We start from the raw sequence: 53781 nt of genomic DNA, 5'->3' as shown, positions 1-53781 counted from the left end.
GAGTCGGCCCGTCTCCGTGCGAAGAAGGCCGCTTTCCTCCAGCTCGCTGACCGTGGCGCACGATTGATGTGCATCCAGGTGAGGCTCGACCGTCTCCACCTCGAAGGGCGTGAACCGGAGCCCTCCGTGATAGAGGCTGTAGCCGTCGTAGTCGTAGCCAAGGCGCATGGCCTCGAGGGCCTCGACATATCCGCCCTTGCCGTTCTTGACGAGGAACGACGTCATGGAGGTATTCCTTCCTATTGTGCTAGTTAGTGCCTTTGCGGTGTAGGGACTTCGGAGCCTGAGGGGATGATGCCCGTGCCAACGAAAAGGCCTGCCTCGAGAGGCAGGCCTTTGCAGGAAGGGCGGTCTGTGCTGGGTCCGGTTGAGCCCCATGCTCCGCGCGTGCGCCTGCTCAGCGACGGAAGCGCTGCAGCTCCGGGTCGGTGATGGCCTGTTCGGGAAGGCCAGTGATGCCTGGCAGGTCCCTCAGGCCTGGCATACCGTCGACCTTTTGCACCTTGCCCTTGGCATCCTTGTAGAAGATGCCAGGCGTACCGCTCACGCCGAGCTCGACCATGAGGCTGCTGTTTGCGTCGAGGGTTTTCTTAGCAGACATGGGGATGCTCGCCAGCGGCGTGATGCCAACCTGGTTCTTCTTCGGGTCCCAGGTGCGTTGGTGCTCTGCAAAGGCCGCGACCGGGTCCTTCGACGTGAGGAGCGCCGCGGCCTGGCCGGGCGAGTTGCCGCCAAGGATGGCCACCGGCACCCAGCGGACTTGCAGCCCAACCTTTTCGTAAGGCTGCAGGGCCTTCCAAGCAAAGTGGCAGTAGATGCAATTCGGGTCCATGAAGGCATAGATGACCGACTTCGCAGCGCTGCCTTGCGCGCCCTCGTTGATGGTTTGCGTGCTCTCCAGGCGGGACCAGAACTTGTCGTAGTCCGGCTTCGGGGCGTACTTGTCGAGGTATTGCTTCGTCAGGTCTTCGCCCTTGGCGTTGCGCAGCATGCCCGCGAGCACGACTTCACCACCCGGCGGGGTGTAAGCCACCAGGTACTTGCCGACACCTTGCGACAGAATCCAACCGGTGAGGCCACCTGCGGCGTCGAACTTGTTCTCGACCTTCATGCCGCCCTGGATGGCCAGCTGCAAGGGAGCGGGGATTGCCGCCGGCGAGGTGGGCGTCGCATCTTGTGCGTGACCGGCCGCAACGAAACCGAAGGCGAGGGCGAGGGCGATGAGGGACTTCTTCATTTGCTTGTTCAGGAAATTTCAGGGAAGTGAAAGCCCGCACCGGTTAAGGTGCGGGCCGAATGAGGGTTAAGCGGCCTTCTTGCGGGCGTTCTCTTCGTCAAGGCACTTCAGCAGCCACTTCATGGCGGTCTCGTTGACCTTCTGCTTTGCCTTGTCGCCGTCGAGGTACTTCTTCAGCACTTCATACGGGAACTTCGGCACCTTCACGAGGATGTCCTTCACGAAGCCTTCTTCAGCGTCGCTCAGGGTCAGGTGCCCGTAGTCGAAGCCTGCAACGACCTTCGCGCCGGCCGGTGCCGTGCTGGCCGTGCCGCTGTCGTTCGCAGCGCCGTTGCCAGCCGCGCTGTCGTTCGCGGCAGCGGCCTTCGAGCCGGTGTCCTGGCCTGCAGCGCTGTCAGCAAGTGCATCTGCGCGTGCGCGGCGCTCGTCGTCAGCGCTGGTGTCCGGCACCGGGGCGGAGGTCTTTTGGACCTTCGTTTCCTTGGGCTTCGTCTCGGCAACCTTGACGGATTCCGTTACGGGCGGCATTGCCTTCACCTCGGCGACCGGAGTCACCTTGGCCTCAGCAACGGGGTTGGCTTGGGCGGGGACCTCGGCTGCGGTGTCCGTCGTCTTGCTCGACGTCGCACCGGCTTGGGCCTGTGCAATGGCAGCTTCGCGGTCGGCTTCCGGCAGGAACTGCGGCGGCAAGGTCGGTGTCGACACCAGTTCGCCGTTTTCGTCCAGGTCGACCACCGGCGCCTCGAAGGCGTAGAGGTAGCGACCGATGCCCCACATCACGGCGGCGCGCTTGAAACCGTCGCTGAACGCACCCTTGATGGCGAGTTCCTTGGCGTCGTTGTCCTTGAAGCTGTCGAACTGGGCGCCGTCTTCCTTCAGGACCCAGTGGCCGTCCAGGAGAATCTTGATGCCGGCGATGACGCCAACCGAGGACGGCTTCATCGTGACTTCCCAGCCCTGGGCGCCAACGACGGCATCCAGGCGGGCCTGAACGTCGCGCGCATCGATGTAGGGGAGGGCGAGGCCGCGGCGCTCGCTTTCCTTCTTGCCGGCGCGCCACTTGATGGCCGATGCAGGGAAGAATGCCTGGAGGTTTGCGATGATTTGCTTGGTATCCATATTGCCTTTGTGTGTGTTGAACCTGTTGGGAGAAGAGAAGCTCTACCAGCCACCTATAGCTAGCGGAAGAGGACCGTCTGTCTAGAAGACGCCCTTTAAATTCGGAAAGGCTAAAAATTTGGTGGGTTGGTTGCTAGACGGTTTATCGAAACAGAGAATCTGTCGAGGAACCACCTCCGGCAACTGGGTTCGGCGCCCCTTCGCGTCCGCCCGATGCCCTTCCAGGCGCGCCTGCTGCACTGCGGACGCAACATTTCAAGCCCGGCCGGCCTGCGTGAGTTCCTCCTTCGTGGCGGAGTGGTGGGCGGTCGACCCCTAAACCTCCTAGAACGCGTCTCGGACGGTTACGAGCCGCCGCTGCTGAGTTGCGCGCCATGAACCTCAGCCATATCGTCGCCGGGCTCATCTGCCTGCATTTCCTGACCACCAGGCGCATTGCGATGCTTGCGGTGCAGTCGCTGCCCTCCACGGTCGCGCACGAGCTTTCGCATTTCGTCGTTGCGTTGCTCCTTGGCTGCCGGCCAGCGGGCTTTTCGCTCATCCCGAAGCGGGTTCGCGACAACTACTGGGAACTCGGCTCTGTCACATTCACCCCAGGAAAACTTTCGACTGGATTCGTGGCACTGGCCCCCTTGTGGGTGCTTGGCGCCGCGAGCTATTGGATTCTCTGGCTCCGCCCATCGTCCGCCGCAATAGGAGAGGAACTCCTTTGGGGGATGGTGGGTGGAATCACCGCCTGGGCGGCCATTCCTTCCTCGACGGACGTGGCGGTTGCCCTGCGGTACCCCGCTGGTACAGCGCTCCTTGCTTGCATTTGTGCGCTGTTACTGGTTTAGCCCGGGCTCCGCCCGCCAGATGAACCTCCACGGCTAACGCCTATGGAAAGACCGCAATGACCGCAACCATCGTTCGAGCAACTGAGAAGCTCACTGAAACCGACCGCCGCCGCCTTGAGAGCTTCGCACCCCTCTTTGACATCAACATCGACCGCACCGCAGCCCCGGATACGTTCGTGGACGTTCGCGTTCTTGACCGTGGCGGCTGGCGGACTTCCCGCATCCCGGCCGCGCGCCTGCATACGCGTCTCCTGGCCGAAATCTGCGCCAAGACGCTGCGCTGGGTCTACTACCCGGTGGGACAGCCCTGCCAGGAAGCGCTGCTCAAGCTCACGGATGAGCGGGTCACCCGCATCTCGGTCTTGTACCAGCAGCAAAAAACGGTTCTTCTGGACCTCAGCGCCGACACGGACGACAGCCCGGCCCTTCTGGCCGCCTAGTGAAAGAAAAACGCCGGCATTGCCGGCGTTTCGAATTGTCGCTTCAGGTGGGCTTTCGAGAGCTCCAGTCCATGCCCATGCTACTGAGGGCCACGCGCAGCTGCACGTAGTCCAGCAGCACGCCTTCAGGCTTGCCGGACGCCAAGGCCTCGTACAGAGGCTTCAGCTTGCCGCCAGTGACGAGCTCACCGTTGACTTCAACAAGTGCTTCAGCAAGCCAATGCTGCGTGTCCGCGGCCGCGAAGATGGTCGGGTCGACCAGGCGCTCGTCGATGGCCCGGCGAGCTCGAAGCTCACCTTTTTTTCGTCCGTGACAAAGGCCTTGGCGAGTTGCGGGAGCGAGACCTGGGTCTTGTTCTTGACGAACTTCGCGATGGCTTGAGCTGTCAGCTTGTCGTAGGCCCCATCGGCCTTCGGGAGAATTCGGTCGAGGACCGCCTGCATCCCGTAGAGGTCGATGATTTTGTCCAGGGTCTCCACCGTCAGGATAACGTCGGCCTTGGCCCTGTGCGCTGCGCCTTTGGGGGTCACGCCGTACATCGCGGCCACCTCGACGAGCGTTCCCTTTTTGTTTTCAGCGCACGACAGGTTCAGGTGAAGGTCCCGGACGTCGAAGACGAACTTGAACTCGTCGATGGGGAATCCGTACCGCTCGTTCATGTCTTTGACGGCATGAAGGTCGAAGGTCTTGATGTTGTACCCGGTGAGCCAGGTGTCGCCGGCCATTCGACGGTAGTCGGCGGCGTAGCGCGCACCCCAAAGCTCTTTGTCGGCGACCATGCTCTGTGTGATGCCGGTCAGCTTTTGAGCTTCACGCGAGATTTCTCGCTCGGGGTTGATGAGGTGGCTGTAGATGGCGCCGGAGTCCTTGTCAGGCCAGACCCGGAAGCCGGCAACCTCGGTGATGCCAAAGTTCGCCATGCCGCGAAAGGTGGTGCACTCCAGGTCGAAGATGTGGATGCTGCGCCCCAAGCGGGCTGCCAGCTTGATGACGTGGTTGAATGAGATTTCCATGAACAGGGGGGGTTGGTTGTCCTGTTCACGTCTAGCGATTGCCCCCGCAAGGGGCGCTGGGCGTCTCAAATGAAACGGCGCTTGCCCATAGAAACTGTCATGGCCGTCCAGCCGAAGTAGGCCTATTGGGCCCGGCCATCCGTACCCCTAGCCTTTCCAGCTGCGCAGGCGCCCTGTATCGAGGTGCACGAAGCCTCTTTGCGGGTAGAAGCCCACACCCCCGCGCTGGAAGTGCATGCCAAGTTGGCCGAGGTGGGCGACCGGGATGCGTTGCATGTAGAGGTCGACCGCGCGCCCGTAAAGGTGCATCGAGTTCTTCGCTGCTCCTTCGGACTTCAGGCCATTGTTGGTCCCAACCGTCCGGTAGCCGGAGGTGATGATGATGGGGTAGTTCCAGTTCCAGGCCTCGTAGTAGCCAAGGATGCCGCGCAGAATGTCCAGGACCGCTGGGTCCATGTAGGTCATCATCTTGGCTTTGACGTCCCGTAGCAGGTTGCAGGCGGCCCAGTAGCCCTCAGGGACCAGCTTCCCGTCGCGCCAGTAGACGATTCGCATCCGCTCGGACGTGCCTTGACGTTGGAGGTGCAGCTCGCGGGGGCGCTCCCAGAAGTCTCCTGGGATTTCGCCAATCGCAAGGCGACGCATCGCCTGTTGCCGGGGAGCCTGAGGCAGCACCAGCTCCGCCTTGCCCTCTTCGACCGCCTGCGGGGCAGGGGCGTCTTCTTTCGCGGGCTCCGAGCCCACATCCGTATTGAACACCATCGCGCTGTTTGCCGGAGGGAGGAAGCCGGCAGCGGCCGCGCCGGCGGCCGCGCGCAGGAAACTTCGACGACCTTGGTCAAGGCCTAGTTCGTCGGGGTCGGGGTGGGCGAGGCTCGCATGCGGAGCATTCGCAAGGTTGAATGCACTCGGGTCAAGCCGCGCGAGCAGGTCGGGCGGGGGAATTCGCATGCGCCGTTTAGCGCACCCGCTTTAGCCACAGAAAAGCTCCTGCAGGCAAATGCCGGCAGGAGCTTTTGAAATCAGCGGGAGCGCGGGCCTACAGCGCGAACTCCAGCTTTGCGGGGGCGAGCTCATCGCGGGGTACGAAAGTCAGCGAGATGCCAAGCTCGTCCGCCATTGCGCGCGTACGCTCGAGCTGTTCGGCCCAACGGGCCTGGAACTCGGCCGAAGGAGGCGTCGTGACGACCTCCGAGGCGCCGACTGCAGCGATGGCGCGCAAGCATTCCGAGCAGGGCATTTCAGTGACGACAGCGACGCTGCCGGTCAGCAAGGGCCGTGCCTTGTTGTAGATGGCATTGCGCACCGAGTCCTCGACCCAGAACTGTCGTTCCTCGCCGTCGTAGCGGTGGCTCGCGCCATCATTGGAGCCGCGTGGCATACCACTGTAGCCTTCGGCGAGCTGGGTGTAGGTGCCCGGTTCGAGGAAGAGCGTAGCGCCGGCGCGAGGGTCCTTGGCCAGGTTTGCTGCCAAGGAGCGTGCATGCGCCAGGTATGCGGTCAGCTTGCGGGTGTGCCGTTCTGGGTCGCCGGCGACGACGCCTCCGCGGTACGACTGCACCTTGACCCCCGTTTCTGCGAACAGGGCGAGGGCTCGCTTGAGCCCATCTGTCGGCAGTTGGGTGTACGGGAACCAGAGCTCGCTGGCGCCCACCGCAATGACGGCGCGCGCGGTGCTCATCCCCGGCACTTCGGTTGTCAGGCAAATCGAGCCTCGAAGGAGCGGGCGGACGGCATTGAAGACACCGTTTCGCTCGCCGTGCTCGAAATACTCGTATTTCAGAGGCCGCTCGTGGCGCTCGGGAGCATCGTCGTCAGCCCCACGGGGCATGCCGTTGTAGCCGGCGGTCAGGATGGTGAAATCCGTTGGGTGCAGGAACAGGGCGCCGACCTTAGTCGAACGGTCCTTGGAGAACTCTCGGGCAAAGCTTGCGGCGTGCCGCAAGTACTTGATGGCTTTGTCTTGACGCATGGTCTTTCTGGTTTGGTTTCCTTGACCGCGTATAGGGAGTTGCGCCGGCGCGGGCCCACGCCCTAAACCGGCCGCCAAGCCAGCCAGCAATCTAGAAAAAAGCCTTGCCGCGGAGCGACAAGGCTTTGAAGAAAGGCTAGCTACTTTGTCTGCGCTAGCATGGCGTCGACCAAGTCCTCTGCGCAGGTGCGCAGCACGGCCTTATCGAAGTACGCCAGGAGGCCCGCCAGGAGCGACTGGTCGAAACCCGCATAGAGGCCCCAGGTGTAAACACCCTGCGCGTGCAGTTCCGACTTCTTGATGCGGTGGTCCGTGATGTGTCCGTCCGTGTAGACGAACACGTAGTCCGCCTCCTTGCACAGCTTCATGTTTGCGCGAATGGCCGCTTCCAGCCCCTCGGCCCCAAACTCGGCACCGATTCTGGACGTGGTCTCGACCTGCATCGGAAGCTCATAGGTCTCGTGGATTGGCCCTTTTTCGACACCCGTGAGGACGACGTGTCCGGAAAGGAGCCCCTTGCGTGCCAGCTCCGAGAGCGCGGCGACCAGGATGCGTGCCTCATTGATGTGGAGGCCGTCATTCATGCCCATAGAGCCGGAGCAATCCACCACAATCACGATTTTCTTCTTGGCGCGGCCCTGCAACTCCACCTTTCGGTAGGGCGCGCGGCCGACCGCGAAGTGCCTCGCCGAAACCCGCCGCTGTGGCGTCAAGGTCGAAATATGGCGGCTCTTCGATTCGAAGAACTTCCTCAGCTTTTGGAACACCGCATCCACCCTTGACGGGTCCACGTAGTGCTCCGCGTCACCGAGAACGGTGCCTTTTTGCGACACCGGGACGTCCTTAGACGCGTCGTCTTCTGCCTCGGTGCCCTTCCCCCCGCTTCCTCGAGGTGTTTCGCCGCCCATCATGGGCTTGGCATCCTTGTCGAACTCCGCGAGTGCTTCGGGGCTCGCTTGCAGCCCCTCACCCAGTTGGAGGTCCGAAGAAATTCCCGGAAACTGGCCACTGCCAGGCGGACGCTCAGGCGGCAGGCCAAACTCGGCAATCCACGCCTTGATGATGGGCATAAGGTCCATCGAGCCGCTTACGGCGACAGCTCGCGCATAGAACAATGCAACCTTCGGCAGCCAGACCTTGAGCGCCGACTTGACGTCGGGCTCCAGGCGCAGACCCGTTGCGTCGATGGCAATGGGTCCGTCGGGCCGTCCTGCCTTCTTTGCGTTGTAGGTCCAGGCGTCGAGGTCAGCAGTCACGTCGTCCAGTGCGCCTTCGCGCTGTATCAACGCGAACAGGACGCTTTCCGGTCGGCTGTTGAAGTCGCCGTCCTCCATGAGGCGCCATTCGAACTGGTAACTTGCCTCACGGCGATACCGGTCCTCGATATACGCATCTTCGAACAGATTCCAGAGCGAGAACGGGGCCTTCATCTTCGCCAGAGCCTTCTTCGGGACCGTTAGGTCTCGAATCGTGTACAGGGCGTGTGCCCGCTCGTGGTGATAGTGGTTGGCGATGTACTTTTCTTGCAGCTCGCTCGAGAGCTTCAGCTTGACCATGTCCTTCTCGAACAGGTCCGCCCCGATGTAGATTCGATGCGGCGGCAGATGCACCCAGCATGCCGTGTCGAACGCAGGCTTCATTTTCACCACCTGCTTCTCGCCCAGCGTTATCGGGCCGAAGATTGCCGCCTGAATGGCGCGGTCGATGCATCCTTTGAAGAACTGGTCGGACAGCGTGTACCGCCGAGGTGGCGGGGGTGGCGGCGGAGGCGAAGGCGCTACCGGCGCGCCACGTGGTCGCGGGGAGAGCCCTGCGAAGGAAAGCGCGTGCATTGATAGCTCCTTTTGTTAAGGGAAGTCTTTGTCCAAAGTCGCCGTCACGAACGTCACCTGCTCTGCGACAGGTTTGCCCTCGCTGGTGCGCGCAACCCACAGAAGAATCTGCGAGCGCAGCCCCTTGACGACGTCCTCATCGACCACCGCCAGCTCGAACGCGCGAGCCATGGTTCGGGTCGTCGGGATGTTTTTCACCAGCCCGTTGTTCATCGCCTCACCCATGTGCTTGAAGAACTTGAGAGCCTTCGTCACCTCGGTAGCGGAGAGCCCGTTCTTGACCGCAATCCCCGTGAGGATGCGCTTCAGTTCAGCCTCGTTCGTGTCCTTGCGCAGCACGATGAATCGCTCGGCCAACGCCGGGTCACAGTCATCCACCGCATATTCGGAGCCCACGTTGGTGGTCGCCACGACACAGAGGTTTTCGACCGGGCATTCGAGCGTTTCTTCGCTCGCGATGCCGTCTTCCACAGATACGATTCGACCGGTGCGCAGCCGGTACACCCCGTTGTCCGGCGAGAACGCCGTCAGCAGGATGGAAAGCTCGCGATTGGGGATGCGCAGAATTTCGTCCAGCACCAGCACCGTCTTGCCCTTCTGAGCTTTGCGGAACGCCTCGGAAAGCGGTCCGTCCTTCCACACCATCTGGCCAGGGCCGTATGGCACAAGAAAGCCGAGCAGGTCGGGCGCCTCGATACCTTCGTGCCCCGGGCATTCCACGTACGGCAGCTTTCGGCTGCGCGCGAACGCGCGAGCTTCGAAGGTCTTACCTGCGCCGCGGTCACCCTCGTAGAGCACCGGCACTCGGAAGGCCAGGTCGGCAAGGGTGTAGTGCTTCGAGGACGCGGCGGCCGTTGGCGGGACGCCGCTCGCAACGGCCTTGTAGTCCGTTGCCAGCTCGGTCGCGAAGTCCGGGTTGTTCGTCTTCAGGTGAAACAGGAACGTTTCGACGTGCTTGCAAATCTTGTTGCTTCGCATCAGCCGCCAGAAGTTGCAGCCCGTCGACTCCGGCATTTTCGCGAAGCCTTCGGACATCATTTGGGCAATCAGCGTCCTCGGGTCGGAAGTTCCTTCCGCCGCCTTTTTGCAGCGCTCCTTCGCTTGCGCGTCGGTGAGGTCCTTGCCTTCGGAGAACTTGTCGCCACACCACAGGTTGTAGGTCGGCGCTCCGGCCAGTTCCCGATAGGATACGAAGACCGTGTGGTCGCCTGTCGGGGTCGTCACGCGCGCGCGGTAGGCCGCAGCCAGCGAGACGGACTTGTCGGTTATGTCTTCAAATGGGTAAAACAGCTTCTCGAGCTGGGTCACCGTGCCGTCCACGTGAGTGGAGCTGTTCACGAAGAGGTCGAGCTCGAGAGCCGTCTTGTTGTATTGCATGGTTTTCCTTGGTTATGTCCTGCGCCGTATAGCTAGCGGGGCAGGGCAGCCGAGGAAGGGTTTAGGAGAGCCCGCCGGCGGGTCCGCCAGGCTGCAGGCCGGCGGCCTAAGACCGGTCCTGAGCGCCCCTTTCGGGCGCCAATGTTCACTGGGCGAGGGCAGGGCGCTATACCTCTCAGGCCAACCAGACAAAAGGACAAGTCATGCCGAACCAAGAAAGTCAGCACTCCGATTGGCACCGCAAGGGGCATTTCGCCGTCGTGACCCCGCGGCCCCACAATGCCGTCCTCTACGACACCTTCAGCGACACGGCCTACGGCGCCCGCGCGGCCTTCGTTCGCGAGCACGCCCTCATTTGGTCGAACGCCCTGAAGAAGGGCTACACCATGGCCGAGTTCGCCAAGGCCGGTGTGGTCGTCGACACGCGCCAGGCTCAGGCCGTCGAAGAGGGCTGAGGGGCGGCGTCCCCTCCCAAGACCCAGCGGACATTGCTACAGGGAAGACCTCACGTTCACCAAACGATGCACCAAATCAACAAGCAGATATTCAAGACGCCCAGCGGAACCGTCCGCGGGATGGCCCAGCTCGAGGTCGGGCTCAAGGGCAAGACCGAGACGGTCATCAAGGCTACGTTGCTGACGGACAAGACGCCTGACATCAGCATCAAGCTGCCGTCGCGTCTCACACCCAGCGATTTGCGCGCTCTCGGCGCCGGCGTCCTGGCTTTTGCTGACAAGCTCGACGAGCTCGACGCGCTCCGGACCGCTGTCTAGATTCGTTTCGCTCATTCCAAAGCCCTGTGACCTGTTCACAGGGCTTTTTCCACGCTGGCCCGCACGAACGGTGGCGGCCGCGGGCTTGCCGCGCCGGCAGAACGGTGGGACCATCCGCGTCCCAGGAGGTACCCCTGATGCCAAACCCGACGCCATTCGTTGCCGCGAAAAAGAAGGTCCACAACCGAGGGGTCGCACCAGATGCCTTCCTGGACGAAATCGTCGCATGGGCCAAAACCGCTCCCGACGACATCTTCGCACCTCGACCGCAGCACGAAATCTATTCCGACGTTGCCCCGGTGCTCGGCCCCTTCACGCCTGGCGATATGCGCCAGAGGAGGGCGGTCATGCTTGAGGTGTTACGGGTGCTCGCCGGCTACGAGAGTTCCTGGAAGTGGACCGCAGGCGTCGATACGACGAACCCGGACTCGAACACGCCGTGCACCATCGAGGCTGGAATCTTCCAGGTCTCGGGTAACTCCATGAATTTCGACCAGTCCCTCAAGGACCTGGTGCGAGCCGCCGCCGGCACTCTCGATTGCGAGGCGTTCCAGGCAGTCACCAAGGCCAACCATGCGTTCGCCATCGAGTACTGTGCCCGGCTCCTGCGGTTCACCCTGGAGCACCACGGCCCCATCCGAGACAAGCACATCCACCAATGGCTGAGCAAGGAAGCTGTCGCCGAGTTCGAAAAGGCTCTCGCGTCTTGAAGCTTGCCCCCAGGGCGGGCTACCGCCCGCGCTGCTGCTCGGCAAACGCGTGAATGGCAGCCAGCACCTCCTCGGCGCTCGTCGCGGCCCGAAAACGGCCCGCTTCGTGCGGCGTCAAGACTTCAGGCGCCTGGCCTGGCAACAGGAATTGGATGCACAGCAGCCCCGCGTCCAAGGCTGCCCGGACACCGGGAGGGCTGTCTTCCACCGCAACGATGACGAGCGGGCCGGATTTTGTCGACAAAAACTTATCGGCCAACAGCGCGGCCCCTCGCAAATACCCCTCAGGGTGCGGCTTTGACTGCGTCACATCGTCTGCCGTCAGCACGAAGGCGAAGTGCTCGCTGGCCGGGCCCACGGCTTTGAGGTTGGCAGTCACCTGGGCAGGGATGCCGCTCGTAACCACGCCCTGGAGAGCTTTGGCGGATTCGAGCTGTCTGACCACCTCTGGTATCGAGCCTCGGGCTTCGATGCGGTGTGCTTGCGCCAGGTAGTGGTCGAGGAGCAGAGCGAGCCACTGGTCCAGCGAGAGTACCTGCTTGATTTCAGGGCGAATGCTCACCAGCCAGTGGTAGACGTTCTTGTCGCCAGCGCCGTATAGCGGCATTTGGGCCTCCACAGGCGCGCCTTCCGCTCCAGGCACGGTGAAGCGCTGTACCGTCGAGAAAGCAGCTGCGGGAATCTCGACGCCGCAGCGGCGCGCCACCGCGACCAACTTCTCCATGTGAAGTGGCTCGCTGCGCACAAGGACGCCGTCGACGTCCCAAAGGATACCTACGCCGGGGAGGGCGGGTAAGACGGGGAGGTCACTCCTGGCGGGAGCGGCTTGACGCAAAGCAGATAGTTGGGGCATGCACCGTCTAGCAAGGAGCCCCTGAAAGCCGCACCTCGCGATACACTCCGGAATAGTGGGTAGCAGCCCCGCCGTTCGCGCCTCCTCCAGGCTTGGTGAATCTGCTCTTCGAACTCTTGTCGCCACCTTGGTTTTCCCAGGCCGGCGTAATGCGAACAACGCCTGTTGATGTGCCTGGATATGGAGAAACCATGGAATTCAAATCGACGCATACGCATGACTCGCTTTACAGCCTCAAGGCTCAGGCGGAGGCATTGCAGGTGCAAGCCAACGCCTCAGGGCACCCGCTCAAGCGAGCCGACGCATTGGAGGCCGTCGCAAAGCAGAACGGCTTCAGGGACTGGAATGCGGCCGCGGCGGCCGGCAAGGCCGGAAGGCTCGTCGCAGGCTCGGATGCCGCGCCCTGGACAACCATCGACGCACCGTTGCCCCAGCTTCGGTTGCGCGTGCAACGACCAGGGGACCAGAGCCATGCAGCGGTGGTTGAGCTCATGCGTTGGGCCAAGCAATTGGATTACATCGGCGACCACGTATCGGACGACCCAGGCGTGGGCGACCTGATGGCCCACATCGGAGGTGACATCCCGTACGTGTTCGTCCGTGACCCTGGGCGATTCGAGGACGACCTGTTCCACCTTTGCGACCGGGGTTACGACGACATTGAAGGCGTGGTGTTCACGCGGGAGCAACTCGAGGAGTCGGGGGTCGTCGCATGGCAGAAGCTTCGTGGCTCCCACGACGGCGACAGGATGTTCTCAGTCGTGGACGACAACTTGCGAATGCACTCCGACCGCGTGGAGCTCAAACAAGCCGCGCGTGTTGTCGCGAGCATCGCAATGATGGCGGACCAACTGAGCGACGCGTCAAGGGCTCGCCCTTAGAGGGCCGAGCCGAACTGGACCAAAGATATGGACGATGAGAACCTAGCACTGGCCGCAGTAGCTCGCGCGGTGCACTCGCTTTCTGTTCCGGAGAAGAGGCTCCTAAGGCTTGCCCTCGAAGGGGCCCCTGGGCGGCGTATCACGCCATCGGAGTACGGTGCAAGGTTCGGGCTCAGCCAAGGCCCCGCCGCCGCGGACCTGAGAACTGCGGCTGATGGGCTGTTTGACGCAACCGTGAAGTTCCCGGGAAGCCGACCCGGCTCTTACGAGATGCGGCGCCTGCTCACTGCCTGCGACCAGAAGGGTCCGGGGTCGGTACGGCTAACCATTGCCTCTGTCGTCCGGGAGCTCCTGGTGCGAATCCCTGAGTACCTCGAGGAATAGGGGTCCGCGCGCTAGCGCGCGGAACAGGGAAGGTCGGCGTCGAATCAGCCGCCGGAGACTTCGGATAACCGGTATTTCGATGGCCAAGAGGAGTTCCGTAAGGCACTTCAGGCACTTGCGTCACTTCAGGCTCGCGAGGATTGACCCTGCGCGAAAGGGCCAGGGACCAGGCCCCCCGCTTATCGGCTATGGCCTCGGGCTACGAGCATGGCAGCTTCCTCAGCCAACCCACAGGATGCGGCAGCTGCTGCAAATTCCCTTTGGCCCGCGGTCGTGTTCGGCCACCAGCGAAACGCTGGCGGGGAGTGGTCGGGTCCTTCCAAAGACCTCAGGGCCGCCTTCCAGACATCGTCTTCCCGTAGCGAATCTGGAGCCGGAAGGGGGTCGAGGCAGTCGAGCACGTCCCCCAGCGACCCGCCACATGCAGTTGCGAGCTGCATCTCCGCTAGCTGAACCACTTCGTCCCTAGTCGCCGAAATTACCCGGTACGAGGCCCAAGGCTTGTCTTTAACGATGCACAACACTTCACGGTCCTGCATCTGCTGCATGAGCTTCCGAGCGGCGGGTTCCAGCGCCTGGCTACACCGACGGCGCTCGTCGTAGTGGTCGAGGGATTGCTTGCTAGCTCGTTGCATGCTGGAGGAATCTCGGGGTTCGGACAGGCGGGGTAGGCGGGGTAGGCGGGCCCAAAATAGTAGCCGACGAAACCACTCGAAGTCCAACCTCCTGCTTCTGATAACCGGTATTAGCAGAACTGGCGCCCCGGAGCTCAGCAGGAGCTCAGCCCTTAGTCGCGAGCTCTGCGGCGAACGTCTCGCAATAAAGGGGCCATGGTGCCGATTCCGGGGTAAGCCAGACTCGGGCTCGACCAATGGCGCCGAGGCGGAGCACGCCGGGTGAAAGGCGCAGCCGAAGGGTCACAACGGCCGTAGGTAGGACCCAAACGGGCGTTTCGCCTGCGTATAAATCGCGACCCCTAGACGCGCTATAGCCGCCGCAAGCGCGGCCCTCAACAACACCAGCACCCACAAGGATATTCACTCGTAGCACCGCCTTCTGCACAAGCAGGCGGAAAGGTCGACTCACGCTTGCTACGGGTGCTGCTCTTTCTTGGAGCAGACCTTGGCCAGTGCCAGTGCAATCCGCGCTACCAGCGCAAACAATAACTCACTCGCCGCGGCGAAACGCGCAAAAAACGACGAGTTCTACACCCAGCTTTCCGACATCGAGAAAGAGCTACGGCAGTACAAGGACCACTTTAAGGACAAGGTCGTCTTCTGCAACTGCGACGACCCTGAGTGGTCGAGTTTCTGGAAGTACTTCACGCTAAATTTCACGCATCTTCGGTTGGCCAAAGTTGTCGCGACTCATTACGCTCGAGGCGAAGTCTCCTACAAGCGTGAATACACCGGTGGCAGCGACATGGCGGGTGTCAGGACTTCCCTCGAGGGGGACGGAGATTTTCGGAGTGCTGAGTGCATCGAGTTGCTCTGCGAAGCCGACATCGTGGTGACTAATCCCCCCTTCTCCCTTTTCAGGGAATACGTCGCCCAATTGATAGAGCATCAGAAGAAATTTGTGATTATTGGCAACAATAACGCCATTACCTACAAAGACATCTTCAGGCTGCTCAGGGATGGCCAACTATGGCTTGGTCATTCTGCGAACAAGACGATGGAGTTTAAGTTGTCGGCCGACTATGAAAAGTGGGATAGGCTGGACGAAGCTGGCAACAAGTTCGGCAAGGTTCCTGCCATTTCTTGGTTCACGAATCTTCCGCACGAGAAGCGCAACGAAGAAATCATTCTTGTTAAGGAGTACCGTGGCCACGAATATGCGTACCCCAGTTATGCCAATTACGACGCCATCGAGGTGTCGCAGGTAAAGGACCTGCCAAAAGACTATTCTGGAGACATGGGCGTACCTATTACGTTCCTGGATAAACATAGCCCTCATCAGTTCGAAATAATAGGACTAGGGATTGCCAGCTCTGGGCTTGAAATTGGCGTCAAACCCTATCTAGCTGAGCACAAGGCTTATAGGAAAACCGTACAACAGAGAGGAGCGGTCGACGGCGACCTCTACATGTTGCGGGAGAGCGAGGTTGTCGTGCCGTATGCGCGAATCATCATCAGGTCCAAGACTTTATAAGAGGCTCGCCTTTAAACATTTGCCCGCAACAAAATGCTTATCGGCGACCTTTAAGCAGAGTGGTTTAAGCCCGGCCGTCTGTTCGAGGGCGTCCGGAACGCAAGGCCGGCTTACCTGCGTGAGTTCGCTTACAAGGATTAGCACCGAACGTGACGGCCCTCCGGAGGGCAAAGCACCCGTTGGACGGGCCGGCTGCTTCGAGGGTAGCTGACACTTGGGGGAGGGATGCCTCTGATAACGACGCCCTGGAGCGCCCCAGCTAGTGAGAGTTGTCTCCATGTCAGGTATCGAGCCGCCCACTTCGATACGTTGCACTGGTCAGGGGCTGGCCGCGGAGCTATCGCTTCGGGGTCGGCGGCCTTACGGTATCCCACCCTCCGACAACCGCGAGGGTCTCAATGAGCGTCCGCGCCACCTCCTCAAATCTTTGGGGGCCTAGCACGGCCGCGCTGGCCGGCTGCAGCCATGCTCGCTCCATCTGGTGGTCGCGCCCGAGGCGCAGACTCATCGCGGATTTAAAACGCGGCCTTTATACGCGTTATAGCCGCCGAAAGTGCGGCGCTTAACCCATCGCCAGCACCCACAAGGATATTCACTCGTAGCACCGCCTCACTGCGATAGCAGGCGGAAAAGTTGACTCGCGCTTGCTACGGGTGCTGCTCTCTCTTGGAGCAGACTTTGACACGTGCCGCCACCTCACCAACCAATTCAAGCACTAGCAACACTTCACTGCATGCCGCCAAGCGTGGCAAAAACGACGAGTTTTATACCCAGCTTACTGACATTGAAAAGGAGCTGCGGCACTACAAGGGCCACTTTGCAGGGAAAACTGTCTTTTGCAACTGCGATGACCCCGAGTGGTCCAACTTCTGGAAGTACTTCACCCTGAACTTTGAGCACCTTGGTTTGGCTAAGTTAGTTGCCACGCATTACGCAAGCGGGGGGCCATCCTACAAACTGGAGTTCACTGGCGCCGATAAGTCTCTGGTCAAGACGGACCTTACAGGCGACGGTGACTTCCGTAGCGCAGAGTGCGTAGAAATCCTGCAAGAAGCGGATATCGTTGTCACGAATCCGCCGTTTTCCCTCTTCAGAGAATACGTGGCTCAGCTCATCGAGCACAAGAAGCAGTTCTTGATAATCGGAAATCAAAACGCGCTTACGTACAAGGAAATCTTCACGCTTATCAAGGAAAACGTCGTCTGGGCGGGGACCGACAACGGAGGAACGAAATGGTTTGAGGTGCCCACGCATTATGAGATACAGACGCAATCAAGAGTTCAAATTATTGATGGAGTGAAGTACTTCAGCATGGGCAGCGTATATTGGTTCACCAACCTTTTCCATAGCAAACGGAAGGCGGAGCTGGTCCTTTTCAAAGTTTACGCGGGGAGCGAAAGTTCCTACCCGCGATACGACAACTTTGATGCCATTGAAGTGTCCAAAGTCAGCGATATTCCATGTGACTATGCCGGGTGCATGGGTGTCCCCATCACGTTCCTAGACAAATACAACCCGTCCCAATTCGAAATCGTGGGGAGTTTTAATGCTGGCGCTCACGGCGAGGAACTAGGCGCCACTAAAACCGCAATTGTCACGAAGGGCAAGTCCATGTTGTGGAACGGCCCGGTAGTGAACAAGGCCCCCCTCTACAAACGCATAATCGTAAAATTGAAGAAGCAAAATGAAAATTGAACCAAGACAGATATCCATCGGGGAGCTGGTAAGTGGATACGCAGACAGCGGCGACGCCGGCGTAGTTGGCTTCGGGGGGAGACTAAACATCCGTCCGCCGTACCAGCGTGAGTTCGTCTACAAGGACGTGCAACGCAACAAGGTTCTCGATACTGTTCGCAAAGGATACCCACTCAATGTAATGTACTGGGTTCGAAACCCAGACCCAGATGCTCCTGACGATGAAAAGCTTGCCAGTTTCGAAGTGCTGGACGGCCAGCAGCGCACGCTGAGTATTTGCAAGTACGTGAAGGGTGACTTTTCAATTGACGAGGTGTATTTTCATAACTTGCCCCAAGACCAAATGGACAAGATTCTTGAATACCCGCTGACAGTGTACGTGTGCGAAGGCCCTGAGAGTGAGAAGCTGGATTGGTTTCAAACTATCAACATTGCCGGTGAAAAGCTTACCGACCAAGAACTCCTGAACTCAATATTTGTTGGCCCGTGGCTGCTATCGGCCAAGGCCTATTTCAGCAAACCGAACTGCCCGGCCTACCAAATCGGTTCCGACTACATGACGGGCTCGCCTATCCGGCAGGAATACCTGGAGACAGCCCTCAACTGGATTGAGGGGGGTAACCCGCGCCGTTACATGTCTGGCCACCAACACGACAAGACTGCCTTTGAACTCTGGAATTACTTTAGCAGCGTCATAAATTGGGTAAAGGCTACATTCCCCGTGGTCCGCAGGGAAATGAAGTCCGTCCCTTGGGGAGAGCTCTATAACAAGCACAAAGACGACGACTTGGACCCGGCCGAGTTAGAAACGCGCGTCGTGGCACTAATGAAGGATGAGGACGTCTCGAGGAAGTCTGGCATCTACTCGTACCTCATCACAAAACAAGAGCGTCACCTCAACTTGCGGGCCTTCACTGACAAGGTTAAGGCAGAGGCTTACGCTCGGCAGGCCGGGGCGTGCGCCGACGTGACGTGCCCAGACAAGGGCCGAATCTTCAAGCTTGACGAGATGGAGGGGGACCACGTCGACCCTTGGCACGCCGGCGGCAAGTCCATCCTGGCCAACTGCAAGATGCTCTGCAAGTCCTGCAACCGAAGGAAAGGCGGGGTGTAGGACATCGGTTCGTCAACGCCTACCGAACACCTGCTTCGCGCCGCGGCAGGTGTTCATCCATTCAGGCTTTCGAGGCAATCCAGGGGAGGGTGACTTTTTGGCTCTCTTCGTGCCACGCCTCATCCTGTGAGTGGGTATATCGCTCGGTGGTACGCGCGTCCGCGTGACGCGCGTCCTTTTGCACGATTCGCAGGTCCATCTTGGCATCAACGCGAGCGGTAACTGCCGTGTGCCGCACCCAGTGAGCTGAGGCCGCCAGAAGCTTCTCCTTCTTGTGCGCAGACTCGGATGGCAGAAGGTCCGCGGCTGCGGAAAAAAGCTTTTTCAGTATCTGGTTCAGCCGGCGCGCGGTGATAGAGCTGCCGTCCTTCAACGACACCAAAAGAGGGGAGTCGTCTTTCTTGGTTGGCACCGCGGAGAGCTTGCGGTGCTTGCGGTATCTCACTAGGGCCTGAAGCATGTCGTCGGGCACGGCGACCTTCACGAACTTGTCTCCCTTGCCGAGCACGTGCCACCACCAATGGCCGCGGACCTCCCGGAATGAGCTCATCCGCATACTCTCAAGCTCTCCCGCCCGGGGGCCCAGAAGGTACAGGATGGCGCAGATGAATCGTGCGCGCTCCTTTTCGTCGAGCTGCCGCTCGGAGTCTTCCGGCAGACTTTCTACTGCCTGGGACACGGCCATCCACATCTCTGGGTCGAGAAATCGCTCAATCTTGGCGTCTTCGTCGAGCTGCCGCTCGCCGCGCTTGGCAGCAGTCTTCGAGACCTGCTTACGGACCTGCTTGCGCTTCTGCTTAATCAGACCCAAGGGGTTGCCGTAGAGGTAGCCACTGTTGGCCAGATAGCCTAAAAATGAGTCTAGGCCTGCGAACGCAGTCATCAGCGCGCTTTCACCGACTGGTCCCACAAACGGGCGCCACCGGTCGGTTTCTCGGGGAGCCTTGACCCCGCACCATGTCTCGGCGGGCTGCGGGTCTGCCATGAACCGCAGGTAGGCCTCGTAGTCGTCGGTCATTAGCGCGGATACAGGCTTGTCTCGCTCGTGCCAGGACCAGAGGAACAGCCTCTCCGCCTCCCGGCCGTACTTGCGATGCGTCTCCGGAGACGAATCGAACTGCGCTAAGAACGACTTCAACGCTTCGAGGTCGTTGTCAGCTCGGATGAGAAGCCGCTCTGGTGGTGCACGGTTGGGCCCGGAAGCTCCAAGCAGATGCGCCGGCGGCTTGAGCTGGTCGAGAGGGCGAAGGGGTAGTGGAAGTGCCATAGCCTCGACTGTATCCATCCGCCCTATTTCTGGGAAGAGGAATTCCCAGAAACGGCGCATGCAGCCGCCGGCCCATGACGTGCGCTCTCGCGATATGACAGTTCAGCCGTCACATCGCGAGCGCCGCGTCGTGATTCGGAGCCGGTTCCGCCGGCAAGTCGGAGGCCCTGTGCCCGTGCATGCCGCCTAGTGGCACATCGCGACCGTGACAATCTGCCTGCAAGCGCTCACCCGGAGGTTCGCCCTGGGCCAATCTTTTGGCTGGGCTCGCTCGCGACATGGACTCAGCGCGGCATGTTCTGGTCGGTAGCCTCTCCACCCCTCCGCCCGCCGCAAGACTACGTCCGATTACGTAGAAGAAGTACAATTACGCAAGCACGACATAATTGACCATAATGTCACCACTTCAACCCCTTTGGCACTGCCCGCGCCCAGACCTCGCTAAAGCCTACCTGGCCCAATTGGGGGCTGGCGTCGTCACGAGCACATCCATCTTTGCGCCCCGTCGTACGGGAAAGACCGTCTTCTTGCGTAAGGACTTGACGCCGGCCGCTCAGGCGGCGGGATACCGCGTCGCCTACGTCGACCTCTGGCAAACCACGGTCTCGCCGGCGCTCGCCATCGTGAGGGGTCTGGAGGAGGCCCACGAGCCCAAGAGCCTGCGCGAGCGCGCCGCTGCGAAGCTGCGCGAGCCTATCAAGAAGTTGAAGATGAAGGGCAGCGTTGGAGAGCTCAAGGGCGAGGCGGAGCTCGAGTTCGCCGATGCGAAGACGGCCACGGCCGAATTAGGGCTGCGCATTGACGAGCTCGTGGGGAAGCTGTCGTCGAAGCACCCGCTGCTGCTCTTGGTGGACGAAGCACAAGAACTCGCCCGCACCGAGGCGAATGAAGACGTGGCCAAGAGCTTGCGTACCGCACTGACGAAGCACCGAGACTGCGTGCGAGTTGTTTACACGGGCTCCTCCCGGTCACGCCTGTCGCACATGTTCTCCGACCCCCAAGCGCCGCTGTACGCCCCGGGACTCGGCATCATCGACTTCCCCCTACTGGGCCGGGACCTAGTGGAGTTTGCCGCTGCCAAATTCATCGCGGCGACAGGTGGCACGCGGGTGTTGGACATCGAAGCGGGCGTCGCAGTGCTCGACAGGATGCAGCACCGTCCCGAGCCCTTCTTGACCGCGGTGATGCACCTGCTGGCCACGCCGGAGCTGACGCTCGAGCAAGCTGCAGAAAATGTTGTCAAAGCGGCTGCCGGGCAGGATGACTACGAGGGCACCTGGCGCAGCCTCACCGAGCTTCAGCGCGAAGTGCTCAAGCTGAGCCTGGCCCCCGATTTCAAGCCATTCGCGCGTGCCACCGCACACGCAATCGCGGCGAAGCTGGGGCTCAAGCAGCTGCCGCTATCGACTTTGCAGTCAGTCATGCGCGCCTTGGATGACAGCAACCTGCTCTCAAAATCGCCACGCGGACCCTACGAGTTTGACGACCACCTTTTCAAGCGATGGGTGGAGACGCGGGCAGACGACACCCCTGTCAAGAAGCGCTAGGGCAGAGTTCCGAGGGCTTGCACGTGGCAGGGAGTCCAGGTTCCGCGAGGAGGTCCAGAACGCCATCTGTCGCCTTTCTGGCGACAGCTGTTGCCGCCCTGTGCCCGCCGATGTGCCGCTCCGCGGTACGGCGCCTCGGTGGCACCCTCCTCCCCAGCCCTGGAATGCGCGCCACAAATCACGTCAGCAAGCATTGACGGGGACCTAGCTTGCGCTCGACACTTTGCGACGTCTGCCCTGCCTTCGAGTCCTGCGTGACAAGGAGAACCCCATGAGAACAGCCACCCTCCTCTTGCCCCTCTGCGCGCTTGGGGCAAGTGCTTCCGTATTCGCCGAGGCGACCGAATACGCGGTGCGCTGGGACCCGGACAAAGGGGGGCCCCAGTCGGCTGCAGATGCGGCGACCAAGCTGGAAATCGATGATGACAAACCGAAGAAGTTCGAGGTGCGCTACCTGACCGTCAAGCAGCCGCCCGGGCTGCCGGGCCCGGGCTTCGAGGTCATTGCTCGAGAGCGCACCGACAAGAAGGGACCAGAGGCCATGTACAAGCTGCGCGGACCTAACACCCCCACGGCGAGGCAGACGCTACCGAACTGGCAATGCCCCCTGCAAGGTACGCAGGATGCGAAGGTGGAAGTCGACGTCGCATGGGTCCTGGAGGACGAAACGAAGCCCCATCTTCCGCCCGTCATCCGCGAAGCGATTTCTTACAGCTGCTCGGTCGCGGCGCCCGCAAGCGCAGCCTATCCAAGGTCCTTCAACATGGTGCCGAAGCCGTGCTCCAACCTCGTGAGCCGGCTCAAGGAGGACGTGTCAAAGAAAGTTGCTTGGAAGGTCGAAGAGTGGACTCTCCCTACAAAGAGCCGAATGGTCGAGCTCTCGTATGCTGTCGACGCCGGAAGCGACGAGCACAGGGCCGCTTTCCAGAAGAAGGTGGATGCCCTGCTTAAGGCAGGCGCTATTCCTTTGCCGAGCTCCAAGACCACGATGGGTGGCACCTGTCCGCGGAAGGCGCGGCGCGCCTAGCGGCGAACCGTAAGCTTAGCCAGTCCTCCCCGAGGAAACGACATCCCACCTACACGCAGTTCAACGGAGCGCCAGCTGCGCTCCAGCTGCAGGCACTCCAAAGGTAAATAGGCTTCGCAAAACAGGTCTGCATACCTCCGTGAGGATTTTTCATAGCCGCCAGCGGACCGTTGGGCGCCTCCGCGCTCCGTCCACTCGCTCACGGGCACAGACGTCCTATAAGCACGTAGCTTTCCGCAGAGCACTCCCCCGAGCAGGGGGTTGAACATGGGCACCTGCCCGAAGCTGAAAACCTCAATCCACCGCTCGAAAGGCCGCGGCGAATACCGCATCGGTATCGGAATATCGCTCGGCCGCAGAAAGCAACGGTAGTCGATGTCCACCAGGCTGACCCAAGCCACGTGCAGACCCATGTCGACGTACCCGCGCGTGCGCCGCTCAATTTCCCTCGGGTCGATGGGCGTGTGCTGGAGTTCTACGACGAAGCGCTCTCCATCCCGTTCCGCGTACACATCGGCGCGCTGCGCGCCCAGTGGGACCTCTGGCTCCGCGTCATAGCCCGAGTTTCTCAGGGCGTCCGCCATCGCCTGCTTGGCTTGCAGATGAGCTTGCGACTCTCCGACCGTCCAGGCGCACGCAATGGTCGAGCGGTGTGCGAAATGAGCGACGCGGACCGTGCCCTGGCGAAGAATCACCGTTTCCTGGCAATTTGGGCACAGGAACGGCGCCTGGCTCTTCGAGGCCTTGGCGGCTTGTAGTCGGGACCCCTGCACCGTTGCAACCAACATCCTGGGCGCCTCCTGGTGAGCCGGATTCTAGGCGGCCTGAGACGGCGGCGTGCCGCATCCAGCACGGGCCGGCCGCGCGACGCGCTAAAGGTCAGGCGTCGGATAGAAGAACTCGGTTTTCGAAGTGTTGTGACGTGAGGGATGCAGACTGCCGGCAATCTCGGCGAGCATGGCGGCCGCAGCCCGGTTGGCGGCACGCGCGTCGTCGATGTCGTCCATCCGCACGCCCAGCTCGGTCGTCCACGCGTTGCGCTTGGCGTCGAAGTCCCCCAGGCGGCGGGTTTCGAGACATGCGGTTCCGCTCGGGAACAGCCGCAGCTCCTGCACTTCCCGCACGTCCGCCGAGTCATGGAACATCTGGATTGCAGGGCTTCCGAACTTGCGCAGGCTCCGGGCCTTGATGGCATCGCGGTTGGTGACAATCGCGCAGGTCAGCTGGGTAGGTTGCGTGGTTTTAAGTATGAACGCTTCGCCCGCGAGACTTCCTATACGTGGCAGTTTTCACCACAAAGGACATCTCAATGGGCTACGACTTCGAAGGATACAAGCGCCTCACCCATCGGTTCCGCCAAGGCTGGGCCTCCGAGGACGAACATGAGCACGTGGGTCGGTTTCGCGTCCTGAATGTGCGCCACCAGGCGCCATCGGACCATGAGGCCGAGTACGGGTCCGGCGGCCAAAGCTTCATCACCGTACGTGCCCCTCGTGCCGTCTCCGCGGACATCGTTGCGCAGGTTCTGCGCGACAACTTCGCTACTGGCTGCCGCTGCGAGCACGACTGCTGTGGGCACACGTCGAGCTACCCGGGCACACCCGTCCGGGTTAAGCAGCGTCGCTGGGTTGTTCCTGTACAGCTGCGTCAGAACATCTAATTCAAAGGAGCTCCAACTGTGCTGGAGCTCCTTTTTCTCATTTGGCGGGGGAAGAGGACCAGCCCGCGGGTAATCGGAGGGTCGGGGCGGCCAAGGCGACGCTCAGGAGCGCCGGCTTGGCACCTTTCCTGGCTTCCGCGTTTGTGACCGGACGGCTACCCAGCGGCTACCCAACCTCGGGTCGACAGCTGCATACACCTCCGCGAACACGTAGACCGCATCACGGTTGCATGCGCAGGGCACGGCGGCGCCTCCGCACTCGCAGCCGCTGTCGCTTACGAGCGCTGATGGCCGGTCAGGGTGGTCTTCGCAGACCCATCCGCTATCAAGACAGGTTACGCAGTTCACCTGGGCGAGCTCTCTCGGCGGTTCCGCCTTCATGGCTAAAGGATACTGCCTTACTGCTCTGGCGTCAGAACGCAGCGGCTGAGGAAGGCGGCGGGGTGGCAGGACGAATCCACCCACATCCGCTACGATGACAGCATTAACAAAGCCGCCGTTCCACTGCCGACCAACGACGAAGAGTTCCAGGCGCTGGCTAGGGAGGTCAGCTACCTGCAAATGCAAAAGCAGGCGCAGCTCGTCAAGAATCCGCCCATCGACGCGCGCTGGTGGTTCCCCTGGGCCGTCACCGCCATTGGCGCCTCGGTTGGCGCACTGGCAGTGATGCTGCTGAAGCCGTGACCAGGGCCGGTGGCACGACCCCGGCCGGCTACGTCGGGGGCTCATCGCTCGACGCTACGGCTAGAGCTCAGCGCCGGCGCGCCCAACCACCCGCCCGAGTACCTGCACGTTCGCGCTCTCTGCCAGGTCGATGACATCCTTTGCTTCGATAGGCGAGACCAACAGCACAACGGAGTCACCTTTGCATTGTGCTTTTCGCACTGTGAGCTGACCAGCTCTCCACAGGCAGTAGAGCTTCCCCTCCTCCGGGGCCGTATCTCGATAGTTCAGGGCGAAGGCCTCCCCGGGCATCAGGTACGGAGACATTGACCCGTCCGGCATCTCGGCGAAGACAAGGCTGCCGGCGCTGCCGCCAGTTGACGGGCTACGCAACGCTCCAAACTCCCTTCGTTCGCCGCTCAGGTCGGGACAAACCTCGAGCTTTGTGCCGCCGCTGAAGGTCGTCTTGAGTGCAATCGGAGGGATGCTGAGCGATGGGCTCTGGCTGGAAGCAGCTGGGGCCTCCGTAGTGGTTGGCGAAGCTTCGCTGTCGAAGTCGAACGCTGTTGCTTGTTTCTGGGGTCGCGGGAAGCCTCGCCCCTCTCCCAAGCGCACCCAGCTATGGCTTACGAGGTGGTCTGGAAGGAGTGAGAGAACGGGCTCAAAGTACTCACTGTGCGCACTGCCGCGACGGAGCGCCGCTAAAAGGCTCTGGGCCTCCCGGAGACCAGCACGCCGCGCAAGTGCCGCGCGATTGCGGACGCCTAACGCGTCGAGCGCAAAGTCCAAGCGACCTCCAAACGTTGCAAGCTTCTGTTCTGGTGACTTTGAATCTCCGGCGCTCATCGGTTCGTTCGTGAAGGGTTATCGAACCGCTGATGGTAGCAATATAGGTGACAGCAGTGCAACTAAAGTAATTGTATCCGGCTACGATTGTTTAATTGTCGCCGCGACAAAGCGTCGCGATTATAAGTACGGCTTGCGTGCACACATCGTGAGCCACACCGTACCGTCTGCCGCCAGATAGCTGTCCGCAGCGAAGCTCTCGAACTGGCCGAGACCCGCCCGGGCGACCACGCGAGCGAACTTTTCAGTCGTCGTGTAGTTGAAGAATCTGCCGTCACTGGCGACGGACGTGCCCTCTCCCCGCTCCATCACCGCGCAGAGCACACCGCCAGGCCTCAAGCTGCGCGCGAGGCGCTGCAGCGCATCCACCTGGGCCGAGTCATCGAGGTGGAGCAGGCTGCCGGATGCCCAGACACCGTCAAATGCGCCCTGCCAGACGACCTCGTCGAAGCGCAGGTGCAGGACCTCCTGGCCACAAGTCGCGCTGGCGAGCTCCGCCATCTCCTTGCAACCGTCGAATGCCACGACCTCCAGGCCAAGCCGGCGGAACTCCAATGCGTCCCGCGCGCTACCGCACCCTGCGTCGAGCACAGTGCTGCCTGCGATGCCGTTGGGAAGTCTTTGCACGAAGAACCCCCGTTCGCGGGACATGTCGACCCCGGCAGTGCGCTGTGCATAAACACCGGCAGTAGCGGCGTAGGCGTCCAGGGTGCGGTTGACAGGCTGACGGGCGAGACGTCCGTTGAAGAGGTTCATTTGAGACACAGAAGAGTTGCGGGAGCGTGTGCCTCGTACAGGCACGGGCGTTTAAACAGCGGCCGCGCGGGATTCGCCAGTCAAGAAAAAGCCCCGGGTAAATCCCCGGGGCTTGTAAAAGCACGTTCTTAGCTGGAAGGTCGAACGCCTGGCAGGAAGTCGATGCCGGTGCGCCTGACAAGCTCCTCGTAGGAGATTGGCCGGCCGGCACGCGCGGTGTCGGTGTTCTCCAGCCAATGTGCCCATGCCCGGTTAGACGTCTGGTCATAAACTAGCTTGTATAGGTGGCTCGGAACCCAAACCTGCCCCGTCGCTAACGTCCGAACAGGGCCGGCGAAGACGGGCCCGGTGAAGACGAATACATCACCGGTCGCGCGCATGGCGTACTTCCGCGTCGCGGATTCGATGTCCTTCCAAGTCCTGCGATTGTTCTGCGGCGCCTGCGGCATCATGTTCGCTAAGCTGAAACTTTGAGCCATCGCTCGGGCGTTGGGCATGTCCCCTGCCGCAATCACGTGCCCGCGGTCGACCTTAACTCGGACCTGCTTGGTCGAGTCGTCCGGGTCCTGGACGAGTAACCCTGCCTTGTAGTCCTCCAGCGCGGCCCGCTCCGCTCGAGGCAAGCGCGCCTCTTCGTAGAACCGGTCTGTTCGCTCCTCGCCTTTGGCGTCGAGCAGCAGGCTACGGTTCAGCCTCTCCGCGCCAAAGAGCGGGGTCTTGGACTGCCCGGAGTGCAGGATTGCGAATGAATCGAAGCAGAGCTCCCGTCGCAACTCGGGCGCGCGGGAGACGACTGGCACCTTGCCGCCGACAAAGAACTGCGGGCAAGCCGCAAAGCCTGGCTGCGCCGCACCGGTGGACGCCAGCGCGGTGGCCAGCAGGCCGCCCAGTAGTACGTTCCTCCACATATTTACCTCCTTGGTTGTGTCCAGGAGGTGTAGGGAGCAAGGTTTTGACGCGTGCCTAAGGCGCCTTCAAGAAATTGCGATACGCAGCGCGCGGACTTCAAGACTGCTGCGGGATGCCGATAACCCGCTTACGCAGGACACGCATTGCTGAGTTTTGAGCCGCCTTCCCCCTCCCTTCCGGCAGAGCCTTACTGCTCGCCTCACGACCGTATGCACGGTTGTCGCGGCATCATTGGTCGCCGCCTTGCTCTTTGTTCAGTACCAGGGCTCCCGTGTCGCCCTTCGCGCCTCAGTGGAGAGGCACCACGCGCGGCTCACTGAGCGCACTGCTGCCGTGTTCGAAGACCGCCTGCAAGCGCTAAGCGAGCTTGCAGACGGCGTTGCAGCGTCGCTCGACGAGGCAGCCCTGCGTGACAAGCCCCGGCTTCAACAGCGGCTTGCGCAACTGACCTTGGTTGCCCCGCACGCATTCAGGACGCTGAGCGTCACGGATTTGAACGGATACCCACTCGCATGGGTGCCAGCGACCACCGGACCACAGGCCGACGCTTCAGTGGCCGACCGGAGCTACTTCAGCGGCGTCCTCGCCACACAATCGCGAGTCATCGTGGGTCCGGTGCTCAGTCGGTCCCTTCGCACGCACGTCACGATTTTCTCTTCGCCCATTTACGGAGCAGAAGGCAAGGTGGTCGGCGTGGTCGTGGGGTCTATCGAGAATATCGCGCTTGCCGCCACCGCCGGCCTTGGCGACTTCGCAGGTGGCCCTGCGTCCCTGGTGACCGTCGCCTCCGAGGAGGGAACCATCATTGCCCAACGGAACGCCGACCGGATGGGGGAATCCGTGCGCACGCTGGGCCCGATGGCAAAGCTCTTTACGGAAGCTGAGGCCCCAAGCGGTCTCGTTTACGGCATGAATGCGGATGGCGTGCCGAGCCTAATGTACGTAACCACCATCTCGGGCCCGTCCAGCCCCTGGCGACTGGTCATGGAGGCCCCGGTGTCTAAAATCTTCACTGACGAAGCTGAGCTTAGATGGCACTTCTTGGTCGTGCTTTCCGCGGGGACCGCACTTCTCCCCCTGCTTTGGCTCACCATCCGCGCGGTGCTGCAGCCGTTGCGCGTTCTCCACCGCCAGGTGGCGGCGGTGAGCCTTGGCAATACTGTCCCAGCCATGGACACGTCCGGACTGCACACCTCTGATGAGCTGGAACTCGCGGAGGCGGTGCGCACCATCTCGCGCGCGAGTACAAAAAGTCTCTCCGTCGAGGAGGCGGAGACCACGCGCTTGCGAACAGCCCTGCACAACGTCGACGCCGGCGTCCTCGTCGTCGACTGCGAATCTCGAATCACTACCATCAACCAGGTGGCGGCGAGGCTGCTGGGCTGGCGAGTTTCCGACGCGCTGAACCGGCCCTTGGACCAGGTCTACCAACCGCGGCTACGGGCTTCGGGGGAAACCATGCCGAGCCTGCATCCTGCGCTGCTGAGCGCCAAGACTGCGCTAAGACGAGTCAACACTTTGGAGGCGGTGAGCCGTGACGGCAAGGCGGTACCCCTCTCGGAAGCGTCTGTCCCAGTTTTCCTTGCGGACGGAAGCACGGCCGGCGCCGTCATCGTCATCCGAGGTCCAAGCGCGGCCGAGGTGCCCGCCGTGGCAGGGGTGCACCTCAGAGACGAAACCACGGGGCTGCGGCGGCACTGCGAGTTGCAGTCCGTTCTGACAAAGCTCTTCAACGCCAATGGGCCCGCCGACGGGCACCACGCCGTCATCACCATGGACATGGCAGGTTGCGGGGACCAGGGTCCGAACCTTGGGCAGCTGAGAAATGCGGGCAAGGCGGTTCGCGAGACCCTTCGCATGGGCGACAGGGGGTTCCGCTGGACGGAGGCGAGCCTCCTCCTCGTTCTCAAGAACTGCGACCTGCCGGAGGCCGCTTTCCTCGCGGAGGACGTTTTGGGGAAGCTGCGCGCGTCGGACGCCCAAACCGCTCCGCAGGTCAGCGTCGGGGTCCTCGCCTTCGGCCCCGGCCCGGCCACATGGACCGAGGTCGTGCAGGCAGCCACGCGGGTGACTGACGCGGCCAGAAGGCAACCGGGGGCGGTGTATATCGCTCCGGAATCCAACGGGGCCGGCATGCTCGACGCCCTGGGCGACCTCTTCGGCCAGGCGCCGGCGGCTTAGGACGAAATACGGAGGAGACCGCATCAGGCGGGCCCCTCCGTCAAATTCCGCTCATCACTTCGGAGTTTTGCGACCTAGTCGCTTGCTATGGTATAGGCGCTATGCTAAATCTGCCCCAGCGCCGCTGCTAATGAAGCGATACTGGTTGACCGTAAAGTGGTTCTGATGGTATACTTTAAGCATGACAAACATCAAAGCTGCAGCCCCCGGCCTCGCCGCCCTCACGCCGGAAGAAGTTCGCGTCGAGCTTGGCCGCTATGGGATGATGCTTGATGCTGCGGACAGCCGCCGGCTCGTGCTGTCGCCCCGCCTCTATCGCGAAGCCGCCGTACGTGCCAAGACCATGATTCAGAGCCAGCTCGAAAGCTTTGAATGCATGGCGGTCTGCTCCGAATACCCGTCCTTGACCGAACTGCACAATGGGTTGCTCTTCGAGCGCCAGGTCCAGCTCGGGATGGTCAGCGTCCCTGTCAACGTCAACTGGCTCCAGGAAGCCCGCTCGTGAGCCTCGGCACGCTCAGCCGGAGCGCCTACCAGGCGGTCGCCCTGGCCTTTGCTGGGCGCTTTCAGCAGCTGCACCACGCAGCCCGCGCTGACGACGCCAAGGCGGTCCTTCTCGCTGCGGCCACTTTCGCCGTTGACCGCACGGTGCCGGACCCTGAGCTGACCCTGCGCGCGCGGTTCCGTACGACCGAGGACCCTGTCCGGTTCCTTATCGAGCAGCGCGACATCGTCTTCCCGGTGCCAACGACTGAATGGCGCGCGCGCCCGCCTCTTTTGCGCAAGTCCTCGCTAAGCCCAATGCTGGACGCCATGGACACCCTGCTCAAAGGCGGTTCGCTCCCCGAGCAGCGAGCGTCCCACGTGCACGCCTGGCTTGCCCCGTTTCTGGCAGTAGCCCCGGAGCTCGCGCCCGACCTCGACGCGCTCCTCAACGTACCTGCTCGCCGTAGAGCGTGACGCTCAGTGCGCTCATGCCTCCCGTTGGCAGGCCTTCCAGTTCTTGCCGGAACTCGAGGCGGACTCGCCCGGGCGTCGAAGGCAACTGAGCCGACGACTGAAACCGCACGGCGACCGAGCAGCTTTCGCCGGGCAGGAGCACCGCGCAGCTGCTATCACCAAGGCTGAAGCCCGGCGTAGCCGCCGCGCCGGCGATGGCCAGCGATTGCATTGGCAGCCGGTTGGTCACGGTGAGAGTCCAGGGAGCGCTCAGCTGCCCTGCCCGCGCCTGGAGCACGGCAGCCACTTGTGCATGCCCTGGCAGCACCGCCGCCGGCTCCTCATCCTGAAGCGTCCCAGTCACTTCCAGCCCAGCGTCCATCGCGGTGGGCGTAGGAACCAGCCTCCGGTCCAAGGGCACTATGGCCGAGGCGCCCACGGGATATGCCGCGGGTGCAACCCATTGCGCAGCCCCCGTGCACCCGCCGTCTGCGGGGGTCAAGTGGGCGCCCTGGGCGCCTCGAACGAAGTCAATCCAGTCCTGCGTGCTGTTTAGGGTGGCTGTCAGGCAGAGCTTCGACTGGTCCTCGTCTACCGCCGAGAGCCCCCATGAAACCTTGTGGCCACGGGGCATGAATCCATACGCAGGGAAAAGGTCTGCGGCAGAAGCGGCCGCGGGCAACTGGTCGTACGTACCAGGACTGAAGACGGCGGCGCGTCGATAGAACGCGTTTTTCACGTCTTTGGCTGCGCGCGCGACCTCCGCGCCGACAGACGTTGCGCTCAACATCGGTTCGGCGGCCAGGCAAGGCGCAGCGAACGCGACGGCAAGGACTGCGACGGTGGTGCGCAGGCGGCGGTTCATCGATTCACGCCAGGGGTATACGCCACGTAGAAGGTCACCGCGCGAGCCGGCGCAGCGTTCCAATTGGAGGGGGCCGCCTGTGTGACCGTCGCACCGCAACTCGTGTTCACGAACGCCTGGTCGCGCGAGAAGGCGCTCACGCCGCGGTAGAGGCCTCGCCCGACTCCCTGAAGCCCGGCCCGGGTGGGGGCCAGGCAGAAATAGTTCAGGTTTGCGTACCGGCTGCCATCGTCACCGTGCTGGCCGTAGGTCCACACGTAGCCTGCGGGGGCAGCAGGCGCAAAGCGCAGCAAGGGCAGGAACTGCGCGGAAAAGCCGCCATCACTGGCCGCAAGGACGGCGGGCGGCACGCCGCCGGCTGCGCGGGTCGCCGCGTCATAGGCTTCCTCAAGCTGCGGAAGAGCGGTGCGCACCTGCTGCTCCACGTCACGTGCAGCCCCCCGCCAGGCCGGCAGGTAGTTGATTGAGACCATCACAAGCGCGGATGTGAGTGCGATGGCCATGACGGTCAGGATGAGTTGAAACATTGGCTGCAATTGCGGGAGCTTTGTCCGTCTAGCCAGGACGTTTAAACTAAAACTTAGTCCAGACACCCCCGGTATCTAAACAACTAGTGCTAGAACCCTTTTACATGCAATCTGTTATAATCACACATTGGACACAAGGACAACATGACCATCCACGAGCAACACAGCAACCTGAAGGCAACGGTCGCCAGCCATGGCCACCGCTACTACGTGATGGACGCGGCCGTCATCTCCGATGCGGAGTACGACGCACTGTTTCGCGAGCTCCAGGCGCTGGAGGCAAGGCATCCCGAACTTGACCGGTCCGACTCTCCCACTCAACGCGTCGGCGGCGCGCCACTGGCTGCGTTCTCTGACGTGCGGCACCTGCGACCGATGCTCTCCATTGACAACGCGATGGACGGGCAGGAAGCTGCGGCCTTCGTCGCATCCGTTGCCGCACAGCTTGGCATCCCGGAGAGCGAGGTGGAGTTCTGCGCCGAACTGAAGTACGACGGCGCATCCTGCGCGCTGGTCTACGAGTTCGGGGTCCTCAAGTTGGCCGCATCCCGCGGCGATGGCGAGACCGGCGAGAACGTGACGGCCCAGGTTCGGACCATCCGAAACGTGCCGCTGCGCATCAGCAACACGGCACCGCGCGTGGAAGTGCGCGGCGAGGTCGTCATCACCAAGGAAGACTTCGCCCGCATCAACGCGGCCCAGGACGCCAAGGGCGACAAGCGCTTCGCCAATCCTCGAAATGCATCGGCCGGCGGCCTGCGCAACCTGGACCCCAAGGTCACGGCTTCGCGCCGGTTGACCTTCCTTGCGTACAGCTTTGGCGAATGCCAGGGCTACCTGCCAGCCGGCACCCAGTTCGAGCAGCTCAAGACGCTCGTCGCCGAAGGCTTTGAAATCAGCGACACGGTCAAGGTCGTCAAGGGGGTCAACGGCGTGCAAGCTCACTTCGAGCAAATACAGAAGGAGCGCGCCGGACTTCCCTTCGAAATCGACGGCGTCGTCTTCAAGGTCAACGCTTCTCGCTACCAGGACCAGCTTGGCTGGAACTCGCGCACCCCTCGCTGGGCCATCGCGTTCAAGTTCCCGCCCGAGGAAGCCACTACCAAATGCATCGGCATCGACGTCCAGGTGGGGCGCACCGGCAAGCTCACTCCCGTCGCCAAGCTCGCCCCCGTCTATGTCGGTGGCGTGACGGTGACCAGCGCGACGTTGCACAACGAAGACGAGGCGCGCCGCAAGGATGTGCGCGTGGGCGACACCGTGGTGGTACGCCGCGCTGGCGATGTCATCCCGGAAATCGTGCGCCCCGTGCTTGAACTGCGCGCGGGCACCGAGGCCTCGTACACGGCGCCAGCCACCTGCCCTGTTTGCGGCTCCGCAGTGCACAAGGAAGAGGACAGCGCCGACCACCGCTGCACCGGCGGATTGAACTGCCCTGCGCAACGGCTGTTTGCCATCACGCACTTCGCGTCGCGCCTTGCGCTCGACATCCGAGGCATGGCGGAGGGCACCGTTGAGAAGATGCTGCAGGCAAGGCTCCTCGAGCGGCCCAGTGGCCTCTTCCACCTGCGCGTGGAGGATATCCAGACGCTGCCAGGCATGGGCCTTACGTCTGCCACCAACCTGGTCGACGCAGTCATCGAGGTCAAGCAGCCCGAGCTGAATCGGTTCATCTATGCCCTGGGCATCCCGGGCGTGGGCGAGGCGACCGCCAAGGACCTGGCCAAGCGCTTCAAGTCGTTCGCTGCGTTCCGCAATGCGGACCTCGATGCGCTGCTACAGGTGTCGGACGTGGGTGAGACCACTGCGAGCAACGTGCTGGCGTTCTTCGCGAACCCGGACAACGCCGCCGAAGTGGACCGCCTGCTGTTCTTCGTGGGACCGAAGGATGTCGAAAGCGGCGTCGCGAATCCCGCCATTGTGGACAAGACCTTCGTCATCACCGGCACCCTGTCCAAGCCCCGCGAGACGTTCAAGGCGCTGATTGAAGGCGCAGGCGGCAAGGTGGCTGGCTCGGTCTCCAAGAAGACCCACTACCTGCTTGCAGGCGAAGAGGCTGGCACCAAGCTGGCCAAGGCCCAGGAACTCAACGTGTCCGTCCTGGACGAAGCCGCCTTCGAGGCACTTCTCGCCGGATAGAGCCACTCCATTTCATTCCAGACCGCTCCCACACAGGGGGCGGTCTTTTTTAGGCCCGGCGTTCGCTGGCCACCCGAAACCAGACAAACCATGAAGCGCAATCTCCCTGGTACCCATCGCGAATATCAACTCGGCAGCGAGACCCTTGTCTCGATGACCGACCTGAACAGCATCATCACCTACGTGAATCCTGCGTTCGTTGAGGCGAGCGGCTACAGTGAGGATGAGCTCGTCGGTCAGCCGCACAACGTCGTTCGCCACCCCGACATGCCCTCCGAAGCTTTCCGAGATATGTGGGCCACCGTGAATCTCCCGCGACTAAACGCCTGACGGCGCTGTAGTCGTGGCACCTTCCTGCTTCCTCGGGCACTGCGCGATGTCGGCTTTCGCTTCGTCGCGACTTACACCACCCTCCACAGGCACATCGGGCGATTCCAGCCCTGCCTTTGTTGCGCGCCGTCGATAGGCGACACGCTTCCTGGCCTTCACGACGACCTTTTGGTCGCGCACCATCCCGATACCTCGGCCCGCAATGATGCGGGCGGCGTTCGTATCGGCGTGCGCTTCGAGTCCGCAGCGTTGACAGGCAAACCGCTGTGCGTCGCGGTTGCCTGGGTGAGTGTGCCCGCACCGGGAACACTCTTGGGATGAATAGGCCGCAGGCACCTGCAGCACGAGAACGTTGCGCCGGGCCGCCTTGTAGCCCAGCTGCTCGGCAATGCGCCCACAGGCGCTCGAGAGGATGGCCCGGTTCAAACCCGCCTTGCTCGCGGCGCCGTTGACGAAGCCACCGCCCGGTCTCGTCCTGCCGGGCCTTGGGCCGAGCCGTCATGTTTCCCACCTTCAGCGCCTCGAGCACCAGCAGTTGCGGCACGCCGGCGTCGTTCGCTTTGGATTCGAGCAGGTCATGGCTGGTCTGGTGGCTGAAGTCCCGCAGAACCTCGCGCTTGTAGGCGAGCTTGCGCGCCAGGCGGTCTCGAGTCTTGCGGCTGTTGGCGCTGCCCTTCTCCTGACGGGCGAGCCGGCGCTGGTGGCGCTTCGCGCCGACAGCTTTTCGGGCGATGCGCGCCTTCTGCACGGCGCTCAGGGCGTAGAACCGTCCGTCGGAGGTCGCGAGACAGTTGTCCGCGACATTGCGGTCAAGGCCGAGCGTGCGCGTTTCGAGCGCGGGGCCGTCGAGCAGGTCGAGCTCGTAGGCGAGCTCTTCCTCATTGCGCGCCACAAAGCCCTTCGGCGCGGCGTGCTCGTAGCTGAAGCTGACAAACCACTGTCCACCGGTGCAGCGCAGCGTCAGCGACTTGGGCACTTCATATGGACGGTGCGCCGTGAACGGGAGGCTGCCGAACCCGAACTTGTCGTTGCCGAGGACGAGCTCGTGGCGCAGGTCGCCTTGAGGCTCATCGAGCTCCCTGAACTCGAAGAGCTCACTGGAGACGCGCACGCTGTCGAAGTTGAGGCGGTTGCGCCGGCGCGGCGCCCGGGCCAACCCTTTGAGCTGGCGCTGCTTGCCCTCGAACCAGCGCTCGGCGCCGATGCGCAGGACCTGCGAGGGAACTTCACCGAGCCAGGGCGTCGTCTCGCCCCGGAACTGCGCGTACGCGCGGTCCAGCGGCGTGGCCGCCTCGGCCGCGGTCCTGCCGCGCGCCAGCATCGAGAGGCGCATGCCGGCGAAGTAGCGGTCTTCGTCGACCTTTGCGTTATAGATGCACCGCTGGTGTCCGACCCATTGGCGCAGGCGCTGCGCCATGGCTGCGTCGGGGCGTGCGCGAAACCGCACGCCGGACTGCAGTAGAACGGGGGAAGGAGCGACAGGCACGGGCACGAGTCGACAGTATGTTAGGCGAGAACTGTCGTTCAGACCAACATTGCCGACAGGTCGTAGGTAACGGCTTGCGGCGGTAGCCAGCCGCTGCCGTCCGGCTTCTTCGTCATCCCGACCTCGGCTTGGCGACAGGCCGCGACGTAGTGGTGGGCGTCGTAATCCTTCGCCGGGAAGTTGGGGTGCATCGACTGCATCACGCTCACCAAGCCCTTCACCCAACCGCCTAGCGCGCCCCAGATGTAGACGGCGTCGCCGTACGCGGGCTTGTCGCTCCCCGCAGCACGAACGTTCTCGACCTTGCGGCGGAACGAAACGCTCGTGCGCATCACGTGGCCCTGGACGAAGGCAAAGTCCACGGTCCTGCCTGCCTCGCAGGCGGCTGCAATCTCACGACCCTCGGCGCTGTCCGCAAAGCGCGCGACCGTGGCGTCCGCGTCGTCGTACTTCGTGATGGGTCGGTCGTTGTCGTCGGTCGCCTCGAACTCACGCATGAGCGTTCCGGTCCGGGCTGCACCGCCGTCGATGCGCCACGTGTAGAGGACGAAGGGGTTTCCGTCCTTCTTGCTCGCGCCCAACTCGGTGAACTCGACGCCGGTGTACGTCTCCTGGTCGTCTTCTGCTACGCCCTTTGCCGTCTCGATGCCGCGGCGGCGCTTGCGGTTGATGTCTGCGTCAAACGGCGTGACCATGTTTCGGTCATCGCCCAAAGCCGCGCCCAGGAACGCAAGGGCCATCTCCCAGTCCATGTCCGAAGTCATCGAGAGAGATTCCTTGGCCGCAAGCTGCTCCGCGGTGAGGAGCATGACCTTCGCTCCATCCGCAAACAGGCGGGTATAGCCCTCCGCGATTCGAAGCGCGGGATAGTCTTTCGACGAGAGCAGGTAGAAGCCCGACGACGAGAAAAGGGGCTTGCCCTCCTCCTGTTTCTGAACTTTCGTCGGCTTGTTGTTCTCCTTCTCGAACACCGGCGACAGTGCGTCGGCCGCCACCGCGTAAACCTTGCCGCCCAGCAGCTTGTTGAAGTCCATCCCGCCTCGGCCGTGACGTTGAGCGACCACGACCTGGCGGCCGTCGGCCATGAAAGCCGTGAGTCGATGCATCTGGTTTTCGTTGGGCGCAAGCTGGGCGTCAAGGCCCTTGGTAGGCTTCTCGCCTCGAAGGATGGCGCTCTGCACCAGGAGGTCGAACTTCTTGCTGGGAGTCGGGAGCGACGTGTTCATGGAACTCTCTGTCGATGGCTCTTGCTGGCGATGAGACGCGGAAGAGCCGGATTGAAGGATACCGCCCTAGAGGGCGTTCGACGTATAGCCACCTGCCCCTGCTCGCGCGCCTGAATTGGCGAGCCAAAAAGCTAAATCCCATCCGTCGGTGCGTTGCATTTTAGCATACGTTGCTCTAAACTCTAAAGCGTTTGTGCCCACTATTCTCAACTGCCAGTGGGTTCCGTTCGGTCGCTATACCGGTGCAGGACAACATTCAACGAAAACTTTACGATGAACACATTTCTGTCTCCAGGCACCTTCCTCATACTGGCGACGGTGTTGGCTGTTATCGCGGCGACCGGTGAAATGGTTGGCGATGACCGCATGGCCTCCGTTCACTCCCGGTATGAGCTCGCAAGCCGGCTGCTTCGGCTACAGTGGTACCCCGCCGTCGCGTTGTGGGGGGCTAGTGCGGTATGTTGCGGCTACCAGGCATCGGGCCACACAACGGTCGTGATGCTGGTCGGCCTGCTCTTCATCTACTTGAGGGGCGGCCGCGCCGTCTTCACACGCCCCAGCCTGCAGGTATTCCGGCGCCTCGTTTTGCCGACGCTGGTCACGTGCATCACTGTGGCTTACGCAGCGGCAAGCGGCTTCCCTTTCAACCACCATGGATTCGTCGCGTTCGAGGTCCTTACAGGCCTGTTCGGCGCCGGCGTGGTGCGCGAGTCAGCGGCTTATCGCGAGCCAGACCTCGAAATGCGCACGTCCCTGTTCGGCTAGACCCTTTCTCCTCTTCTCCCCTTTTCAACGACGCCGGTGCTCAACCGGCGTCGCCTTTTCTGGCCTAGGCAAAGAAAAAGCGCCCGACGGAGGGGTCGGACGCTTCGAAGAACGAGTTTTCAGGCGGCAGCGGCCATGGCCTTGCGAGCAATCAACACGGCGAGCTTCTCCTGCTCGATGCGGTGCTTGATTGCAGGTCCGGCTAGCCCTTGGGCCAAGCCCTGGAAGTCAATGTTCCTGAGTGCATCGCAAGACGCGCGAAAGCCGTCGGCACCGAACGTGTGCATCAACTGCAACGCTTGCACCGTAGCTTCCACCCGTTGCGGGCGGCGCAGCACGTCGAGCCCCTCGAGCAACGCCAGTTGGCGCTGGGCGACTAGGCTGTCGAATTGGCGAAGCTCGGCCTGCTCGGCACGCTGCACGCAAAGCGCCAAGTCCGTCACGTCTTTTGGCAGCTTGCCCGAAACCTGGTCGCTGTCGAGCCGGAAGGCGCATGCGAAGCGAACCTCGAGGGCTGCCTCGCTGGCTACCGCGCGCCGAAGCGATTCCACGTAGTCCGGCCGGACGCTGATGCCTTTGAACGCATTCGGGCCACTTAGAAGCCCGAGCCCAAGCAAAGTCGTCACCATGCAGTCGGGATGTGGCTCCATGAGGCCGCGCTTGAGTTCCGCCCAGATTCGCTCGAACGGCAGTTCCGCCAGGTCGCCTGCGGCGACCATCCCATGCATCGTCATGAGCAGGCTGTTCTCGATACACCAATCGGGGCCGAACCGAGCCTGGAATCGTGCCACGCGCAGCACACGCAGGGGGTCTTCCAGGAAGGCGCCCGACGTGTGGCGAAGTACCTTCATCTCAAGGTCGCGTTTGCCCCCAAAGGGGTCGATGAGGTCGCCCCCGAGCGCCATCGCCATCGAATTGATGGTCAGGTCTCGACGGCTCAAGTCCTGCTCGAGCGTCACGTTCTCAGTAGAGACCGTGAAGCCCGTGTGGCCGGCTGCCGTCTTGCGCTCCACGCGCGCGAGCGCGTATTCATCCTGCGTCAGGGGGTGCAAAAAGACCGGAAAGTCCTTGCCGACGGGGCGAAATCCACAGTCGAGCATGTACTCGGCGGTCGCGCCGACCACCACATAGTCGCGGTCCTTGGGAGTAAGGCCGAGCAAGAGGTCGCGCACTGCGCCTCCAACGAGAAAGGTCTGCATGTCTGCTCCAGTTATTGTCCTGACACGTGTAGCCAGGGTCGGAGCAAAGGCCTAGAACTGCTGAGGTTTTTGAGCGCCCCGAGGCCGCAGCCGTGGCGCTGTCGTCGGGAGATGCGCGGCTTTTTTGTGCTTAAACGGAGCTAGTCGGCCTTGGTGCCGTCCACGTACGGGATGCCTAGCTGGCTTGCAGGCGCAGCTGCAATCTGCCGAACATCCGCCGGTGTTTCCTCAGGGAAAAGGAACTCTTTGGTTATCCGCGCTTTGAAGTTCGTTAAACGCAGGGTCGGGGCGTCGAACTTCAGCACCCAATCGTTGGAGGCCTCCGGGCGGTCGGTCACCAGCTCGCGCACGGCCTTGCGAAAGTGCATCCCGCGCACGAAGGAGAACAGGTTCGCCCAATCCACCGGAGGCAACAGAAAGGGGGTTTTGGCGCCCGGAGAGCCAAGGTCAAAATGGGATTCAAACCGGTGCTTTATCCCGGATAGCGCGAGCGTCGGCGCGCGAGGCGCAAGTTCGTTACGTACGAAGCTCTGGGCACTTTCAACTTCCACGGCGACAACGAACGGAAGCACGAAGGCGGACCACGCCTCAGCAGGTGCCACGTCACCCAGGTGGAAGGCGTCAGCCCATTTGTCACTGAAAAGTTGCAATAGGCCGGAGCGAATAGCCTTAGGCCGTAGCTTGTAGAAGCTTTCGACGGGGCTCGCCTCCGGCATGACGGTCACGTTGTGGGTCTGGTCAGCCCACAGGGTTGAAAGGCTGGACTCCAACCCTTCGATGGCCCTCGCCCACTGGTCGACCTGAAAGTCGAAGCCGGGCGGCAGCAGCACGCCGATGCCGCCGAGAATCAATCGCCAGCTGTCTGTGGCCGCCGGGACGTTTTCCTCGGCTGAGACCGTCCGGATAACGCGCTGGAGATACTGTGCAAGAATCACATTTTCTGAGCGCGCCTTCAACACGACATAGGCGAGGTCGCGGTCGTTGACAACAAAGTCTTCGACGCACTCTGCAAGCAGAGCGAATGCGTCCTGGCGCCCACCTTCGGGGCCCGGGCTGAGCCCTAGTCGGGCCAGTTGCAGTAGTTCCGAAGCGGATATTTGGCTCAAATATGTTACCTAGCAAGCGAACACTCTAAACGGGCAGTACCCGGCAACTCAACTTAACCTGAGATTATCGCCGCCGCGGCTATGCGACAAACCGCGAGACGAAAATAAGCCACGCAGGCACCCAAGCTGAGAGGGACGCCGGCGCTTTTTCGGCCCAACTAGCGATACCTTGAAAGCATAAATAAACATAGGCCATGTGTAACGCAACCAGTCCAAATAGACGGGTCCGAAACTGAAGGCAGGTGAGCGCAGTGTTGGACAGTAGCCACAGTACAAATCCTGCGGCGTTGGTCTGGTTGATTAGGTAGTTGCCCCATAGTCCGCCGACCACGCCCACCAGTTGCAGGAAGTTTTCGAGTGAAAAGAGCCGCTCTAGGAGCGGCTTTTTGTCAGACAAGGCGGATACCTCGGATGTCATATTCGGATTGCATGCGCTCATGTGCATAGTGTTTTAGCCAAACGTCTAAGGCTTGCTCAGGGGTGTCAAACCTGGCCCGGGCGAGAAACGCGGCATCTCGGCTCGAGCTCGACGGCTCGTACTCGAAGATGGCGTCCTTGTTCAGACAGCCGCCCCAGGGCGTTCGGACGGCCCAACGGTCCGGCTGAGCGCTCTTTCGTCTGGTGCAGCGCTCCAGCGTGGCCCAGGGCGACCCGTCCCCGTCGACAGCCAACAGGTAGGTCATGACCAAGAGCGGCTTATGTTCCGTCATGCAGGAGGTCTCCAGCCCAAAGGCGGCAAACTCTGGCACCGGCGGCTGGCCAATGTTCAAACTGCTCACAACGCGCCACGGCGCCAGCATGTCGACAGGAAGCTCCGTGTAGGGGATGTTCTTCCGTGCCAGGAAGGCTCGCATCTGTCGCTCCACTTCTAGCGCTTCGGCGCGACCCTGCGTCCGCCCGCGTTCCTCGAAATGGCCCGCTTCCAGGTCGCGGGTAACGAAGAAGTTGATGTTTTCAAAGGCTTCCGATGCCTCGTCGACGAGGGGTTCAAAACTGCCAAAGTACTTGCTCGGGGCATAGAACTGGCAGAGCTGCAACGGGCTGTCCGTCACCCCAAACTCGTAACCCGAGCGCTCGATGACGAACTGCTTGTGATGTTGCTTGGCAAACAGGTAGACCTGTTCCTCGGTCAACTGCCACTTTCGCCCGGATAGAACCAGATACTTCGCATACTCGCTCACGAGCTCCACGCTGCAGTGCTGGGCCTTCATCAGCCAGAAGATGCCGGCAGCGACGGAGCTTTTGCCCACTCCTGGTGCGCCAAAGAGGTTGATGATTTTGAGCTTGCCGCTTCGCTTGGAGGTCATGGATTTCCGGGGCTGGTAGTTGCCCTCGGTATAGCCAGCTAACTTATGCAGCAAGCGCTTCTTCTCGCCGCATCTCTGCGGGCAGCCCCTTCATGAGACATTCCTTTAGGCGCGTCCAACGCTCATCCTTCTGAGCGCGCTCCACCGCCAGCTTCATGGCCATTGGCTGGCCGACGACCACGCACAACTTCCGTGCTCGGGTCACGCCGGTGTACACGAGGTTACGTCGAAGCATCATGTAGTGGCTGGTATCGAGCGGCATGATGACCACCGGAAACTCCGAGCCTTGGCTCTTGTGGATGGTGAACGCGTAGGCAAGCGCCAGCTCGTCCAGGTCCTGGAATCTATAGACGACCGGAACCGCGTCGAACTCCACCATGACGGTTCGGGTCTGGGCATCGACGTCTGAGATGTAGCCGATATCGCCATTGAAGACGTTCTTGTCGTAGTTGTTGCGCAGCTGCATGACCTTGTCGCCAGTGCACCACTTGGTCCCGTTGAACTCGACCTGCTTTTCAGGCATCGGGTTCAGGAATGCCTGCAACTGAACGTTCAGGGCCAGCACGCCGAGCTTGCCGCGCCGCATTGGCGCCAGAATCTGGACGTCACGGATAGGGTCGTAGCCGAGCTTGTACATGTCGCGGGCAAGGCGAAGGATTTCCTTCTCGATGTCCGAGCGCGCCTTCTCCTTGTCGGTTTCACTCTTCGGGTCCCGCGGCATGATGCTAGAGAAGTGGAAGTCCGAGTCCTGGAGATAGCTCAGTTCCGGCATGTCGCCACGGTTGATGGCGTGCGCGTTCCGGATGATTTGGCTCTTCGCGGCCTGGCGGAATACCTGGCGCAGCATCACCGTGGGCAGCACGCCCGAGTCGATGATGTCGCCCAGCACCTTGCCCGGACCCACGGAAGGCAGCTGGTCGACGTCGCCGATGATGATGAGGCGCGTGTGCGGCGCGAGCGCGCGGATGATGGACAGGAACATGTAGATGTCCACCATCGAAGATTCGTCGACCACGAGGACGTCCGCATCGAGCGGATTCTTCTCGTTGAACTTGAACGTACCGTCCCGCTGGACTTCCAGCGTGCGGTGCACCGTCTGGCCGGGGAAACCCGTGGCTTCGGCCGCGCGCTTGGCTGCCTTGCCGGTGGGCGCGCACAGCTGCAGCGGGCTCATGCCGGCCGCCTGGAGACACTCCATAACGACCCGGGTGATGGTCGTCTTGCCGGTACCGGGACCCCCTGTGATGACGCATACCTGAGACAGCAGCGCCGCACGAACCGCATCGCGCTGAGCGTCCTCCAGCGTGATGTGCATGTCCATCTCGACGGAGAGGATGGAGACGTCGATGTCCTTGACCGTATGGGCCAGCGGACGCTTGGCGTGCTTCAGGAGTAGGTCCGCCACCGCCTTCTCGGCCTTGTAGGTTCGCGGGGAGAACAGGCACTCCACCCCGCCTGAGAAATCGCGAATCAGGCTCTCGGATTCAACCTCCTGCTCGAAGCAGGTGCTGAGAACGTCGTAGTCCACACCCAGGAGTTCGCTCGCCTTCTCGCGAACGACTTCCACCGGCAGACCGCAACTGCCCTGCCCCTCGGCCTCGCGCAGGACGTAGTGCACGCCGGCACGGATGCGGTACTCGCTGTTCCGCGGAATCCCTTGCTTGAAGGCTGCTTCGTCGGCCGTTCTGAACCCGATGCCCCAGATGTCCTGACAGAGGATGTACGGGTTCGCCTTGATTTTCTCGACCGCCGAGGCGCCGTACTTGTCGAGGATGCGCTTTGCTCGCAGGGTAGACAGGCCCGCCTTGTGCAGGAAAACCATGATTTCGCGCGTCGCCTTCTGCTCGGCGTACGACTCGATGAGCGAGTCGATGCGCTTTTTGCCGATGCCTTTGACGCCCTTCAGGCGTTCCGGGTGGTTCTCGATGACGTCAAAAACGTCTTCCCCGAACGCGTCGACCAGCTTCTGGGCGAACCCCTTGCCGATGCCGGGGATGGCATTGGACATGTACTTGACGATGCCTTCGAGCATCGTGGGCTGCGAAAGGGTTACCTCCACCGCCTTGAACTGCGGGCCCCATTTCGAGCTTCCCCAGGCCCCGCGCACGCTGATGAGCTCGCCCACGTTGATGACAGGGGCGGTACCGAGCACCGTGCGCTCGCCCTTTCCCGGCACATCGACTTTTGCGACGAAATAGCCGTTCTCGGGGTTCACGTACGTGAGGATTTTGACCACACCGCTCAGTTGCTCGGTGGGCTGGGAAGAAGAAGGACTGGCCATCGAACCTTAAAACGCCGGCATGCGCCAATGCATTTTACGTAGAGTTTAGTCTTTAGTAAAGGGGATGGGTTTATAACGCAGTTCCGGCTCTCCCCTTTTCGTTCAGGCAAATGAAGAAGCCCGCCGAAGCGGGCCTTCAAAGGACTTCTAGCCCTTGGTTTAGCCCAGGCCTGGAACCTTCATGCCAAAGGGAATCAGGCCGGCGGCCAGGCTGCCCAGCTTGGCCTTCGACGCTTCTTCCTTCCTCGCATTGGCATTGGCCACAGCCACCACGACCAGGTCGCCCAGGGTCTCGAGGTCTTCGCTCTTCAGGCTGGCGTCATAGTTCACGCGCTTGAGCTCGCCGGCGCCGGTGATGGTCACGGTGACCAGGTTGTTGGCTGCGGTGCCTTCGAAGGTCATCGCGGCAATTTCGGCTTGAGCGGCTTCCATGCGCTTTTGCATTTGGGAAAGTTTGCTCAGCAAGCCGGGCATTTGTTTCATGTGTGCTCCAAGGGGCAAATAATGGGTGATACGGTCTAGTCCAGCCGTTTATCTTTTCGCGGTCCAGCTAAAGTGGATGTTGGAGATGGCGCGTTGAACCGAAAGTACATCGGCCTTCTCCAGCTCTTTGGACAGGGGGCGACCCCAGTAGCTCCAGTTGGTCAGGTAGTCTGCAAAGCCCAGTTCGTCGAAGAGCCCTGCGAGCTCCATTTCGTCGAGTTGGCCGACCGTAGTTCGGATGTCCGAGCCTTGGAGCACCGGGCCGGCCGATAGGTCGACCAGCTTGACGTTGCGGCGGACGCTCTCACGCACGTCCGCGTCGGTCAGGCCCTGGTAGTACTTCGCTTCCGCGCCGAAGGTGAGCAGGTCCTCCGCCGCGGTGAGCGCGGCCTCCAGACTTCCGTATTTCGCGAGGAGCGCCGCCGCCCGCTTGAGGCCCACGTCTTCGACGCCAGGAATGTCGTCGGTCGTGTCCCCGGCCATCGCCTTTGCGTGGGCGTAGAGCTGGGGCGAACTCACGCCGGTTGCCTTGAAGAACCCATCCAGCTCGATGACTTGCGTCAACTTCTTGGCGTTCACCCAGCGCACCCGGTTTGCCACGAGGCTCAGCCAGTCCGTGTCCGAGGTCGACAGGTCGACCAGATGCCCCTGCGCCGCCAGCTGTCCCGCAAGGCCGAATGCCAGGTCGTCCGCTTCCGCGCCAGGATGCAGAAGCTGAATCACGGGGAAGTAGTTCAACGCACGTTGGATGAGCGGCCGCTGTGGCTCGTAGGTCTCGCGCGCCTCGCGCTGCTCAGGCGTCTTGTGCCGCGAGCTTTTGTACGCCGGCAGGAGGTCGTAGCGCCACTGCGCCCTGCCGTCCCACAGGAGAAGGTTCACTACGCCCTGCGAGAAGTGCAGGCGGGAGCGCACGTGCTCCAGGAAGCCACGAACTGCGTGCGTGTCGTGGTGGCCTGCTTTCTTCCCGATGAAATACTGGGCAAAGCCCAGCGCGTTGGCGTCAATGAGACGGACTTGCATTGGCTGGTAGCGGTTGAGGGGACCTGGCCTGTAGTCACGGGCTTTAGCCGCGCGGCTGTGCTTGGCGCTTTCCGCCCAGGCCGCCCGGGAGCCCCGCGAGGAAGTCCATTTTGTTGCAGCCTGGTTTACGCTGTTGCATTCTGTTCGGCCTGGTGTAAGCTGTGCGCGATGCCCAGCCCTACCACCATACTCAACGACGCCCTGGCCGCCGCCCCGAAGGAGGGGCTTGAGCTCTACTTGGAAGCTATCGAAGCGCTCCGAGAGAAGGGTCACACCTGGCGCGAAATCGCTTCGTTCCTTACAGAGCGAGGGGTGCCTACCGACCACTCGAAGGTGTTCCGACTGGCGACCCGCCGTGAAAAGGTCGAGGCCGAGGTGATGAGGTTCGAGGTTCCCAGCGCGGACCGCTATGCCTCAGCCCTCCTCCAGCTCGAACAGGAAGGGGGCGTCAGCGCAATGGGCCGAGCCATGCTTGAGAGGCACTTCCGGGCGCACAACCGGACGGTCACCTTCACGGAGCTCGGCAATGCTGCCGCCCAGGTCAAGGAGGGAGCACGGACGAGTAAGTCGTACCGGTTGGCCAACGTGCTCTATGGCAAGCTTGCTCGCAAGCTGGGGGAGTCGCTGAAGATGAGCTTTGCCCCGAATCCCGGAAGCTCCGAGCCGTTCTACAGCAGTGCAATCGGTCTGGCCAACCCCATGCAGCCCAAGGGCGGGGAGTTTCAGCTGGTGATGCACCACGAACTGGCGAAGGCGTTCGACCTGCTCGGCTGGTTCAGGCCCTGATAGCCTGACAGAAGAAGTTTTTTACAGAGGAGCTACGCATGAACGAGACCGCAAAGAGTGACGAGGTGGGTCCCTACAGGCTCGTTGCGTTGCTCTACGAGGGCGAGTATTTCGGCGTGGTGTACACCAACGGAGCCAAGGCGCTCACAGTCAAGGGCGCCAACCTGGACGATTGTTTCGCGCAGGTACAGGCCTGGACGTCCCAGCGCTTGGCTGAGAAGGCTCGAGCACGCAACGGACTGGTCCCGGAAGTAGGCGAGCTCACCGCCGCGTTCCGCCGCATCGAACCGCGCGTGCATGATGGTCAGCGAGCCATGCTGCGAGCGCACGTGAAGGCAAAGGACCGCCGGATAACCGCGACCGAGCTTGCCGCTGCCGCTGAATACAAGGGCCACGAGGCAGCGAATCTTCACTATGGGCGATTGGGCTGGCTGCTGTACGGCGAGGTGCCGACGGACCTGCCAGAGAGCCCCCGAGAGGGCTTGCCGGTTTACACCTTTGCGCTTGCGGACGGCGAGCGACAGGGCGCCGAGTGGGTATGGACGTTGCGCCCCGAGGTGGCTGCAGCAGCAGTGGCTGCCGGCCTGGCCTGAAGCGCTCCCGCGCCTGGCAAAGAAAGAGCTCCCGGGAGGGAGCTCTTGAAGAATGGATTAAGCGGCCTTGCGGTACTCCGGCGGCGGAGACCACTTCTGCCATTGAGGTGGGTAGCCTTCCAGTCCGGCCGTCAGCATGACGTCGAGCCAGTCGACGCCCTTGACGGCCTCAGGAATCGGGCCCTGCGGAACGCAGATTTCGACTTCCTTGCCTTCGGTGCGCAGACGGGCCGACAGCTTCTCTGCAGCCTTGATGCCGCGACCGCTGCGGTCCAGGTCAGCCCAGATGACGACCTTCCTGACGGACGCCGGGATTTCGACCGATTCCATCAACGTGGCCGACACACAGGCCCACACAGGCATGCGCGAGATGGCGTGAGCTGCCAGTGCGGTCTCAATGCCTTCGGCGACTCCCAGCACTTCGCCTGCTTGGAACAACTTGATGGCTGCCCCGGGCAGAGGATGGCAGGCGGACATCATCTTCTTGGCTTCGGGCACGTCGGCCTTGCCGCCTGTCGGACTGACGAAGATTCGGTGCAGCGAAGCAATGCGCCCCTGGCTGTCCTTGATGGGGGCCAAGAGACAGGGATGCCAGCCGGTGATGGCCTTCGCGACCTTGTCGTAGTACGGCATACGCGGATGCGCACGCAGCGTGTTTGGCATGTTCTGCAGCCAGATGCCTCGCGCGGCGAGGTACTTCTCCGCCGGCGTGTCCTTCAGGGTCGTGGAGGCCATCCAGGTTTGCCGGATGCGGCCATACGCCTTTCGGGGGTCGACGAGGTCGGGAATTTTCGGAGGCGGCGGGCGACGTACCACGACGGGTGCCGCGGCTTCGCCTTCCAGGAGTTGGGCGACTTCACGGACTGCGTCCTTGTACGAGATACCTCGCACCCATGCGACCATGGCGAACCCGTTCGCTTGGGGGCCGCACGTGTTGCAGTAGCCGCCGCCAGTCTTCGGGTAGTCCTTGAACAGCCGAAAACCATCCGTGCCCCCGTGGATAGGGCACGACACGTGGTGCGGCGCCTTGTCCATCGCGTCGGCCAGTTCAGGGGCCAGCTCTTGGAGGATGTACGGCCAGTCGCCGTCGGCTTTCGCCTTGAGCTCTTGGAAGGTTTTGTATCGGCGTTCGTTCATTGGATTGAGGGTATGAATGCTCATCGCTAAAGATTTCAGTTGACCTGACTTCTATAGCGAGCCTTGCACATCATGTTGAAAACCCATAAAGCGAATGCCCGGGAAACCGCCTTCATCGCCTGCACCTTCCATTTCTTCTGGCTCGGCTACCGCGACTGGCTGATGGAACGCATCTATGGCCCGGCGCCTGGCGCGGCCGCCGCAAAGTCAGGCAGCCCCACCGCCGCGTCGCTCTGGTGGCTGGCCCTTACCATTCCTGCCTTCATCCTCCTCGCTGCAGTGATGGTGCCCCTGCTGGCACCCACCCTAGTGGCAGGGATGACCGCAGCCGGGAGCTCGGCCGTGGCGGACGTGAGCATGGGGTTCGGTGTTCTGAGCGGCCTGGTCTTTGCACTCGGTGTTCCCTTTCTGCTGGTGCGGCGCTTTCTGCGGTTTGCGAGTCACTGCTGCGAGCGGGGACAGTGCATCGAGCGGGGAGAGCGCCGGCGCGCTGGCCCTTGAAGCTCGCATCGTTCCTGGTAGGGGATTGTCGAACCCACGAACCCAAGGCACAGTTGCGAGCGCCGCCACTACCCTAGCCACGGAGGCCCGATGTCCCCAACCGGAACTGCTCCCACGCCCTCGAGTCCTGCCGCGCTCTCCTTGGGTCCGGCGGCGCCCTCCTCAGCACTGCAAGCTGCCGCCGTAGACCTTGACCCTAACAAGAGCCTCGACCGGCTGTACGACTACACCAAGTTCCATATCGGCGCCTATCTGACGCTCACAGCGTCATACCTCACCGCAGTTGGGCTCACCTTCGCGGGCGGGCCGGTGCTACCGCTGTCCGGCACCCTGGCCTCGCTCGCAGTCATTTGCTTTCTCATCGCCGGGATGGCCCGGGATGGCTGGCGGCGTAATCGCCAGCAGCCTGACGCAGGTGACGAGCGGTACGTCCGCCGCGTTCCTCGAGTCAGAAATTGGCCCCTGGGGCGCAACGTGGCTCAACGGCAAGGCGAGAAAGTGGACCTACTGGGAGCACACCGCCTTCTGGGCGGGGCTGTTCCTCGCGGCCCTGTCATTCCCCGCCGGCAAGGCATGCTACCGGGAGGCAGTTCCAACCCCCTGGTGTACGGCCATGCTGGCCGACACCGCTCCCCCGAAGGCGGAAAAGTAAGCGGCGCCCTCAAATACCGCAGACCGCGCCGCGCGCCCCGCCCATGCGTCGGAGTTCCTAGGCCCGCGTCCCTGTTCCGACATCGTCGCTATAGGGCTGAGTTCAACTACGTTTTTCGAGGCCCCTATGCAACTGCAAATCAGGCTCACCCAAGCCCAAGTCCGCGACGCCGCCATGCGTGAACAAGGTCTCTCTCCCAAGACCATGTCCATGAAGCCTGGTGTTCGCGTTGAACGCAACCGTAAGGCCCTGCACAAGCGCGGCTACGCCAAGCACAAGGCTCACGCTTTCGCCTGAGCTTCTTCCTAAGAGCACCTCCTGGTGCTCTTTTTCTTTTGGACGCCTCGGACTCCTGGCTATACGAGAGGGGCGCAACGCCCTGCCCTTTCTCTCATCCACAAGGATTGCCATGGCGCGGCTCCCACGCGCGCTTCAAGCCCACCCTCTTGCCCAGCTCCTCGGCAAGCTACTTCGTTTCAACGACCTTGACCAGCCACATGTCTGGTCCGCCTACCGTGCTTGCCGGCGGACAGCCCGGCGCGGAATGACGGAATCCAGTGTCGAGCAGCTCACCACTGACCTGTACGAGCGCATTGTGGGCGGAAGACCCTATGACGCTGTGGTGCTGGGCGCGAAGCTCGCCCAGGCCTTCACGTTGATAAAGCTGCGACAAGCGGGGGCGGCCGGCCGCCACCAACGGGCGCTGGCCAAGGAAGGCTTCCACCTGGTCCGAATGCAACTGCGGGAGCGACTGGGCATGCGCTCGGCCGAAAATGTCCCCTTTGTGCGGTTTGGTTCGCCCGACGCACAGCCCGCGCATCTTGCGTGGAGCGACGGCGCTGTGCGCGGTGGTCGCGCAGCGGTTGCCTTCCTCGTGCACGGTGCTGTCGGCACGCCAGCGCTCCAGGCAGCTCAGGCTTCGCACACCACCAACGCACTGGAAGCAGAGCTGGAGGCGGCACTGCTGTGCCTGGACGCCATGCTTGCCGCGGGCATCCGCAGGGCCCGCCTGCACGTCGATGCGCTCGGCGTGCTGCGCGCCTTCCAGGGCAAGCTTGCCCTCAAATTCTGCGTGCTGGAGGCGCAGCTGCTCAGAATGGCCGGGGAATTCCATCACCTCGAGGTGCGCCTGGTTCCGCGCGCGTTCAACGACGGCGCGGACCGTCTCGCGGCGGCGCTGCTTGCACGTGAGCCTAAAACGCATTGACCATTTTAAACTATGGACTTAAAATGCACGCCGCAGTTAGGTCCATCAGAAAGAAAAGTCAATGCGTTCGTCCCGTCCCGATTTCCTGTACCACCTCGATGAAGCCGCCACGGCTCGAAACGGGGGACGACAGATGGGAGCAATCAAGGCCTGCTACGACGCGCTGCACACGGAAATGCTGCACTCGGCAGACCGATTCGACGGGTTGGTCGAGAAGGCCCTGGAGGCGAGCAAGGGCGACCTGCGCAGGTTGCGCACGCTGGAGTTCTGCACCAGCGCCATCTACGACAAGATTCCTTTGCCAGCAGAGGATGGCAGCTTCCCCGAGTTCCTGTGGCTGTTTGCGGTGCCCTTCACCGTGACCTTCGCCCCCGAGGCGCTCGCGCAGCACGTATCCTTCAAGGGCCAGGTTATCGACGCTCAGGCGCTCATCGGCGAACTGGACGCCATTGGCTACTGCAACCCCCACGGCATCCTGCGCGCGTCGACAAAGCTTTTCAAGCGGGAGGACCTCCAGGTCATTGGTCCGAGAAAGCTCGGAAGGATGGTCCTCCAGGCCGAGCAAAGCGGTGAAGACCGGCTCGAGCCGTTGCCGCTCATGCTGGATTCCGAGCTGGACGCGTATCGCAGCGTGACCATGTTCATGCTGGTCTCCTGCCGCTTGCCGGTGGGCACCACCTCCGTGTTCAACCGCACCGTACTGTGGCCGGGCGAAACCTTTGCGCGTGTCGTGCAGGCTTCGATGGTGTCCCAAGGTGTCCAAGTGGAGTCCGTGGTGAGCCACATCCCGCACACGATTACCGAGATGCACCTTCGCTGCAATGGCCCGGCACTCGTCGAGCTGCAGGCCAATCTCGCCAACAGCCGCAAGGCCTACGGTAATGTGGAGGTCGGCGTGCGCTTCGACGTCTCGGGCTACGCAGAAATTGTCGGCAAGCTGCCCCACGAAGACGACGGTCACATCATCCTCATCCCGCCTTTCACCTATTTCGAGGCCGATTCCGAACTGCTTCGCGTCGTCGAGGGGATGTGCGCCGACATCGGCCTGCCGTTCGCGGGCGGCAGGTTCAGCTCACGACACGCGGTGGCTGGAGCTCTGCACTGAGCTGAGCCAGTACTTCAGGCGGGACCGGTTCCCACCGGCCACGCCGGTACCCAGTCGGGGTTAGCTCCATGCTGACTTCGTTCCATTCGGCTGAGAACGTCACCACCCCGTTCGACCAAAGCGGCCGCTCGTGCACGAAATGCAGGTGCGGCCCTAGCCGCTGCTGCCCGCGGACGATGAGTTCGAGGTAGTACTGCGTCGCCACGCTCTCGAAGTTCGCGCGCAGCGCGCCGCGGAACGGGCTCTCCACCTCTTCCCTGAACACTACGTACGGCAGCCGCCCGTCTACAAGGGCGCGGCGCACAAGCACAGGAATGCCGTCGTGGGAGCCTAGTGAAAAGACGCGGCGGTGAAAAAGCATGGGCCTCCTGGTGAACGGGGCGCGAGTTTAAACGGCAGGCGAGGCTGTTTCAAGTGGGTCGCTATAGGTCTTGTCTGAAGTACTTCCCCTTCAGTCACCCCTAGGACCACTGTCAACATCTGAGGAGCGACCCCATGAGCCACGCCATTGCCAAATTCCCGTTTGCCAACAACAACGCTCGCCAACCCGAGCCGTTCCTGAAGGAAATCGCCAAAGAAGGCGACTTTTTCGACAAGCTTCGTCTTTCGAGCCGACGTGAACTCTTCACGCTGCGCACGAACCTCGAAAACAAGGTACGCGAGTTCGGGGATGTTCGCAATCCTCTGCTCGACATGTGCCGCATGCGTCTGACGCAGCTGCGCGCACACCTCTCCTGAGGTGATTCTGCTGGCCGCTCAAACCTTCTGGTTTGAGCGGCTTCTTTTTGGCAGCGCGAGTCTGCCTAGCCGCCCTTCCCCTTCAGGTGGCGCTCCACGTCCTGGGCCATGGGGCCTACCGCCTTCACGGCTTCCTTGAGCTGCTCGGGGCTCACCCCAAACTTGGCGGACCAGTCACGAAGCTCATAGTCCTCGTTTACGTTAATCCGACTGCGGTCCTGGCCGCCAGTCTTCGTCTTGTCGTCAGCCATTACTTGTCTCCAGGCGTACGGGCACGGTGCCCACCACACATAGTGCCCGCCCCCAGAGGGCGCGCCGCCGGCCAATGGCCAAGTCGGCTGAAGGCGCGGTCCGACGGTGACGCGAGCAACCGGAGTGAACCTGGGGCACCGCGCGGGGTGGAAAATTCTCCGCATGCCCGCCGCCCGCAAAACCAGGCCCCAGCCCGACCGGCCGCCAATCGAAGGCGCAGTTGCCTCCGAGCTTCCGCCCTCGCTGGCGCCACAGTTGGCTACTCTCGCCACTCGCATTCCCCCGGGGGCTCACTGGAGCTACTCCATCAAGCTGGACGGTTACCGGATGATGGCGCGCGTCGAAAACGGCAGGGCAAAACTTATCACGAGGGGTGGTCACGACTGGAGCGCCAAGATGCCGGCCCTCATCGCAGAGTTGGAAGCAATGAACATCGGGAGCGCCTGGCTGGACGGCGAGGTCGTCAGCTTGAACGCCCAGGGGACCCCGGATTTCAACGCCCTCCAGAACTCCTTTGACCGAGGCGCAAAGTCCGCCAACCTGGTGTACTTCGTGTTCGAGCTGCCGTTCTTGAATGGCTGGGACTTTCGAGCGGCGCGCCACGAGGACCGATACACGGCCTTGGCCGCATTGTTCGAGACGAACGAGCAGGAGCACGTGCGACTTTGTTCGAGCCTCCCAGGCGACCCTTCCTCAATCCTCGCATCGGCGTGCGGCCTTGGGCTGGAGGGCCTCATAGCGAAGCGCCTGGACTCCCCGTATGTTTCCGCCCGGACTGATACCTGGCTGAAGCTGAAATGCAAGCTGCGCCAGGAATTCGTCATCGCCGGCTTTATACCCAGGACGGATGACGCCTCTCAGGTCGGCAAGCTGCTGCTTGGCGTCTACGGCCCCGACGGCACCTTCAAGTCCGCCGGGGGCGTGGGAACGGGCTGGTCGGCGAAGGAGGCCGTGAAACTTCGGGCCCGGCTAAGCAAGCTGGTGACGCCCAAGGTTGCATTTGTCGGCGGCGCGCCCAAGCCAGACCGATGGTCCAAGAACTCGTCCACTGGAAAGGTCAGCTGGGTGAGCCCGGAGCTGGTCGCCGAGGTAGAGTTCGCCGAATGGACGCCGGGCGGGCAAATCCGCCACGCGTCCTATCGTGGGCTGCGGGATGACAAACCCGCTCGAGAGGTCGTCCGGGAGCCCCAGGGCGCCGCGAACTCGCCCAATGCCGCGGGGAGCCCGTCAAAGGCTACGGTGAGGGGTGGCCCGGTCAGCCATCCTGGCCGAATCATCGACCCCACGACGGGGCTCACCAAGCTGGACTTGGTCCTCCACTACGAACGCGTTTCACATTGGATGCAGCCTCACCTGGCAGACCGGCCCTGCTCATTCCTTCGGGGGCCGAAAGGGGTAACTGGAGAACTATTTTTTCAGAAGCATGCCGATACCGCGGCAGTCCGGGGCCTGACCCTCCTCGAGCCGAGCTTGTGGCCAGGCCATGCCCCATTGATGGTCGTCAACAGCGAGGCAGCGTTGTGGAGCGCTGCGCGCGCAAATGTCATCGAGCTTCACACCTGGAATTCCCGAAGCGGCCATATCGACAGGCCAGACCAGATGGTCTTCGACCTCGACCCCGGTGAGGGAACGAGCTGGGAGCACGTGCAGGAGGACGCATCCCTGGTTCGGCTGATGCTTCAGGAGTTGGGGCTAAAAAGCTGGCTGAAAACAAGTGGCGGGAAAGGCTTGCACCTCCTCGTGCCCCTCGCCCCGGTCCATGAGGTGGCTGTCGTCAAGGGATTCTCCCAAGCCATCGTCGAGCACCTTGCTCGCGCGATTCCCTCGCGTTTCGTGAGCAAGAGTGGCCCGTCCAATCGCGTTGGCAGGCTCTTTGTCGACTACCTCCGGAAC

Annotated in this window: 58 protein-coding genes (2 of these 58 running past the window's edge); 30 read left to right on the top strand and 28 right to left on the bottom strand. The window is 62.1% G+C overall.

Annotated elements, in window-relative coordinates; all coding sequences use genetic code 11:
• The 3 genes from WDLP6_RS31660 to WDLP6_RS31650 form a co-directional block, all read right to left on the bottom strand.
• Positions 1-225 carry the 5' portion of a hypothetical protein gene (locus WDLP6_RS31660; protein ID WP_068673658.1) on the bottom strand. It extends 24 nt beyond the left edge of the window, so the window shows 225 of its 249 coding nt (coding positions 1-225); it begins with the start codon at positions 223-225; the stop codon falls past the left edge of the window.
• Between the two features lie 172 nt (positions 226-397).
• Positions 398-1237: a thiol:disulfide interchange protein DsbG gene (dsbG, locus tag WDLP6_RS31655; RefSeq protein WP_068673659.1), complete on the bottom strand. Its 840-nt coding sequence runs from the start codon at positions 1235-1237 to the stop codon at positions 398-400.
• A 66-nt stretch (positions 1238-1303) separates the two neighbouring features.
• Positions 1304-2356, bottom strand: coding sequence for a Rad52/Rad22 family DNA repair protein (locus WDLP6_RS31650; protein WP_068673661.1), 1053 nt, complete (start codon positions 2354-2356; stop codon positions 1304-1306).
• A gap of 374 nt (positions 2357-2730) precedes the next feature.
• Between WDLP6_RS31650 and WDLP6_RS31645 the strand changes: the two genes are divergently transcribed.
• Together WDLP6_RS31645 and WDLP6_RS31640 are read left to right on the top strand one after the other, a co-directional pair.
• Complete coding sequence (locus tag WDLP6_RS31645; RefSeq protein ID WP_068673663.1) at positions 2731-3192, top strand: hypothetical protein; 462 nt, start codon at positions 2731-2733, stop codon at positions 3190-3192.
• 56 nt (positions 3193-3248) lie between these two features.
• The gene (locus tag WDLP6_RS31640; protein WP_068673665.1) at positions 3249-3632 is read left to right on the top strand and encodes a hypothetical protein; all 384 of its coding nucleotides are present in this window, start codon (positions 3249-3251) and stop codon (positions 3630-3632) included.
• Between the two features lie 162 nt (positions 3633-3794).
• Here WDLP6_RS31640 and WDLP6_RS31635 read toward each other — a convergent pair whose 3' ends face one another.
• From WDLP6_RS31635 to WDLP6_RS31615, 5 genes are all read right to left on the bottom strand, one after another.
• On the bottom strand, positions 3795-4646 hold the full coding sequence (locus tag WDLP6_RS31635; RefSeq protein WP_162571140.1) for a 3'-5' exonuclease: 852 nt from the start codon (positions 4644-4646) through the stop codon (positions 3795-3797).
• Between the two features lie 147 nt (positions 4647-4793).
• A complete protein-coding gene (locus WDLP6_RS31630; protein ID WP_162571139.1) occupies positions 4794-5597 on the bottom strand; it encodes a YcbK family protein in 804 nt (267 codons plus the stop codon).
• An 88-nt stretch (positions 5598-5685) separates the two neighbouring features.
• Positions 5686-6618 (bottom strand): hypothetical protein, encoded by a 933-nt coding sequence (locus WDLP6_RS31625; RefSeq protein ID WP_068673669.1) that lies wholly within the window; start codon positions 6616-6618, stop codon positions 5686-5688.
• A gap of 140 nt (positions 6619-6758) precedes the next feature.
• Positions 6759-8450 carry a hypothetical protein gene (locus tag WDLP6_RS31620; RefSeq protein WP_162571138.1) on the bottom strand — a complete coding sequence of 564 codons (1692 nt, stop codon included), beginning with the start codon at positions 8448-8450 and terminating at the stop codon, positions 6759-6761.
• A 15-nt stretch (positions 8451-8465) separates the two neighbouring features.
• The gene (locus WDLP6_RS31615) at positions 8466-9827 is read right to left on the bottom strand and encodes an AAA family ATPase (RefSeq protein WP_162571137.1); all 1362 of its coding nucleotides are present in this window, start codon (positions 9825-9827) and stop codon (positions 8466-8468) included.
• 203 nt (positions 9828-10030) lie between these two features.
• Between WDLP6_RS31615 and WDLP6_RS31610 the strand changes: the two genes are divergently transcribed.
• The 3 genes from WDLP6_RS31610 (at position 10031) to WDLP6_RS31600 (ending at position 11310) form a co-directional block, all read left to right on the top strand.
• Positions 10031-10282, top strand: a complete 252-nt coding sequence (locus tag WDLP6_RS31610) for a hypothetical protein (RefSeq protein WP_162571136.1) — start codon at positions 10031-10033, stop codon at positions 10280-10282.
• Between the two features lie 66 nt (positions 10283-10348).
• On the top strand, positions 10349-10600 hold the full coding sequence (locus tag WDLP6_RS31605) for a hypothetical protein (protein ID WP_162571135.1): 252 nt from the start codon (positions 10349-10351) through the stop codon (positions 10598-10600).
• Between the two features lie 137 nt (positions 10601-10737).
• The gene (locus WDLP6_RS31600; RefSeq protein ID WP_162571134.1) at positions 10738-11310 is read left to right on the top strand and encodes a hypothetical protein; all 573 of its coding nucleotides are present in this window, start codon (positions 10738-10740) and stop codon (positions 11308-11310) included.
• A 19-nt stretch (positions 11311-11329) separates the two neighbouring features.
• On the opposite strand, the gene WDLP6_RS31595 is transcribed toward WDLP6_RS31600, so the two are convergent.
• On the bottom strand, positions 11330-12163 hold the full coding sequence (locus WDLP6_RS31595) for an HAD family hydrolase (RefSeq protein WP_269475011.1): 834 nt from the start codon (positions 12161-12163) through the stop codon (positions 11330-11332).
• A gap of 191 nt (positions 12164-12354) precedes the next feature.
• On the opposite strand from WDLP6_RS31595, the gene WDLP6_RS31590 reads away from it, so the two are divergent.
• The 5 genes from WDLP6_RS31590 (at position 12355) to WDLP6_RS31570 (ending at position 18388) form a co-directional block, all read left to right on the top strand.
• Positions 12355-13044, top strand: a complete 690-nt coding sequence (locus WDLP6_RS31590) for a glyoxalase superfamily protein (RefSeq protein ID WP_162571132.1) — start codon at positions 12355-12357, stop codon at positions 13042-13044.
• A gap of 27 nt (positions 13045-13071) precedes the next feature.
• Positions 13072-13428, top strand: a complete 357-nt coding sequence (locus WDLP6_RS31585; protein WP_162571131.1) for a hypothetical protein — start codon at positions 13072-13074, stop codon at positions 13426-13428.
• A gap of 1122 nt (positions 13429-14550) precedes the next feature.
• Positions 14551-15579 carry an adenine-specific methyltransferase EcoRI family protein gene (locus tag WDLP6_RS31580; protein ID WP_232076888.1) on the top strand — a complete coding sequence of 343 codons (1029 nt, stop codon included), beginning with the start codon at positions 14551-14553 and terminating at the stop codon, positions 15577-15579.
• 678 nt (positions 15580-16257) lie between these two features.
• Entirely contained in the window at positions 16258-17274 is a 1017-nt protein-coding gene (locus WDLP6_RS31575; protein WP_162571130.1) for an adenine-specific methyltransferase EcoRI family protein, read from the top strand.
• Positions 17264-18388, top strand: coding sequence for an HNH endonuclease family protein (locus WDLP6_RS31570; RefSeq protein ID WP_162571129.1), 1125 nt, complete (start codon positions 17264-17266; stop codon positions 18386-18388). The genes WDLP6_RS31575 and WDLP6_RS31570 overlap by 11 nt, the downstream gene beginning before the upstream one ends.
• 61 nt (positions 18389-18449) lie before the next feature.
• Here WDLP6_RS31570 and WDLP6_RS31565 read toward each other — a convergent pair whose 3' ends face one another.
• Positions 18450-19715: a tyrosine-type recombinase/integrase gene (locus tag WDLP6_RS31565; protein WP_232077619.1), complete on the bottom strand. Its 1266-nt coding sequence runs from the start codon at positions 19713-19715 to the stop codon at positions 18450-18452.
• Between the two features lie 467 nt (positions 19716-20182).
• Between WDLP6_RS31565 and WDLP6_RS31560 the strand changes: the two genes are divergently transcribed.
• Together WDLP6_RS31560 and WDLP6_RS31555 are read left to right on the top strand one after the other, a co-directional pair.
• Entirely contained in the window at positions 20183-21202 is a 1020-nt protein-coding gene (locus WDLP6_RS31560; RefSeq protein ID WP_232077612.1) for a hypothetical protein, read from the top strand.
• Between the two features lie 271 nt (positions 21203-21473).
• Complete coding sequence (locus WDLP6_RS31555; protein WP_068673701.1) at positions 21474-22229, top strand: hypothetical protein; 756 nt, start codon at positions 21474-21476, stop codon at positions 22227-22229.
• Here WDLP6_RS31555 and WDLP6_RS31550 read toward each other — a convergent pair.
• Both WDLP6_RS31550 and WDLP6_RS31545 read right to left on the bottom strand, forming a co-directional pair.
• On the bottom strand, positions 22226-23017 hold the full coding sequence (locus tag WDLP6_RS31550) for a competence protein CoiA (protein WP_162571126.1): 792 nt from the start codon (positions 23015-23017) through the stop codon (positions 22226-22228). The two genes, WDLP6_RS31555 and WDLP6_RS31550, sit on opposite strands and share 4 nt — an antisense overlap.
• Positions 23018-23101: 84 nt before the next feature.
• Complete coding sequence (locus tag WDLP6_RS31545; protein ID WP_162571125.1) at positions 23102-23374, bottom strand: hypothetical protein; 273 nt, start codon at positions 23372-23374, stop codon at positions 23102-23104.
• A gap of 164 nt (positions 23375-23538) precedes the next feature.
• Between WDLP6_RS31545 and WDLP6_RS31540 the strand changes: the two genes are divergently transcribed.
• Positions 23539-23889 carry a hypothetical protein gene (locus WDLP6_RS31540; RefSeq protein WP_068673706.1) on the top strand — a complete coding sequence of 117 codons (351 nt, stop codon included), beginning with the start codon at positions 23539-23541 and terminating at the stop codon, positions 23887-23889.
• Positions 23890-24450: 561 nt separating this feature from the next.
• Positions 24451-24573: a hypothetical protein gene (locus tag WDLP6_RS35415; protein WP_269475012.1), complete on the top strand. Its 123-nt coding sequence runs from the start codon at positions 24451-24453 to the stop codon at positions 24571-24573.
• Between the two features lie 945 nt (positions 24574-25518).
• Here WDLP6_RS35415 and WDLP6_RS31535 read toward each other — a convergent pair.
• Together WDLP6_RS31535 and WDLP6_RS31530 are read right to left on the bottom strand one after the other, a co-directional pair.
• A complete protein-coding gene (locus WDLP6_RS31535; protein WP_068673713.1) occupies positions 25519-26154 on the bottom strand; it encodes a class I SAM-dependent methyltransferase in 636 nt (211 codons plus the stop codon).
• Between the two features lie 128 nt (positions 26155-26282).
• Complete coding sequence (locus tag WDLP6_RS31530) at positions 26283-27062, bottom strand: DNA/RNA non-specific endonuclease (protein ID WP_162571124.1); 780 nt, start codon at positions 27060-27062, stop codon at positions 26283-26285.
• A 334-nt stretch (positions 27063-27396) separates the two neighbouring features.
• Here WDLP6_RS31530 and WDLP6_RS31525 point away from each other — a divergent pair, with 334 nt between their 5' ends.
• From WDLP6_RS31525 to WDLP6_RS31515, 3 genes are all read left to right on the top strand, one after another.
• The gene (locus WDLP6_RS31525; RefSeq protein WP_232076890.1) at positions 27397-29244 is read left to right on the top strand and encodes a PAS domain-containing protein; all 1848 of its coding nucleotides are present in this window, start codon (positions 27397-27399) and stop codon (positions 29242-29244) included.
• A gap of 181 nt (positions 29245-29425) precedes the next feature.
• A complete protein-coding gene (locus WDLP6_RS31520; RefSeq protein ID WP_162571122.1) occupies positions 29426-29749 on the top strand; it encodes a hypothetical protein in 324 nt (107 codons plus the stop codon).
• Positions 29746-30204, top strand: coding sequence for a hypothetical protein (locus WDLP6_RS31515; protein ID WP_162571121.1), 459 nt, complete (start codon positions 29746-29748; stop codon positions 30202-30204). Before WDLP6_RS31520 ends, WDLP6_RS31515 begins: the two co-directional genes overlap by 4 nt.
• Here WDLP6_RS31515 and WDLP6_RS31510 read toward each other — a convergent pair.
• Together WDLP6_RS31510 and WDLP6_RS31505 are read right to left on the bottom strand one after the other, a co-directional pair.
• Positions 30176-31048, bottom strand: coding sequence for a hypothetical protein (locus WDLP6_RS31510; protein ID WP_068673723.1), 873 nt, complete (start codon positions 31046-31048; stop codon positions 30176-30178). The genes WDLP6_RS31515 and WDLP6_RS31510 overlap by 29 nt on opposite strands.
• On the bottom strand, positions 31045-31575 hold the full coding sequence (locus WDLP6_RS31505) for a hypothetical protein (protein ID WP_162571120.1): 531 nt from the start codon (positions 31573-31575) through the stop codon (positions 31045-31047). Before WDLP6_RS31505 ends, WDLP6_RS31510 begins: the two co-directional genes overlap by 4 nt.
• A 144-nt stretch (positions 31576-31719) precedes the next feature.
• Between WDLP6_RS31505 and ligA the strand changes: the two genes are divergently transcribed.
• Positions 31720-33714 (top strand): NAD-dependent DNA ligase LigA, encoded by a 1995-nt coding sequence (gene ligA / locus WDLP6_RS31500; RefSeq protein ID WP_162571119.1) that lies wholly within the window; start codon positions 31720-31722, stop codon positions 33712-33714.
• 90 nt (positions 33715-33804) lie between these two features.
• The gene (locus WDLP6_RS31495; RefSeq protein WP_162571118.1) at positions 33805-34044 is read left to right on the top strand and encodes a PAS domain S-box protein; all 240 of its coding nucleotides are present in this window, start codon (positions 33805-33807) and stop codon (positions 34042-34044) included.
• Here the strand turns inward: WDLP6_RS31495 and WDLP6_RS31490 are convergent.
• Positions 34033-34470 carry a zinc ribbon domain-containing protein gene (locus tag WDLP6_RS31490; protein WP_162571117.1) on the bottom strand — a complete coding sequence of 146 codons (438 nt, stop codon included), beginning with the start codon at positions 34468-34470 and terminating at the stop codon, positions 34033-34035. The two genes, WDLP6_RS31495 and WDLP6_RS31490, sit on opposite strands and share 12 nt — an antisense overlap.
• On the opposite strand from WDLP6_RS31490, the gene WDLP6_RS31485 reads away from it, so the two are divergent.
• A complete protein-coding gene (locus tag WDLP6_RS31485; protein ID WP_162571116.1) occupies positions 34457-35506 on the top strand; it encodes a hypothetical protein in 1050 nt (349 codons plus the stop codon). The two genes, WDLP6_RS31490 and WDLP6_RS31485, sit on opposite strands and share 14 nt — an antisense overlap.
• A gap of 62 nt (positions 35507-35568) precedes the next feature.
• Here WDLP6_RS31485 and WDLP6_RS31480 read toward each other — a convergent pair whose 3' ends face one another.
• Positions 35569-36756, bottom strand: a complete 1188-nt coding sequence (locus tag WDLP6_RS31480; protein ID WP_162571115.1) for a hypothetical protein — start codon at positions 36754-36756, stop codon at positions 35569-35571.
• A 273-nt stretch (positions 36757-37029) separates the two neighbouring features.
• Between WDLP6_RS31480 and WDLP6_RS31475 the strand changes: the two genes are divergently transcribed.
• On the top strand, positions 37030-37521 hold the full coding sequence (locus WDLP6_RS31475; RefSeq protein WP_162571114.1) for a hypothetical protein: 492 nt from the start codon (positions 37030-37032) through the stop codon (positions 37519-37521).
• A gap of 119 nt (positions 37522-37640) precedes the next feature.
• Here the strand turns inward: WDLP6_RS31475 and WDLP6_RS31470 are convergent, their stop codons facing one another.
• The 7 genes from WDLP6_RS31470 to WDLP6_RS31440 all read right to left on the bottom strand — a co-directional run bounded on the left by WDLP6_RS31470 (position 37641) and on the right by WDLP6_RS31440 (position 44917).
• A complete protein-coding gene (locus WDLP6_RS31470) occupies positions 37641-38720 on the bottom strand; it encodes a hypothetical protein (RefSeq protein WP_162571113.1) in 1080 nt (359 codons plus the stop codon).
• A gap of 140 nt (positions 38721-38860) precedes the next feature.
• Positions 38861-39826, bottom strand: coding sequence for a hypothetical protein (locus tag WDLP6_RS31465; protein WP_068673735.1), 966 nt, complete (start codon positions 39824-39826; stop codon positions 38861-38863).
• A 79-nt stretch (positions 39827-39905) separates the two neighbouring features.
• Positions 39906-40223, bottom strand: a complete 318-nt coding sequence (locus WDLP6_RS31460) for a hypothetical protein (RefSeq protein ID WP_146039466.1) — start codon at positions 40221-40223, stop codon at positions 39906-39908.
• On the bottom strand, positions 40216-41133 hold the full coding sequence (locus WDLP6_RS31455; RefSeq protein ID WP_162571112.1) for an AAA family ATPase: 918 nt from the start codon (positions 41131-41133) through the stop codon (positions 40216-40218). The genes WDLP6_RS31460 and WDLP6_RS31455 overlap by 8 nt, the downstream gene beginning before the upstream one ends.
• A 43-nt stretch (positions 41134-41176) precedes the next feature.
• On the bottom strand, positions 41177-43414 hold the full coding sequence (recD2, locus tag WDLP6_RS31450; RefSeq protein ID WP_068673740.1) for an SF1B family DNA helicase RecD2: 2238 nt from the start codon (positions 43412-43414) through the stop codon (positions 41177-41179).
• A gap of 159 nt (positions 43415-43573) precedes the next feature.
• Complete coding sequence (locus WDLP6_RS31445) at positions 43574-43888, bottom strand: YbaB/EbfC family nucleoid-associated protein (protein WP_269475019.1); 315 nt, start codon at positions 43886-43888, stop codon at positions 43574-43576.
• Between the two features lie 57 nt (positions 43889-43945).
• Positions 43946-44917 (bottom strand): 5'-3' exonuclease H3TH domain-containing protein, encoded by a 972-nt coding sequence (locus WDLP6_RS31440; protein ID WP_162571111.1) that lies wholly within the window; start codon positions 44915-44917, stop codon positions 43946-43948.
• 168 nt (positions 44918-45085) lie between these two features.
• Between WDLP6_RS31440 and WDLP6_RS31435 the strand changes: the two genes are divergently transcribed.
• Both WDLP6_RS31435 and WDLP6_RS31430 read left to right on the top strand, forming a co-directional pair.
• Complete coding sequence (locus WDLP6_RS31435; protein WP_068673747.1) at positions 45086-45703, top strand: hypothetical protein; 618 nt, start codon at positions 45086-45088, stop codon at positions 45701-45703.
• Between the two features lie 38 nt (positions 45704-45741).
• Positions 45742-46296, top strand: coding sequence for a hypothetical protein (locus tag WDLP6_RS31430; protein WP_162571110.1), 555 nt, complete (start codon positions 45742-45744; stop codon positions 46294-46296).
• Positions 46297-46353: 57 nt separating this feature from the next.
• Here WDLP6_RS31430 and WDLP6_RS31425 read toward each other — a convergent pair whose 3' ends face one another.
• Positions 46354-47457, bottom strand: a complete 1104-nt coding sequence (locus WDLP6_RS31425) for a DUF7146 domain-containing protein (RefSeq protein ID WP_162571109.1) — start codon at positions 47455-47457, stop codon at positions 46354-46356.
• A gap of 48 nt (positions 47458-47505) precedes the next feature.
• Between WDLP6_RS31425 and WDLP6_RS31420 the strand changes: the two genes are divergently transcribed.
• The 5 genes from WDLP6_RS31420 to WDLP6_RS31400 all read left to right on the top strand — a co-directional run bounded on the left by WDLP6_RS31420 (position 47506) and on the right by WDLP6_RS31400 (position 50898).
• On the top strand, positions 47506-47934 hold the full coding sequence (locus WDLP6_RS31420) for a hypothetical protein (protein ID WP_162595294.1): 429 nt from the start codon (positions 47506-47508) through the stop codon (positions 47932-47934).
• Between the two features lie 379 nt (positions 47935-48313).
• Positions 48314-48586, top strand: coding sequence for a hypothetical protein (locus tag WDLP6_RS31415; protein ID WP_162571107.1), 273 nt, complete (start codon positions 48314-48316; stop codon positions 48584-48586).
• 126 nt (positions 48587-48712) lie between these two features.
• The gene (locus WDLP6_RS31410) at positions 48713-48883 is read left to right on the top strand and encodes a hypothetical protein (RefSeq protein WP_157103369.1); all 171 of its coding nucleotides are present in this window, start codon (positions 48713-48715) and stop codon (positions 48881-48883) included.
• A 247-nt stretch (positions 48884-49130) separates the two neighbouring features.
• On the top strand, positions 49131-49793 hold the full coding sequence (locus WDLP6_RS31405; protein WP_162571106.1) for a reverse transcriptase-like protein: 663 nt from the start codon (positions 49131-49133) through the stop codon (positions 49791-49793).
• A 61-nt stretch (positions 49794-49854) separates the two neighbouring features.
• A complete protein-coding gene (locus tag WDLP6_RS31400; RefSeq protein ID WP_162571105.1) occupies positions 49855-50898 on the top strand; it encodes a hypothetical protein in 1044 nt (347 codons plus the stop codon).
• Here WDLP6_RS31400 and WDLP6_RS31395 read toward each other — a convergent pair.
• Positions 50861-51259: a hypothetical protein gene (locus tag WDLP6_RS31395; protein WP_162571104.1), complete on the bottom strand. Its 399-nt coding sequence runs from the start codon at positions 51257-51259 to the stop codon at positions 50861-50863. The two genes, WDLP6_RS31400 and WDLP6_RS31395, sit on opposite strands and share 38 nt — an antisense overlap.
• Positions 51260-51393: 134 nt before the next feature.
• Here WDLP6_RS31395 and WDLP6_RS31390 point away from each other — a divergent pair, with 134 nt between their 5' ends.
• Positions 51394-51636: a hypothetical protein gene (locus tag WDLP6_RS31390; RefSeq protein ID WP_162571103.1), complete on the top strand. Its 243-nt coding sequence runs from the start codon at positions 51394-51396 to the stop codon at positions 51634-51636.
• A 65-nt stretch (positions 51637-51701) separates the two neighbouring features.
• On the opposite strand, the gene WDLP6_RS31385 is transcribed toward WDLP6_RS31390, so the two are convergent.
• The gene (locus WDLP6_RS31385; RefSeq protein ID WP_162571102.1) at positions 51702-51887 is read right to left on the bottom strand and encodes a DUF3606 domain-containing protein; all 186 of its coding nucleotides are present in this window, start codon (positions 51885-51887) and stop codon (positions 51702-51704) included.
• 163 nt (positions 51888-52050) lie between these two features.
• On the opposite strand from WDLP6_RS31385, the gene ligD reads away from it, so the two are divergent.
• A protein-coding gene (gene ligD / locus WDLP6_RS31380) for a DNA ligase D (protein ID WP_162571101.1) crosses the window boundary here: on the top strand, positions 52051-53781 show its 5' portion. It continues 246 nt past the right edge of the window; the window shows 1731 of its 1977 coding nt (coding positions 1-1731); the start codon lies at positions 52051-52053; its stop codon lies beyond the right edge, outside the window.

It is taken from the genome of Variovorax sp. PBL-E5, from assembly GCF_901827185.1.
Lineage (GTDB): Bacteria > Pseudomonadota > Gammaproteobacteria > Burkholderiales > Burkholderiaceae_C > Variovorax.
The sequence above is the reverse complement of the archived record's forward strand: the minus strand, read 5'-3'. Positions and strand labels throughout refer to the sequence as shown.

What these genes read in the sequence shown, in the direction of transcription:
- WDLP6_RS31480 (WP_162571115.1), bottom strand. Translation starts at nt 36,756, where the DNA reads ATGAACACGTCGCTCCCGACTCCCAGCAAGAAGTTCGACCTCCTGGTG.
- dsbG (WP_068673659.1), bottom strand. Translation starts at nt 1,237, where the DNA reads ATGAAGAAGTCCCTCATCGCCCTCGCCCTCGCCTTCGGTTTCGTTGCG.
- WDLP6_RS31600 (WP_162571134.1), top strand. Translation starts at nt 10,738, where the DNA reads ATGCCAAACCCGACGCCATTCGTTGCCGCGAAAAAGAAGGTCCACAAC.
- WDLP6_RS31635 (WP_162571140.1), bottom strand. Translation starts at nt 4,646, where the DNA reads ATGGAAATCTCATTCAACCACGTCATCAAGCTGGCAGCCCGCTTGGGG.
- WDLP6_RS31425 (WP_162571109.1), bottom strand. Translation starts at nt 47,457, where the DNA reads ATGAGCATTCATACCCTCAATCCAATGAACGAACGCCGATACAAAACC.
- WDLP6_RS31610 (WP_162571136.1), top strand. Translation starts at nt 10,031, where the DNA reads ATGCCGAACCAAGAAAGTCAGCACTCCGATTGGCACCGCAAGGGGCAT.
- WDLP6_RS31565 (WP_232077619.1), bottom strand. Translation starts at nt 19,715, where the DNA reads ATGCGCCGTTTCTGGGAATTCCTCTTCCCAGAAATAGGGCGGATGGAT.
- WDLP6_RS31415 (WP_162571107.1), top strand. Translation starts at nt 48,314, where the DNA reads ATGGCTGGCGGCGTAATCGCCAGCAGCCTGACGCAGGTGACGAGCGGT.
- WDLP6_RS31430 (WP_162571110.1), top strand. Translation starts at nt 45,742, where the DNA reads ATGAACGAGACCGCAAAGAGTGACGAGGTGGGTCCCTACAGGCTCGTT.
- WDLP6_RS31510 (WP_068673723.1), bottom strand. Translation starts at nt 31,048, where the DNA reads ATGAACCGCCGCCTGCGCACCACCGTCGCAGTCCTTGCCGTCGCGTTC.
- WDLP6_RS31470 (WP_162571113.1), bottom strand. Translation starts at nt 38,720, where the DNA reads ATGCAGACCTTTCTCGTTGGAGGCGCAGTGCGCGACCTCTTGCTCGGC.
- WDLP6_RS31530 (WP_162571124.1), bottom strand. Translation starts at nt 27,062, where the DNA reads ATGTGGAGGAACGTACTACTGGGCGGCCTGCTGGCCACCGCGCTGGCG.
- WDLP6_RS31505 (WP_162571120.1), bottom strand. Translation starts at nt 31,575, where the DNA reads ATGTTTCAACTCATCCTGACCGTCATGGCCATCGCACTCACATCCGCG.
- WDLP6_RS31535 (WP_068673713.1), bottom strand. Translation starts at nt 26,154, where the DNA reads ATGAACCTCTTCAACGGACGTCTCGCCCGTCAGCCTGTCAACCGCACC.
- WDLP6_RS35415 (WP_269475012.1), top strand. Translation starts at nt 24,451, where the DNA reads ATGCAAAAGCAGGCGCAGCTCGTCAAGAATCCGCCCATCGACGCGCGC.
- recD2 (WP_068673740.1), bottom strand. Translation starts at nt 43,414, where the DNA reads ATGGCCAGTCCTTCTTCTTCCCAGCCCACCGAGCAACTGAGCGGTGTG.
- WDLP6_RS31420 (WP_162595294.1), top strand. Translation starts at nt 47,506, where the DNA reads ATGTTGAAAACCCATAAAGCGAATGCCCGGGAAACCGCCTTCATCGCC.
- ligA (WP_162571119.1), top strand. Translation starts at nt 31,720, where the DNA reads ATGACCATCCACGAGCAACACAGCAACCTGAAGGCAACGGTCGCCAGC.
- WDLP6_RS31520 (WP_162571122.1), top strand. Translation starts at nt 29,426, where the DNA reads ATGACAAACATCAAAGCTGCAGCCCCCGGCCTCGCCGCCCTCACGCCG.
- WDLP6_RS31435 (WP_068673747.1), top strand. Translation starts at nt 45,086, where the DNA reads ATGCCCAGCCCTACCACCATACTCAACGACGCCCTGGCCGCCGCCCCG.
- WDLP6_RS31625 (WP_068673669.1), bottom strand. Translation starts at nt 6,618, where the DNA reads ATGCGTCAAGACAAAGCCATCAAGTACTTGCGGCACGCCGCAAGCTTT.
- WDLP6_RS31440 (WP_162571111.1), bottom strand. Translation starts at nt 44,917, where the DNA reads ATGCAAGTCCGTCTCATTGACGCCAACGCGCTGGGCTTTGCCCAGTAT.
- WDLP6_RS31615 (WP_162571137.1), bottom strand. Translation starts at nt 9,827, where the DNA reads ATGCAATACAACAAGACGGCTCTCGAGCTCGACCTCTTCGTGAACAGC.
- WDLP6_RS31495 (WP_162571118.1), top strand. Translation starts at nt 33,805, where the DNA reads ATGAAGCGCAATCTCCCTGGTACCCATCGCGAATATCAACTCGGCAGC.
- WDLP6_RS31390 (WP_162571103.1), top strand. Translation starts at nt 51,394, where the DNA reads ATGAGCCACGCCATTGCCAAATTCCCGTTTGCCAACAACAACGCTCGC.
- WDLP6_RS31410 (WP_157103369.1), top strand. Translation starts at nt 48,713, where the DNA reads ATGCAACTGCAAATCAGGCTCACCCAAGCCCAAGTCCGCGACGCCGCC.
- WDLP6_RS31570 (WP_162571129.1), top strand. Translation starts at nt 17,264, where the DNA reads ATGAAAATTGAACCAAGACAGATATCCATCGGGGAGCTGGTAAGTGGA.
- WDLP6_RS31620 (WP_162571138.1), bottom strand. Translation starts at nt 8,450, where the DNA reads ATGCACGCGCTTTCCTTCGCAGGGCTCTCCCCGCGACCACGTGGCGCG.
- WDLP6_RS31540 (WP_068673706.1), top strand. Translation starts at nt 23,539, where the DNA reads ATGGGCTACGACTTCGAAGGATACAAGCGCCTCACCCATCGGTTCCGC.
- WDLP6_RS31485 (WP_162571116.1), top strand. Translation starts at nt 34,457, where the DNA reads ATGGCCCGGTTCAAACCCGCCTTGCTCGCGGCGCCGTTGACGAAGCCA.
- WDLP6_RS31475 (WP_162571114.1), top strand. Translation starts at nt 37,030, where the DNA reads ATGAACACATTTCTGTCTCCAGGCACCTTCCTCATACTGGCGACGGTG.
- WDLP6_RS31555 (WP_068673701.1), top strand. Translation starts at nt 21,474, where the DNA reads ATGAGAACAGCCACCCTCCTCTTGCCCCTCTGCGCGCTTGGGGCAAGT.
- WDLP6_RS31400 (WP_162571105.1), top strand. Translation starts at nt 49,855, where the DNA reads ATGCGTTCGTCCCGTCCCGATTTCCTGTACCACCTCGATGAAGCCGCC.
- WDLP6_RS31385 (WP_162571102.1), bottom strand. Translation starts at nt 51,887, where the DNA reads ATGGCTGACGACAAGACGAAGACTGGCGGCCAGGACCGCAGTCGGATT.
- WDLP6_RS31650 (WP_068673661.1), bottom strand. Translation starts at nt 2,356, where the DNA reads ATGGATACCAAGCAAATCATCGCAAACCTCCAGGCATTCTTCCCTGCA.
- WDLP6_RS31585 (WP_162571131.1), top strand. Translation starts at nt 13,072, where the DNA reads ATGGACGATGAGAACCTAGCACTGGCCGCAGTAGCTCGCGCGGTGCAC.
- WDLP6_RS31550 (WP_162571126.1), bottom strand. Translation starts at nt 23,017, where the DNA reads ATGTTGGTTGCAACGGTGCAGGGGTCCCGACTACAAGCCGCCAAGGCC.
- WDLP6_RS31605 (WP_162571135.1), top strand. Translation starts at nt 10,349, where the DNA reads ATGCACCAAATCAACAAGCAGATATTCAAGACGCCCAGCGGAACCGTC.
- WDLP6_RS31455 (WP_162571112.1), bottom strand. Translation starts at nt 41,133, where the DNA reads ATGACCTCCAAGCGAAGCGGCAAGCTCAAAATCATCAACCTCTTTGGC.
- WDLP6_RS31595 (WP_269475011.1), bottom strand. Translation starts at nt 12,163, where the DNA reads ATGCCCCAACTATCTGCTTTGCGTCAAGCCGCTCCCGCCAGGAGTGAC.
- WDLP6_RS31630 (WP_162571139.1), bottom strand. Translation starts at nt 5,597, where the DNA reads ATGCGAATTCCCCCGCCCGACCTGCTCGCGCGGCTTGACCCGAGTGCA.
- WDLP6_RS31405 (WP_162571106.1), top strand. Translation starts at nt 49,131, where the DNA reads ATGACGGAATCCAGTGTCGAGCAGCTCACCACTGACCTGTACGAGCGC.
- WDLP6_RS31640 (WP_068673665.1), top strand. Translation starts at nt 3,249, where the DNA reads ATGACCGCAACCATCGTTCGAGCAACTGAGAAGCTCACTGAAACCGAC.
- WDLP6_RS31645 (WP_068673663.1), top strand. Translation starts at nt 2,731, where the DNA reads ATGAACCTCAGCCATATCGTCGCCGGGCTCATCTGCCTGCATTTCCTG.
- WDLP6_RS31395 (WP_162571104.1), bottom strand. Translation starts at nt 51,259, where the DNA reads ATGCTTTTTCACCGCCGCGTCTTTTCACTAGGCTCCCACGACGGCATT.
- WDLP6_RS31445 (WP_269475019.1), bottom strand. Translation starts at nt 43,888, where the DNA reads ATGCCCGGCTTGCTGAGCAAACTTTCCCAAATGCAAAAGCGCATGGAA.
- WDLP6_RS31545 (WP_162571125.1), bottom strand. Translation starts at nt 23,374, where the DNA reads ATGTTCCATGACTCGGCGGACGTGCGGGAAGTGCAGGAGCTGCGGCTG.
- WDLP6_RS31590 (WP_162571132.1), top strand. Translation starts at nt 12,355, where the DNA reads ATGGAATTCAAATCGACGCATACGCATGACTCGCTTTACAGCCTCAAG.